This is a genomic window from Pseudomonas sp. KCJK9000 (assembly GCF_046230725.1).
GTDB lineage: Bacteria > Pseudomonadota > Gammaproteobacteria > Pseudomonadales > Pseudomonadaceae > Aquipseudomonas > Aquipseudomonas promysalinigenes.
Genome location: NZ_JBJJLN010000035.1, coordinates 1 through 48,569, shown reverse-complemented (window position 1 = coordinate 48,569; position 48,569 = coordinate 1). Strand labels below are relative to the sequence as shown.

Annotated in this window: 43 protein-coding genes and 1 tRNA gene; 19 read left to right on the top strand and 25 right to left on the bottom strand. The window is 61.0% G+C overall.

The window, feature by feature from the left end; translation table 11 throughout:
- Nucleotides 1–208: 208 nt before the first annotated feature.
- The 4 genes from ACK59H_RS15955 to ACK59H_RS15940 all read left to right on the top strand — a co-directional run bounded on the left by ACK59H_RS15955 (nt 209) and on the right by ACK59H_RS15940 (nt 5,082).
- Nucleotides 209–724, top strand: a complete 516-nt coding sequence (locus ACK59H_RS15955) for a DUF4880 domain-containing protein (RefSeq protein ID WP_060476817.1) — start codon at nt 209–211, stop codon at nt 722–724.
- A gap of 135 nt (nt 725–859) precedes the next feature.
- Nucleotides 860–2,008, top strand: a complete 1,149-nt coding sequence (locus ACK59H_RS15950; RefSeq protein WP_060476816.1) for a M14-type cytosolic carboxypeptidase — start codon at nt 860–862, stop codon at nt 2,006–2,008.
- 219 nt (nt 2,009–2,227) lie between these two features.
- Nucleotides 2,228–3,763, top strand: coding sequence for an amino acid adenylation domain-containing protein (locus ACK59H_RS15945; RefSeq protein ID WP_060476815.1), 1,536 nt, complete (start codon nt 2,228–2,230; stop codon nt 3,761–3,763).
- Nucleotides 3,760–5,082, top strand: a complete 1,323-nt coding sequence (locus ACK59H_RS15940) for a hypothetical protein (protein WP_060476814.1) — start codon at nt 3,760–3,762, stop codon at nt 5,080–5,082. Before ACK59H_RS15945 ends, ACK59H_RS15940 begins: the two co-directional genes overlap by 4 nt.
- Nucleotides 5,083–5,084: 2 nt before the next feature.
- Here the strand turns inward: ACK59H_RS15940 and ACK59H_RS15935 are convergent, their stop codons facing one another.
- The 7 genes from ACK59H_RS15935 to ACK59H_RS15905 all read right to left on the bottom strand — a co-directional run bounded on the left by ACK59H_RS15935 (nt 5,085) and on the right by ACK59H_RS15905 (nt 11,417).
- Entirely contained in the window at nt 5,085–6,047 is a 963-nt protein-coding gene (locus ACK59H_RS15935) for a spore coat U domain-containing protein (protein ID WP_060476813.1), read from the bottom strand.
- Entirely contained in the window at nt 6,044–8,350 is a 2,307-nt protein-coding gene (locus ACK59H_RS15930; RefSeq protein ID WP_060476841.1) for a fimbria/pilus outer membrane usher protein, read from the bottom strand. Before ACK59H_RS15930 ends, ACK59H_RS15935 begins: the two co-directional genes overlap by 4 nt.
- A 96-nt stretch (nt 8,351–8,446) precedes the next feature.
- Entirely contained in the window at nt 8,447–9,223 is a 777-nt protein-coding gene (locus tag ACK59H_RS15925) for a molecular chaperone (RefSeq protein WP_060476812.1), read from the bottom strand.
- A 39-nt stretch (nt 9,224–9,262) separates the two neighbouring features.
- Nucleotides 9,263–9,766 carry a spore coat U domain-containing protein gene (locus ACK59H_RS15920; RefSeq protein WP_060476811.1) on the bottom strand — a complete coding sequence of 168 codons (504 nt, stop codon included), beginning with the start codon at nt 9,764–9,766 and terminating at the stop codon, nt 9,263–9,265.
- 3 nt (nt 9,767–9,769) lie between these two features.
- Entirely contained in the window at nt 9,770–10,303 is a 534-nt protein-coding gene (locus ACK59H_RS15915; protein WP_060476810.1) for a spore coat protein U domain-containing protein, read from the bottom strand.
- A 19-nt stretch (nt 10,304–10,322) separates the two neighbouring features.
- Entirely contained in the window at nt 10,323–10,859 is a 537-nt protein-coding gene (locus ACK59H_RS15910) for a spore coat U domain-containing protein (RefSeq protein ID WP_060476809.1), read from the bottom strand.
- A gap of 30 nt (nt 10,860–10,889) precedes the next feature.
- Nucleotides 10,890–11,417: a spore coat U domain-containing protein gene (locus ACK59H_RS15905; protein ID WP_060476808.1), complete on the bottom strand. Its 528-nt coding sequence runs from the start codon at nt 11,415–11,417 to the stop codon at nt 10,890–10,892.
- Nucleotides 11,418–11,685: 268 nt separating this feature from the next.
- On the opposite strand from ACK59H_RS15905, the gene ACK59H_RS15900 reads away from it, so the two are divergent.
- The 3 genes from ACK59H_RS15900 to ACK59H_RS15890 are packed head-to-tail and all read left to right on the top strand — an operon-like array spanning nt 11,686 to nt 16,812.
- Nucleotides 11,686–13,935, top strand: coding sequence for an ATP-binding protein (locus ACK59H_RS15900; protein ID WP_261745251.1), 2,250 nt, complete (start codon nt 11,686–11,688; stop codon nt 13,933–13,935).
- Between the two features lie 14 nt (nt 13,936–13,949).
- Nucleotides 13,950–14,411, top strand: a complete 462-nt coding sequence (locus tag ACK59H_RS15895) for a response regulator (protein ID WP_060476807.1) — start codon at nt 13,950–13,952, stop codon at nt 14,409–14,411.
- A 13-nt stretch (nt 14,412–14,424) separates the two neighbouring features.
- Nucleotides 14,425–16,812, top strand: a complete 2,388-nt coding sequence (locus tag ACK59H_RS15890; RefSeq protein ID WP_261745250.1) for a hybrid sensor histidine kinase/response regulator — start codon at nt 14,425–14,427, stop codon at nt 16,810–16,812.
- 136 nt (nt 16,813–16,948) lie between these two features.
- On the opposite strand, the gene ACK59H_RS15885 is transcribed toward ACK59H_RS15890, so the two are convergent.
- Nucleotides 16,949–17,023 (bottom strand) — tRNA-Gln (locus ACK59H_RS15885).
- A 269-nt stretch (nt 17,024–17,292) separates the two neighbouring features.
- On the opposite strand from ACK59H_RS15885, the gene ACK59H_RS15880 reads away from it, so the two are divergent.
- Both ACK59H_RS15880 and zapE read left to right on the top strand, forming a co-directional pair.
- Nucleotides 17,293–17,535 (top strand): DUF465 domain-containing protein, encoded by a 243-nt coding sequence (locus tag ACK59H_RS15880; protein ID WP_060476806.1) that lies wholly within the window; start codon nt 17,293–17,295, stop codon nt 17,533–17,535.
- Between the two features lie 165 nt (nt 17,536–17,700).
- Nucleotides 17,701–18,774 carry a cell division protein ZapE gene (zapE, locus tag ACK59H_RS15875; protein ID WP_060476805.1) on the top strand — a complete coding sequence of 358 codons (1,074 nt, stop codon included), beginning with the start codon at nt 17,701–17,703 and terminating at the stop codon, nt 18,772–18,774.
- Nucleotides 18,775–19,047: 273 nt separating this feature from the next.
- On the opposite strand, the gene ACK59H_RS15870 is transcribed toward zapE, so the two are convergent.
- The gene (locus tag ACK59H_RS15870; protein ID WP_060476804.1) at nt 19,048–19,284 is read right to left on the bottom strand and encodes a hypothetical protein; all 237 of its coding nucleotides are present in this window, start codon (nt 19,282–19,284) and stop codon (nt 19,048–19,050) included.
- Between the two features lie 23 nt (nt 19,285–19,307).
- On the bottom strand, nt 19,308–21,197 hold the full coding sequence (locus ACK59H_RS15865; protein WP_409264622.1) for a propionyl-CoA synthetase: 1,890 nt from the start codon (nt 21,195–21,197) through the stop codon (nt 19,308–19,310).
- 177 nt (nt 21,198–21,374) lie between these two features.
- Between ACK59H_RS15865 and ACK59H_RS15860 the strand changes: the two genes are divergently transcribed.
- Nucleotides 21,375–22,241: a LysR family transcriptional regulator gene (locus tag ACK59H_RS15860; RefSeq protein WP_409264621.1), complete on the top strand. Its 867-nt coding sequence runs from the start codon at nt 21,375–21,377 to the stop codon at nt 22,239–22,241.
- On the opposite strand, the gene ACK59H_RS15855 is transcribed toward ACK59H_RS15860, so the two are convergent.
- The 5 genes from ACK59H_RS15855 to ACK59H_RS15835 all read right to left on the bottom strand — a co-directional run bounded on the left by ACK59H_RS15855 (nt 22,215) and on the right by ACK59H_RS15835 (nt 26,193).
- Nucleotides 22,215–23,372 carry an HPP family protein gene (locus tag ACK59H_RS15855; protein WP_060476801.1) on the bottom strand — a complete coding sequence of 386 codons (1,158 nt, stop codon included), beginning with the start codon at nt 23,370–23,372 and terminating at the stop codon, nt 22,215–22,217. The two genes, ACK59H_RS15860 and ACK59H_RS15855, sit on opposite strands and share 27 nt — an antisense overlap.
- Before the next feature lie 215 nt (nt 23,373–23,587).
- Nucleotides 23,588–24,904: a sensor histidine kinase gene (locus ACK59H_RS15850; protein ID WP_060476800.1), complete on the bottom strand. Its 1,317-nt coding sequence runs from the start codon at nt 24,902–24,904 to the stop codon at nt 23,588–23,590.
- Nucleotides 24,901–25,569: a response regulator transcription factor gene (locus ACK59H_RS15845; protein ID WP_060476799.1), complete on the bottom strand. Its 669-nt coding sequence runs from the start codon at nt 25,567–25,569 to the stop codon at nt 24,901–24,903. Before ACK59H_RS15845 ends, ACK59H_RS15850 begins: the two co-directional genes overlap by 4 nt.
- A 1-nt stretch (nt 25,570) precedes the next feature.
- A complete protein-coding gene (locus ACK59H_RS15840) occupies nt 25,571–25,885 on the bottom strand; it encodes a PepSY domain-containing protein (RefSeq protein ID WP_060476798.1) in 315 nt (104 codons plus the stop codon).
- Nucleotides 25,885–26,193: a PepSY domain-containing protein gene (locus ACK59H_RS15835; RefSeq protein ID WP_409264620.1), complete on the bottom strand. Its 309-nt coding sequence runs from the start codon at nt 26,191–26,193 to the stop codon at nt 25,885–25,887. Before ACK59H_RS15835 ends, ACK59H_RS15840 begins: the two co-directional genes overlap by 1 nt.
- Before the next feature lie 152 nt (nt 26,194–26,345).
- Between ACK59H_RS15835 and ACK59H_RS15830 the strand changes: the two genes are divergently transcribed.
- Complete coding sequence (locus ACK59H_RS15830; protein ID WP_060476840.1) at nt 26,346–27,425, top strand: patatin-like phospholipase family protein; 1,080 nt, start codon at nt 26,346–26,348, stop codon at nt 27,423–27,425.
- Between the two features lie 53 nt (nt 27,426–27,478).
- A complete protein-coding gene (gene queD, locus ACK59H_RS15825) occupies nt 27,479–27,835 on the top strand; it encodes a 6-carboxytetrahydropterin synthase QueD (RefSeq protein WP_060476796.1) in 357 nt (118 codons plus the stop codon).
- A 21-nt stretch (nt 27,836–27,856) separates the two neighbouring features.
- Here the strand turns inward: queD and ACK59H_RS15820 are convergent, their stop codons facing one another.
- The gene (locus ACK59H_RS15820) at nt 27,857–28,336 is read right to left on the bottom strand and encodes a DUF1289 domain-containing protein (RefSeq protein WP_186476909.1); all 480 of its coding nucleotides are present in this window, start codon (nt 28,334–28,336) and stop codon (nt 27,857–27,859) included.
- A 404-nt stretch (nt 28,337–28,740) separates the two neighbouring features.
- Between ACK59H_RS15820 and acnB the strand changes: the two genes are divergently transcribed.
- Complete coding sequence (gene acnB, locus ACK59H_RS15815; protein WP_060476794.1) at nt 28,741–31,350, top strand: bifunctional aconitate hydratase 2/2-methylisocitrate dehydratase; 2,610 nt, start codon at nt 28,741–28,743, stop codon at nt 31,348–31,350.
- 140 nt (nt 31,351–31,490) lie between these two features.
- Here acnB and prpF read toward each other — a convergent pair whose 3' ends face one another.
- From prpF to ACK59H_RS15790, 5 genes are all read right to left on the bottom strand, one after another.
- Complete coding sequence (prpF, locus tag ACK59H_RS15810) at nt 31,491–32,681, bottom strand: 2-methylaconitate cis-trans isomerase PrpF (protein ID WP_060476793.1); 1,191 nt, start codon at nt 32,679–32,681, stop codon at nt 31,491–31,493.
- 13 nt (nt 32,682–32,694) lie between these two features.
- Entirely contained in the window at nt 32,695–35,283 is a 2,589-nt protein-coding gene (gene acnD / locus ACK59H_RS15805; RefSeq protein WP_409264623.1) for a Fe/S-dependent 2-methylisocitrate dehydratase AcnD, read from the bottom strand.
- A gap of 76 nt (nt 35,284–35,359) precedes the next feature.
- Nucleotides 35,360–36,487, bottom strand: a complete 1,128-nt coding sequence (prpC, locus tag ACK59H_RS15800) for a 2-methylcitrate synthase (RefSeq protein ID WP_060476792.1) — start codon at nt 36,485–36,487, stop codon at nt 35,360–35,362.
- A 58-nt stretch (nt 36,488–36,545) separates the two neighbouring features.
- Nucleotides 36,546–37,436, bottom strand: a complete 891-nt coding sequence (gene prpB / locus ACK59H_RS15795) for a methylisocitrate lyase (RefSeq protein ID WP_060476791.1) — start codon at nt 37,434–37,436, stop codon at nt 36,546–36,548.
- Nucleotides 37,433–38,149: a GntR family transcriptional regulator gene (locus tag ACK59H_RS15790; protein WP_060476790.1), complete on the bottom strand. Its 717-nt coding sequence runs from the start codon at nt 38,147–38,149 to the stop codon at nt 37,433–37,435. Before ACK59H_RS15790 ends, prpB begins: the two co-directional genes overlap by 4 nt.
- Before the next feature lie 300 nt (nt 38,150–38,449).
- Here ACK59H_RS15790 and ACK59H_RS15785 point away from each other — a divergent pair, with 300 nt between their 5' ends.
- The 5 genes from ACK59H_RS15785 (at nt 38,450) to ACK59H_RS15765 (ending at nt 43,795) form a co-directional block, all read left to right on the top strand.
- Entirely contained in the window at nt 38,450–38,986 is a 537-nt protein-coding gene (locus ACK59H_RS15785) for an ATP-dependent zinc protease (protein WP_060476789.1), read from the top strand.
- Between the two features lie 5 nt (nt 38,987–38,991).
- Complete coding sequence (locus tag ACK59H_RS15780; RefSeq protein ID WP_060476788.1) at nt 38,992–40,527, top strand: inactive transglutaminase family protein; 1,536 nt, start codon at nt 38,992–38,994, stop codon at nt 40,525–40,527.
- Entirely contained in the window at nt 40,527–41,507 is a 981-nt protein-coding gene (locus tag ACK59H_RS15775; RefSeq protein ID WP_060476787.1) for an alpha-L-glutamate ligase-like protein, read from the top strand. The genes ACK59H_RS15780 and ACK59H_RS15775 overlap by 1 nt, the downstream gene beginning before the upstream one ends.
- A 119-nt stretch (nt 41,508–41,626) precedes the next feature.
- Nucleotides 41,627–42,970 (top strand): aminodeoxychorismate synthase component I, encoded by a 1,344-nt coding sequence (gene pabB, locus ACK59H_RS15770; protein ID WP_060476786.1) that lies wholly within the window; start codon nt 41,627–41,629, stop codon nt 42,968–42,970.
- A 90-nt stretch (nt 42,971–43,060) separates the two neighbouring features.
- A complete protein-coding gene (locus ACK59H_RS15765) occupies nt 43,061–43,795 on the top strand; it encodes a phosphoadenylyl-sulfate reductase (RefSeq protein WP_060476785.1) in 735 nt (244 codons plus the stop codon).
- Between the two features lie 135 nt (nt 43,796–43,930).
- Here ACK59H_RS15765 and cysB read toward each other — a convergent pair whose 3' ends face one another.
- The 3 genes from cysB to ACK59H_RS15750 all read right to left on the bottom strand — a co-directional run bounded on the left by cysB (nt 43,931) and on the right by ACK59H_RS15750 (nt 46,583).
- Nucleotides 43,931–44,905, bottom strand: a complete 975-nt coding sequence (gene cysB, locus ACK59H_RS15760) for an HTH-type transcriptional regulator CysB (protein ID WP_060476784.1) — start codon at nt 44,903–44,905, stop codon at nt 43,931–43,933.
- Between the two features lie 129 nt (nt 44,906–45,034).
- Nucleotides 45,035–45,532: a universal stress protein gene (locus ACK59H_RS15755; RefSeq protein WP_060476783.1), complete on the bottom strand. Its 498-nt coding sequence runs from the start codon at nt 45,530–45,532 to the stop codon at nt 45,035–45,037.
- Nucleotides 45,533–45,635: 103 nt separating this feature from the next.
- Complete coding sequence (locus ACK59H_RS15750) at nt 45,636–46,583, bottom strand: putative 2-dehydropantoate 2-reductase (protein ID WP_060476782.1); 948 nt, start codon at nt 46,581–46,583, stop codon at nt 45,636–45,638.
- Between the two features lie 201 nt (nt 46,584–46,784).
- Between ACK59H_RS15750 and ACK59H_RS15745 the strand changes: the two genes are divergently transcribed.
- A complete protein-coding gene (locus ACK59H_RS15745; protein ID WP_060476781.1) occupies nt 46,785–47,861 on the top strand; it encodes a 3-deoxy-7-phosphoheptulonate synthase in 1,077 nt (358 codons plus the stop codon).
- Between the two features lie 40 nt (nt 47,862–47,901).
- Here the strand turns inward: ACK59H_RS15745 and ACK59H_RS15740 are convergent, their stop codons facing one another.
- Nucleotides 47,902–48,183, bottom strand: coding sequence for a GNAT family N-acetyltransferase (locus ACK59H_RS15740; protein WP_027919638.1), 282 nt, complete (start codon nt 48,181–48,183; stop codon nt 47,902–47,904).
- Nucleotides 48,184–48,569: the final 386 nt, after the last annotated feature.

The following is a 48,569-nucleotide window of genomic DNA, read 5'->3' as shown; positions in this document are numbered from 1 at the left end:
GTTTTTGACCCGGCTTTTTGCCGGGTCTTTTTTTTGGCTCTTCAGGCTAATGAAGATCTTTGATGCCGGGGATGATAGCAAAAGTGTTTCAGGGCGTGAACGTCCATTACAAATCTTTGCGAAATCAGCACTTGAGAATCAATATCATCTAGCCTACGCTATTTCCGCATCACGGAGGATGCCCCCGCCCGCCTGCACGGAGCTGCCCATGAATCGTTTGCCATCACCGATCGAGCCCCAGGCCTGTGCCCGTGATCAGGCTGGCGAATATCAGCGGCTTTACGCCCTCAAACGTCTGCCCAGGCGCGTGCAGCAAGTGTTTCTGCTCAACCGACTTGATCAGTTGGATTACGCCACGATCGCCAAGCGCCTTGACCTGCCTGTGCTCAGTATCGAACGCAACATGCACCTAGCCCTGCAGGCCGTGCAGCCAGGCGCAGATGCCAACGCCCGGGTAGCCGGGCAATGGTACGTGCGGCTGCAGAGCCCTGATGTGACAGCCTGCGAGCGCATCGATTTTCGCCGCTGGCTGGATGCGGCACCCGAGCACCTGCAAGCCTTCCATGAAACCGAATTGCGCTGGCGCAGCCTGCTGGCACCGGCGCGAGCGTTGGGGCTCGATGGCTGGTATCGCCAAGGGCGGACGGCGATTTCTTTAGGTGGGTGTTCGTTGGCGATGGGCATCGGTGTGGCGGCGCTGATGTTGTTAGGGTTTTGGGCCTGAGCCAGTGTGTCGCCCCGCACAAGCTCTATCCCTCGCGTTCCACAGCCAATAGTGATCACAGTCAACCCCGCAGCACACACCTCTGACCTTCAGGCGGTGTACAGTACCCTCACAACAAGTCTTGAGGAGCCGCACATGACCGTGACGCTGTCCCCCCTGCAAATCGACTGCGATTTCGATTCCGGCAACATCCAGGTAATTGATGCCAGCAATCCGGCCCAAGTACACCTGGCCATCCGCCCTGACACCAACAGCGGGCATTTCCAATGGTTCCACTTCAAGGTCAGCGGCCTGACGCCGGGGCAGGCCCATCGCTTCAGCCTGGACAACGCCGGCCAGTCGTCCTACCAGAACGCCTGGAGCGGCTACAACGCTGTGGCCTCCTACGACCAGCAGCGCTGGTTCCGGGTGCCAAGCCAGTTCGATGGCAAGGCGCTGGCGTTCGAGATCAAGGCTGAGCAGGAGCAGATCTGGTTCGCGTATTTCGAGCCCTACCCCCGCGCCCGCCACAACCAGTTGATCGAACGTGCCCAGCAGATTGCAGGCGTGGAGCTGCTTGCCCATGGGCGCAGCGTGCAAGGCAGGGATATTCCCCTGTTGCGCGCCGGCGATGGCGCACCTGGCAAACGCAAGCTCTGGCTGATCGCTCAACAACATCCGGGCGAACATATGGCCGAGTGGTTCATGGAAGGCGTTATCGACCAGTTGCAGGCCAATGACTCGACGGTTCAGAAGCTACTGGAAAAGGCCGACTTGTACCTGATCCCGAACATGAACCCCGATGGCGCTTTCCTCGGCCACCTGCGCACGAACTTCAAGGGCAAGGACCTGAACCGGGCTTGGCAGGATGCCAGTGTCGAGCTCAGCCCAGAGGTATTCTTCGCCCAGGCGCAAATGAAGCAGTACGGAGTGGATGCGTTCATCGATGTGCATGGCGACGAGGAAATCCCCCATGTGTTCGTGGCGGCATGCGAAGGCAACCCGGGCTACTCACCGCGACTGGCCAAGCTCGAAGATCAGTTCCGCACGACATTGTGCAGCGTGACCCAGGACTTCCAGACCGCACATGGCTACAGCCGTGACGAGCCCGGCCAGGCGAATACCTCGCTGGCGTGCAATGCCGTAGGCATGGCCCATGACTGTCTGTCACTGACCCTGGAGATGCCTTTCAAGGATCACGATGACGCACCGGACCCGGTGGCCGGTTGGTCGGGTGCAAGATCCAAGCGATTGGCGGGTGCGGTGCTTGAGACATTGGCGAGCATGGTGGACGGACTACGCTGATACGCTCAGAGTCACGCTCAGGTTGCGAGGACACTGGGCGTGGCGTAATCGAGAATGCTCACCACAATTGTAGGATCCGCTGCATGGGTACTTGCAACTCACGCCCTCAAAGGTTGTAGCTGATTTCTTTTTTTAAGCCGCGAGCAAATTCGCCCCTGTTTCAGAAGCAGGTTTTCCCCTATCGGTAAGCAAACCTTCTTTTCGAATAGGAATGTTTGCATGCCGCTTAAGTTGAAATTTCATCAGCCCGCACTTCAATCCCTCAGCGAGCAGGATCGACAACTGTTCGAGCAATATGGCAGCGGCGTTGTAGCCGAAATCCCTTACCAGAACGTTCATCACGGCTTCGCCGACATGGCCAGGTCACAGCCCCACATTTGTGCCGCCCGGCACGGCGGGCAAATGATCACCTACGGGGAGCTCGACGCCAAAGCGAATGCGTTGGCCAGCCACCTGATTGGCCTTGGGGTCCAGCAGGGGGATGCGGTAGGCCTGTTCCTGAGGCGGTCGATCGACATGCTGGTGGGGCTGCTCGGCATCCTCAAATGCGGCGCGGCCTACGTGCCAGTGGACATAGGCACCACGCCGCCGCGGCTTGTCGCACAGGTGATCGAGGCAGCCCAGGTTCGCCTTGTTCTGACCCAGGCTTGCCACCTCGCGCTGATCCCCGAGGGGGTTGAGTGTCAAGTCATCGAGACGGCGTACCAGACCTCAGCGCCAGCGATACGCGCGCCAATGGTGTCGGGCCAGGCAACCTGCTTCATCCTATTCACCTCCGGCACCACAGGCATCCCAAATGGTGTCAAAGTCAGCCACGCGAATGTCTGCAACTTGCTATTCAGCGCCCCAGGAAACCTCGGCATAGCACCCGGCGACCGCGTCGGCCAGATCCTGCATATCGGCTTTGATATGGCGGCTTGGGAAATCCTCGGCTGCCTCTGTCACGGTGGCACGTTGCTGATTCGCGAAGCGGACATTGCTGCGACGGCGCAGCACTGCAGCATCCTGATCGCCACCCCCTCCATCCTGGCGCGTCTGGATCCGGCCCTTTGCCCCCATATCAAGACCGTCGCCGTAGCGGGCGAGCCTTGCCCGCCTTCACTGGCGGAGCGCTGGGCGGCCTACTGCAGCTTCCACAACAGCTGTGGCCCCACCGAAACCACGATCGTCAACACCATGGTCCGCTACCGCGCTGCAAGCATGTTGACTATTGGCAAGCCAACGCCGAACAACTCGGTCTACATTCTGGACGAGCACGGGGTTCCTTGTGCGATCGGCGACGTCGGCGAGATGTGGGCAGGCGGAGCTGGCGTCAGCCAGGGATACGTCAACAATGCCCTGCTGACGGAACAACGCTATCGTCCTGACCCTTTTTTGGGCGGCACCATGTTCCGCACCCGCGACCTGGGACGCTGGACTGCCACGGGTGAACTCGAACACTTGGGCCGCTGCGATGACCAAGTCAAAGTGCGCGGGTTTCGCGTTGAGCTAGATGCCGTTGCTGCGGCGCTCGAGAGCCTACCTGGCTGCAATCGCGCAGCAGCCTTGAAACTCGATGACCGTCAACTGGTGGCGTTCGCTAGCCCCATGTGTTTGGACATTGAGCAAGCATTGCTGCGTTGCCGCGAGCGCCTGCCCTACTACGCCGTGCCCACGCGCCTGACCTTGCTCGAAGAGCTTCCGCTCACGGGTCGCGGCAAGATCGACCGCGCCGTACTGCGTGAGCTGCTGGCTGCGGCGCAGGTGACACCATGAATGCGCCCGTATCGAACGATTCATTCTCCAGAGCACCGAGCCGCTGGCGCCAACTGGTTAGTCACCCCGATCTTGCTCACTACCAACGCTTGTTCGCACTGGTGCTGGCCTGCAACTTCGCCGTGTTTTGCGCGCTGCACTGGGCTTGGCCGGTGCCCTCGGCAACGTTGCAGCATCTGCTGGATCTGAGCTTGGCGAATCTGGCGCTGGCGATCGTGATTCGTCAACAGCGGGTCATCAACCTGCTTTTTGGGTTGGTGCTGCGTGCACCCTTGCATTGGCCGTTGTGGCTGCGCCGCAACCTGGCAAAGGTCTACCATTTTGGCGGTTTGCATAGCGCTGCGGCAGTGGCAGCCACAGCCTGGTTCACCCTTTATGCCTGGGGGCTGAGCAGCCAAGCCTGGTATGGCGAGCCAGTGTCTCTGGTACTGCTGAGCAGCACCGCTGCCCTGGTGGTGCTGACCGCGTCATTATGCGTCATGGCCCTGCCGCAAATTCGCAGCCGCTGGCATGATCGCTTCGAACAGGTTCACCGGCTTGGTGGTTGGAGCGCGTTGCTTCTGCTGTGGGTTCAAAGCCTGGTCAGTTACCGACAAGGGGTGCCCGACGCGCATTGGAGCCTGTGGCTGCAAACACCGACAGCTTGGTTACTCTGCCTGCTGACTGCTTGCATCATCGCCCCCTGGTTGCAATTGCGCAAAGTACCGGTGAGGTTCGACAAACCGAGTAGCCACGCGCTCGTGGCTCATTTCGATCATGGTGTAACGCCGTTTGCCGGATCCTCTACCAGCATCAGCCATCACCCACTCGGGCAGTGGCATGCCTTCGCCAATATACCCACGCCCGGACGCAGTGGCTTTCGCCTGGTCATTTCACGCGCGGGCGACTGGACAGGGCGGTTGATCGACAGCCCTCCCTCGCACGTGTGGGTAAAAGGGGTGCCCACAGCTGGAGTCGCGCGAGTCGAAAGGCTGTTCAGCTCGGTGCTATATGTGGCAACGGGTAGCGGTATTGGGCCGGTCTTGCCACATTTGCTCGCAGGCCAAGTACCCTGTCGCCTGCTGTGGGTCACGCGCAACCCTGTGGCAACGTATGGACAGGAGCTGGTCGATGAAGTGCTCTGGGCACAACCCCATGCGCAGATCTGGGACAGCGACCAGCACGGCAAACCCGACTTACTGGCCCTGACCCTCGCAACCTTGCGCAACCACCCTGCGCAAGCCGTGATATGCATTGCCAACCAGGCCATAACTCGCAATCTGGTACAGCAGTTGGAGCTCAAGGGTATACCTGCCTACGGCGCCATATGGGACTCATGAGCCTAGAACGCAACGTCCAGGATCACGTTGTCCAGGTAGCTGCCCGCAGGCGGTGTGGCCTGGTCGGTGTAGACCCTGGCGTTGTAGTTGAAAACCTGGCTGCCCGTGCCGGTACCGTTTCCAGGGTTGACATCGGCATCGCTGCTTGAACGCCGGGCGGTGCCCAGCGAGCCCCAGCGCACCGCCCCGGCACTTTTGAAGATGTCGTAGGCCAGGAAGTTGCCCGCCGCGGACTTCATTCGCCGTCGCCCGCCCGAAGCATTTTCACCATCGTTCAAACCGACCGTGTAAGCACTGCCCTTGGTGCAGGACAGGCTCAGGCTCTGGCTTACGTTTGCGAACCCGGCGACCACTGGGGCACTGGCGAAGTTGATGGCAGGGGTAGTGATCTGGCAGTCATTGGTAACGGTCAGGCTGACGGTCATCGTTTGGGTACCATTGCCGATATCGCGGCCCAGGCAAACCCCCAAGGCACCGATGCCGGAGCAGTAGTTCCAGCTCCAAGCGACGGTCAGGGTTTCCTGATAGAGCCCGGCCGCTACGTTACTGCCGATCTGTGTCTTCAGGTACAGCGGCACCGCCTTGGGGGTGGTCCCGCTCAACAACCCCAGCGCGTCGAGGATGCCGTTACGGGCGAAGTCGAACGCCACCCCGCGGGTGATCGGGTAGCTGGTGCTGTTGTCAGCGTACAGCGTGTAGGGAATGACATCGCCGGTCGGGCCGACCAGCCCATTGGTGGCCGAGGTGATGGTGGCATAGAAGTGGTCCCCGGAACTGAGCAAGGTGAGCAAGGAGCCGGTGCACTGCAACCCGGAGTTTGTACTCGAGGCATTCTGTACCGTAGTGCGTACCAGGGTCGAGTTGACGGAGCCGAACGCCGCAGGCGTGGCGGCCACCGAGGCGCACAGCGCCCACGCCGAGCCCATGGGAAGCAGCACGAGCAAACTGCACAACAGGCGCTTCATCTGCACACCAGCGGACCAATCAGCGGTATCGACCCGGCCGATTCCGGTAGATCGAATTCCACCTGGCACGGCCCGCCGCCCTGCACTGTCACCTGCAGGCGGTTATGTGGCGACAAGTTTTCCAGGTACACCAGGCCATCCCAACCGACTACCGCCTGACTGCCACTTTCCTGATGGCTGACCTTGCTGCCCAGTTTGAGCGGTTGCTGGTTGCCGTCGACCAGTTCGATGCTCGCTGCAAGCACTTGCCTGAGCGGGAACTCCAGCAGGTAGCCGCTGCCACGGCGCACCGCTACCCGCTGCTCGACCTCTGGGGCAAGTACATCGGGAGGCAAGCCCATCGGGTCGATTTCATATTTGCCGCGGTAGTAGCCACTGCTGTAGGGCACCAGCAGATGGCCGTTGCGATCGGTGCGGCCTATATCCTGATTTTCGTACCTCACTGGCACATCGGCGTAACCGTTGGTGCTGACCACCACGAAGGCGTCATCGATTTGGTTGGCTGCGAAAACCCCAGCGTCCATCCACACCAGCGAGCCGCTGGCATCGGCCCAGCGGGTCATCTCCCCGCTGCTGCCATACACCCCGGCCTGCAGCTGCACCGACTGCAGGCGCCAAGTAACATCGGCCTGGCGGTAGGCATCGCGATCACCGCCTGCATAGCCAAGGTTGTAGCCAACGCCCCCACCAACGGGTACTGCACGGCTATAGTTGACCCTTTGCGTGCTCTGCCCTTGCTTGCTGCGCTCCATGCTCACCGCCAGCGTGCTGCCAAAGTCGAACGGGATCACCAGTTGCGCCTGCACCGCCCACTGGCTGTCAGTTACTTCGCGGTTGGCCGACAGGTAAAGGCTGCTGTTGCCCCACAGTGGCTTGCTCCAACTCAGGTTGATGAGCCGGGTGCGAGTGCCGTCACCGGCACGCACGTCGAAATACCCGGCACCGACGCTGCCAAAGCGATCCAGGTTCACACTCAGGGTTGCTTGCTCGCTGCTCTGGCTCAGCAGCATATAGGGCGTGTCTACCCGGGTCAGGTCGGCATAGTCGCCATGGCGTTGCAAACGCTGGTAGTTGAAGCCCAAGCGCTGGCTGTTGTATTGGTATCCAACGGCGACCTGATGGCCTTTCTCGCCTTCGAACTGGCTTTGCGCCAAAGCTGCGTTGAGCACGCCGAACGTGCCCAGGCGCATGTTGCCGCCCACGCCCCCAAGCACCAGCGAATCGGCGGCCTCTGCATGGGTTTCCAAGGTGAACGTGTCGCTCAGGCCATGGCGCAGGCTGGCCGAAGCCACCCCGCCGCCATAGCCGAAATCCTTCACGCCATAGTCACGCCGCAAGCTACCGGCAGCCAGCGAAAAATCAGAAAGCCCCTTTTGCAGGAGGCTGCTGGTGACGTAAAAAGGCAAGGTGGTGGACACCTGCCGACCCAGGGCATCGGTGGTCACCACCACCGCCTCGCCCGCGCCGTTGATGAATGGCACGTTGGTCAGTGTATAAGGGCCAGGCTGCAATTCGGTGGTGCTGGACTTGTAGCCGTTGATGAACAGATCCAGCGAAGTCGGCACTGCCGCTTCACCGGCAAATGCCGGTAATGGGTAGGTAATCAGGTCGGGACGCGCGCCAAAGTCTCGAGACACCTGCAGGCCACCGACCCGCACCGAGCTGCTCCAAGGCAATGCCCCGGTGACCAAGTCGCCCGCGTCCAGGGTGAGCAGGCGCTGCTCGTCGGTGAAGCGCCAGGTGGTGTCGTAACGCAGGTAGCCTTGGCGGCCATTGGCCCGCTGCGCGCCATCGAACGACTGGCGCCATCGGCCGGTAGTCGACAAAGTGCCCCAGCTATCGAAAAGGCGAAGCTCATTCCACGCCGCCAGGTCGGTGCCACCGTCGTCGGTGTCGTTCAGGTACAGGTCATAGTTGAACAAAGCCCCAAAGCTGCTGCGCGCTTCGCTGGCTGGATACAGCCCGCGCTCGCCCACTTGCTGGTCAGGAAGCCAGCCGGGCGGCACCTGTAAAAGCAGCCGTTGGGTCTGGCTATCGTAATCGGCATGCAGCCCCGGCACAGCGTCAAGCGCCACCTCGCCCTGGGGATCACCCGGCAGCGCGACGCCTGCGCTGCGCAGCACTTCGCTTTGCAGGTAAAGGCGCCCGGCACGTTGCTCCACCGCAACCAGCTCAGCCCTGGGCATCTGGTTCACCAACAGGTCCAGGTACAGCGTCGCATCGCTGACCACCGCCGTTTCGCTGGGCGGGGGCGGCAGGTCGTCGGCCGCCGCCAGACCGGGGCCGAACAAGGCCAACCCCATGCACCAACGGCGCGAAGCCCGCAACAGGCTGCTCACACATGGACTCCGCCCATTGCCAGGTCCTCCATGGCCCTTGCCTTTCATACAGCAGTCGACTCATTGCCCTTGCCGAATCGCTTCGGCCGCTGCCTGGCCGTTCACCCTCCCCTTGATCGCGCCGCCAGGCGTCGCCGCAAACGGCGCAGGCCAACGCATGCTGGCGCCTGGCAACACATAGCCGAGCAGGCCTTCGGCTATGGGCTGGGCTTTGCCACCTTGCTGCAATACCACATCGGTCAAACGCGCATGCACGGGACCGGTGTTGCGCAGTTCAACGTAAGGCTTGCCTTGAACCGTGACCGGGCGCCAGCTCAGCTGTGGCTTGCCGACGCCGTCAGCGTTGCGCTTGCCGTCTGGGTCGGCCTTGCCCCATAGCCCTTCGCCATATACGAACAGCGGCACTGAGTACCGCATCTGCAGGCGAATGGCTGCCGTAGTACCTTGGCCGGTAGTGTCAGCCGGCAAGGGCGTGGGGATTTCGTCAATGATGATGCGATAGGACTGCTCTTGGCCCACCGGGGACGTACCCGTGCGGGTTAGGCGAATCAGTTGCTTCTGCCCTGGCGCAATGGTGGCTACTGGTGGGCTGCCGATAATCTCGCGCTGGGCCTGATACTGGTCCTGATACTCACCCTGGCGCCAGGCGAACACCCGCACCTGCAAGCTGGCAGGCGCCGAACCACGGTTTTCCAGCCACAATGCCCCGGCTTTCTGGTCAGCTTCCAGTACCGGGTCGATCGGCCAGATCAACACCGATGTAGCGGCCCTGACCGGCAGGCTCGCCAAGAGTGTCAGGCCCAACACACCTTGCGCCCACTTTGCCCACACCCCCATACAGCTCTCCTTGGCTTGTTGTTCCAGGCCCCTGCGGCTTCACCAGGTGACCGTGACTTGCACGACATCGGTGTAGGTCCCAGCCGGTAAATTGCCCGGCAACTGGGTGCGGCCATACACCGGCAACTTGATGGCAGCCGCGTCGGCGTAATTCACCGTCACGCTCTGGCCGATACCCAAAGCCTGGCTGTAGGCCGCGTCCCGATACAACTGATAGGCAAGCACCTGTGTGCCGCCGCTGCGCTTGAGGTTGCGCGTGCCGCTGGCACTGTTGAGGCCGCCATCGAGGCTCATGCTCATAGCCACCCCCGGCGTGCATTGGAACGTTACTGTGGTCCCGCCCATCGAGGTACTGAGGATGCCGGTGGACAACGCCGATTGCGTGCCATAGTCGAGCACCCCGTAGCTGGTCACTGCGCCCACCACCAAGCAGCCAGCCACGATTTGCGCACTCACCTGAAAACTACTGGTAGTAGCTGCATCCAGCGGCGCGGCCGACAACAGGCCAGCGCCGATCAGGCACCCGCCGAGCCACCTGCCCATGGTTCAGAACGACAACTCGACAGCAACAGTGTCGGTATAGGTACCGGCCGGCAAACCGGCTTTGCCCCGGGCCTGGCCGTACAGGTTGACGGTTTGCGCAACGCCGGTACTGGTTGGCAGGGCAATGGTGCCGTCGATGGCCAACAGCGTGGTGCGCCCAGCGTCGGTATAGAAGTCATAAGGCACGTAGTTGCCGGCACCGTCGGCCAACGCACGGGTGCCCCCAGTGGACTGACCATCATGTGCTCCGGCGCGGACTTTGATCACCGGCACTGTGCCAGCTGAGCAGAGGATGCTCATGGCTGCGCCGCCGCCACCCAATACCTGGCCGTTGACCGTCGAAAACAGGGCATCGGCAGTGCCGAAATTCAGGGTGCCGAAGTTCAACCCCGTGGTGCCTGTACTGCCGTTGACCTGGCACGCCGCGGTCAGCGTCAGCGTGGAACTGATGGTGCCGGTCACGGTGGCGGCTTGGGCGTGAACTGCCGCAACCAGGCCGAAGCAGGCGAGCATGCAGCGGGTGAAAGTCGTTCGCATCGGAGTCTCCTTGCGTCGTCTACCAGTCCAGGGTCACTCTCAAGGTGTCGCGGTACAGCCCGGCCGGGAGTGCGCGGGGTTGCGCCACCACTACGCCGAAAATCGGTATGGGAATCTGCTCGGTACTGCTGATGGTGAAGGCTCGGGCCTCGCCGATGCCGTAGCGACTATTGCCACCTGGGTCTGTGGCCAGCTGATAGGGAATGGTTTCGCGGCCGTTGCTGAGCCGGCGCACGCCATCGTCGCCATTGAGGCCGCCATTGATCCGCACGTTGAATGCCCGCACCTCGGGCGTGCAGCTGATCTGCAGGCTGCCTTCGGCACCCGCTTCGTCAACCCGGCTGCGTAGTGGCGTATCCCAATTCGGGCCGCGTTCACCAAAATCCATCAGGCCAGGGTTGCTCAATGTGGCTGGCGGCTGATCGCCGCTGTTGACCTGGCAGGCGGCGCTGATCACCAAGCGCGCTTGGATGAACCCAGTGGCGGTGCCATGCGCCACACCGCTAGGTAGCAACAGCGGGCCAAGACCCAAAAGCAGAAGCGAAGTGCGGTTCATGACATGACATCCCTGTACATGTTGGCCTCGCTACCAAGTGACGGTAACTTTGAGTAGGTCGGTGTACTGCCCGGCGCGGGGTACCCATGCCAGGTTGTCGATCCGCGCGTATAGTGGCAACTCGACGGTACCCGTATCTGGCACCCGTGCTGCATTGGGCTCATCGACGCTCACAGGCTCACGCCAGGCGGCATCGCGAAACAACCGGTAAGGGATCGGCTTGGCCTGCGCGTCTTCGCTGGCGAGAAAGCGCAACTCACCAGCACCACCATGCTGGCCACCGTCGACACGTACCTGATAGAGCGTGTCGGGGTTGCACTCCAGCCGTGGCGGGCGCTGGGTAAGCAATGCACCGCTGAGCGGGGCGTTCTTGCCGTCCAGGCGCGATGCGACCCCCAAGTCGATCAACCCCAGGGCCTGAGCGCCCGCATCGCGCTGCTGGGCAACCAGCATGCAGCCACGCTGCACCAGTACCCGTACCTCGACATGGAAATCCGCCGCCATGGCACTGCTGCTCAACAGCAGGCCAAACAGCGCGGCTATCAAGCGTTCCGTCACTGGATTGTTCCTGTTTCCCTATCGTGTAGTTGAGCGTAGCAGCAGGAGGCTAAACGGTGGTGGCTAGACGCCACTCTTTGCGACTAAACCCAAAGCGCTATACCGCCACCAAGAAATTTTGTGCCCCGCCGAACCCCTGATCTTTCAGTCCCTCCAATAAGCATGAAGCGGTAAAGCGCCGCATATTCTGTTACCGTGCTCTGTGGCCAATACTTGGCTGATACCGCATGCGTCATGCATGGAAGAAACATCACAGGAGCGTCCATTGATGACTGCAGACACTGCCCTCGCCGCTGCTGTCGAGCGCTGCGCACAAGAACCGATCCAGGTGCCCGGCAGCATCCAGCCCCACGGCTTTCTTCTGGTGCTGGACGAGCAAGACCTGCGCGTGCTTCAAGCCAGCGAGAACGCCGAACAATGGCTAGGCGTTCCGGCGCAGGAGTTGGTCGGTCATCGCTTCGCCGATGTCGTCAGTGACAGTTTCGATCTGCGCTCCCATCTTCAGCGCTTATCCATCGATGAGCCCTTTCCGTTTCATATCGGCGATGTGTCCCTGCGCCATGGGGCTCCTTGCAATGAAGCGCTACGCCTGCTCGCCCACCGCCATGACCAGGTACTGATCGCCGAGTTCGAACCTTTTCGCCAGCCTGCTGGCCTGGCCGACCAGAGCGACTACTACCCTCTGGTCCGTGGATTCGTCAGCAGCCTGCACAATGCAGACACCCTCGAGCAATTGCTGCATGAGTGTGTCGTACAGGTCAAACGCATAACCGGCTTTGGTCGGGTCAAGGCCTACCGTTTCGACGCCGAGGGCAATGGCCAGGTCCTGGCGGAACAGGCTGACGAGGGTTATCCACGGTACCTGGGCCTGCACTTCCCGGCTGCCGACATCCCCCGCCAGGCCCGGGAGCTGTATCGGGTAAGTCGCATCCGCGTGATCGAGGATGCCAATTACCAAGCTTCAGCACTGCTACCAGCCCTCAACCCGCGCACTGGCAAGGCCCTGGACATGAGCTTTGCCGCGCTGCGTAGCGTTTCGCCCGTGCACCTGCAGTACATGCGCAACATGGGCACGCTTGCATCAATGTCGCTTTCGATCGTGGTGGATGGCCAGCTCTGGGGACTCATTTCCTGCCATCACGCGCAGCCACGGCCAGTGGAATTTCGCACTCGCACCGCCTGCGAACTGTTGGCCAGCGTGTTATCGCTGCAGATCGAAACACGCGAATCTCACGCCAATACCAGCCGGTTACTGGAGCTGCGTCAGCACATCGTAAGCATGATCTCATCGATGGCCGATCACGACAGTGTCAGTGATGGCTTGCGTGAACTACCCGAGGTGCTACTGGAGTTCGCCGGAGCCAACGGCGCCGCAGTTATCAGTGCTGAACGTTGCGACCTGATCGGCCAAACGCCGCCGGCAGCGCAAGTCAACGCCCTGGTGCACTGGCTGGGCCAACGCGACGGCCTAACCGTTTTTCATACCGACAACGTGCGCCGCGACATTGATGAGCTCCCCGAGCTTGCAGCCCACGCCGGGGGCGTACTGGCGGTGGCCATCTCGCAGATCCATTCGCATTACCTTGTCTGGTTCCGCCCCGAGCAGGTGCGCACAGTTCAATGGGCCGGGCGTCCGGACAAGCAAATTGGCCCACAAGGCGCACTGAATCCGCGGCATAGTTTTGAGCGCTGGCAGGAGCAGATCAGTGGTTATTCCCAGCCGTGGTCCCCACAGATACTGGAAGGCGTGCTCGAACTGCGGACCTCGGTTCTGGGCATCGTTCTGCGCAAAGCCGAGGAAATGGCGCAAATGGCCAATGAGCTACGCCGCTCGAACAAGGAACTTGAAGCCTTTTCCTACAGCGTGTCCCACGACCTACGCGCGCCATTACGGCATATCGCCGGCTATACCGAATTGCTTGGCGAAATCGAAGGCCAGCATTTGAGTGAACGTGGCACCCGTTTTCTCAAGCACATCGAAGAGGCTGCGCATTTTGCTGGCAGCCTGGTCGACAACCTGCTCAACTTTTCCCAGATGGGTCGCTCGGCCCTGCGCCTGGCGGATGTTGACCTCAATGCCCTGGTCGACACCATTCGCCAGGAGCTTGCGCCTGATTACGAAGGCCGCGAGATCATCTGGGACATAGCACCGCTGCCCAAAGTGATCGCCGACCCGGCCTTCATCAACCTGGCGTTGCATAACCTGATCGCCAACGCGATCAAATATACCCGTGGCCGTGAGCCTGCACACATCGAGATGCGTGCCTACCAGCACGCTAGCGAAACCGAGATCAGCATCCGAGACAATGGTGTAGGATTCGATATGGCCTACGCCAACAAACTGTTCGGGGTGTTCCAACGTTTGCACCGTATGGAAGACTTCGAAGGCACCGGAATCGGCCTGGCCAGTGTGCGGCGGATCATCGAGCGTCATGATGGGCGAGTCTGGGCCGAAGGCCAGGTCGACCAGGGCGCTAGCTTCCACTTCACACTGCCCCGTCACCCGGCAACTACCTGAGGCACTTTATTAACATGCTCAAGCCCATCCTGCTGGTCGAAGACAACCCCCGGGACCTGGAGCTGACGCTCCTGGCCCTGGAGCGCAGCCAGTTGGCCAACGAGGTCATCGTCCTGCGTGACGGTGCCGATGCCCTCGATTACCTGTTACGCCGCAACGCCTACATCGACCGCGACGACGGCAACCCCGCCGTTCTGCTGCTGGACCTGAAACTGCCGAAAATCGATGGCCTGGAAGTACTCAAAGCCGTACGCAACACGCCTGAACTTCGCAGTATTCCGACGGTAATGCTGACTTCTTCGAGAGAAGAGCCGGACCTGCTGCGTGCCTACGAGCTTGGCGTCAACGCCTACGTGGTCAAACCAGTGGAGTTCAAAGAGTTCGTCGCGGCGATTTCCGACCTGGGCATATTCTGGGCGGTGCTCAATGAGCCGCCACCCGGCTCCCTGCGCCTTAACCGCCGTGGCAGCCACTGAGGCGCGCTTACAGATGTTGTCCAAACCGCTGAAATTGTTGATGGTCGAAGACAGCTCGATGGATGCCGAGCTGACCCTAATGCGCCTGGAACGCAGCGGGCTGCAGGTGCAGTCGCAACTGGTGTTCGACCACATTGGCGTCGAGCAAGCCCTGCATCAGGCCAGCTTCGACCTGATCCTGTGCGACTGCGTGCTGCCCGGCTCCTCCGGCACCGATGTGTTGGCCATCGCCCAACGCCTGGCCCCTGACACCCCGTTCATCTTCCTTTCGGGCATCTACGGGGAAGAACATGCGGTGGAGATGATCCGCCTGGGCGCTACCGATTATGTCTTGAAGAAAAACTTGCCGCTGCTGCCCAAGGCCGTGCGTCGGGCCCTCACCGAAGTGCATGAACGCCAGCGCCGGCGCTACGCCGAAGAAGCCTTGGCCGATGTCGAAGCGCGCGCGCGCATCGCCATCGATGCCGCTGGCATGGGCACTTGGGATTTGCGCCCACAGCAAGGGCTGCTGGTCTGGGATAATCGCTGCAAGGCTCTGTTCGGTTTGCCGCCCGAAACCGAAATGGACCTGGATGTGTTCTATGCCGGTATCTACCACGAAGACCTGGCTAAAGTGCGCGAAGCCGTGGAGCAGGCCATGCGCCCGGACAGCGACGGGATATACCGGGTCGAGTTCCGTACCGCCGAGCCCAACGGTATGGAGCCGCGCTGGCTGCTCAGCAGCGGCCAGGCCCAGTTTTACGACGGGCAGTGCACGCGATTTTCTGGGGTGCTCCAGGACATTCACACTCAGCGCCAGGCAACCCAGGCGCTAAAGCAGCTCAACGAAATGCTGGGCGAGCGCGTCGAGCGCCGTACCCGCGAACGGGACCGCGCCTGGGAGTTGTCCCAGGACCTGCTTGCCGTGCTCAACAAAGACCTGACGCCTGTAGCGCTCAACCCAGCCTGGGAAGCCAGCCTGGGCTTTTCTCGCGAGCGCCTGAGCCAGGCCTCGCTGCTGAACCTGCTGCCAGACGCAGACCAGCAAGCATTGCTCAGCGAGCTGGGTGCTCTTGCGCACGGGCGCACTAGTGCGCGGTTCGTTGGTCGCATTCAGCACGCCGGAGGCCAGTTGCGTTGGCTGTCCTGGGTGGTGGTGCCGGAAGACACCTTGCTCTACGTGGTGGCTCGCGATATTACCAGCGAGCGAGAAAGCGCTTTGGGCCTTGCGCAAGCCAACACACGCCTGCGCGAGCAGATCACCGAGCGTGAACGCATCGAGGCGGCGCTGCAGCAGATGCAACGGCTTGAGGCTGTCGGTCAGCTGACCGCAGGTGTGGCCCACGACTTCAACAATCTGCTCACGGTCATTCTCACTGGAGCCAGCTTCCTTGAACGCGATCTGGCCAAGGCGGATGTCGACAAGGCTCGTAGCCGCCTGACGCATATCCGCGAAGCCGGGGAGCGCGGTGCCAAGCTGACGTCGCAACTGCTCGCCTTTTCCCGTCGCCAGCGCCTGGAACCGGTGCCGTTGAACCTCAATCGTACTTTGACCGGCCTGGAAGAACTGTTAAGCCGCACCTTGGGTGGCAACATCCTGGTACGCCTGGACCTTGATCACAGCCTATGGCACGCGCTGACCGACCCCACCCAGACCGAGATGATCATTCTCAACCTGGCGATCAACGCACGTGACGCCATGCCCGAAGGTGGTCAATTGACCCTGTCGACTCGCAACACGCGGGTCAAGGCTCGTCCTCACCGCCCCGAAGACCCGGAACCGGGCGAGTATGTGATGCTGAGCATTCGCGATACAGGCTGTGGCATGAGCGAGGAGGTGTTGGCCAAGGTGTTCGAGCCTTTCTTCACCACCAAGGATATCGGCAAAGGCTCTGGGCTTGGGTTAGCTCAGGTATTTGGCTTTGCCAAGCAATCCGGGGGCGGAGTGCGCATTGATACCGAGCCGGGCCATGGTACCCAAGTTGCTGTTTATCTACCGGCAGTGAAGCACGAAGTCGATGCAGACCCTGCCCCGCAAGCCATCAGCCAACCGATCGATGACAGCGGACGGGACCGCACAGTGTTGCTGGTAGACGACGATCACTTGGTGCGCGACATGCTCGGTGACGTGTTACGCCAGTATGGCTACGAGGTCCGCCAGGCGCACAGTGGGGAACAGGCGTTGGCCCTGCTGGACGACGATATCGACCTGCTGCTGACCGACTTTGCCATGCCCGAATTCAACGGCGGACAATTGGCTCTGGCGGCGCGCGAACGGCACCCGCAGTTGCCGGTGGTATTTCTGACTGGGTATGCAGAGCTCGAAGGACTTGAGCTGCCTGGCAGCCTGGTGCTGCAGAAGCCGGTGCAGGCGGATGAGCTTGCCAGGGTACTCAGCGACGTGCTGCGCCTGAACCCGTAGCTTTGCGATAAAAACTGGCTGGCTTGCTGGGGGGCGACTGCACCCCAGCTGCCAACGGTGCCGAACAGCGCAAACGCAGAAACTCAGCGCCGATAGCCATCTGCACTGAATTGAATAGGGTACTTGATTAGGAAAATGGCAGGGGCGGCTGGATTCGAACCAACGCATGGCAGGATCAAAACCTGCTGCCTTACCGCTTGGCGACGCCCCTGTATCGGATGCAGCTGATGCTGCTCTGACCATTCCAACTTGATGACAACTGGCTTGTTGCCGTGGAATGCGCGCACTTTAACAACAAAGCGCATGCCTGTGAAGCCCCCGGTTGAAAAAAAATGCTTTAAAACAGCAAGTTAGTGCTTTCTCCGATTCCCATGCACATTCAGGCTACCATCCGTCGCTTTTTTTACTGCCCTGCTTCAACACATTCGTTTTGCCTCCTTCCAATCCATTAAGCGAACTGCATTGACCAAGGAGGCCCTCATGCCTGTTTCACACGATCTCTATCAAGACCTGCACTACCCGCGAGAAATCGTCCAGCAAAGGCGCCAGGCCGACAAAGACTTGGACCGTCTGCTCGACGAGTATGTGGACATCGATAACCAGGTACTGGCAGCCGAAGCGATCTCCGCTGGCAATTTCGTCGATGAAGATCTACGCCGTTTGAAGGAGCGCCGCCTAGCCTTGAAATACATGATCGAGCGCCAGCTAGAGCGCAAGGCCTGAGCGACTTCTGCTGTAGCGCCAGCGCCGGTCCACGGCGCTGGCCTGTCTTTACTGCACCGATTGATCTCACTTGTCGATAAATGCACGCCATTTTATCTATTGGTCAAAAATGCTGCCCTGGGGCAAGCTGCACGCTGCCCGGTCTTTGCCCAAGGAGCTTCGCTTTTGTCTGCCTGGATCCCTTCCCCGCTGCGCCAGCTCGGCCAGCGTTTGCGCGGTGCGTCGTCCAACCCCGGTGAACTGCTCAGCTGGTTCGAGCAGAAGGCGCGCAGCCGTGGCTACCAGCTCAGTGACGGTCAGCGCATGGTCATCGACAGCATGGCCAGGCAGCTTGCGCAGCTGCAAAACGGCAAGCCGCGCAGCCTTTATCTGTACGGCGCGGTGGGCCGTGGCAAGAGCTGGCTGCTCGATGGTTTTTTCGAGGCAGTGCCGGTGACAAACAAGCGTCGTCTGCATTTCCACGACTTCTTCGCTCGCCTGCACCAAGGCATGCACCAGCACCGCCAACTGAGTGATGCGCTGGGCGCAACCTTGGACCAATTGCTGGGCGACTGCCAGGTGCTGTGCTTCGACGAATTCCACGTGCATGACATCGGCGATGCAATGCTGCTGACCCGGCTGTTCAACGCGCTGTTCGCCCGCGGCATCTTCGTCTTGTTGACGTCCAACTACGCCCCTGAAGGTCTGCTACCCAATCCGTTGTACCACGAGCGGTTCCTGCCGGTGATCCGCCTGATCAACAGTTCGATGCAAGTGCTTGAGGTCGGTGGCGACATCGATTTGCGCAGCCTGCCGGCCAACCGAGAACAGCAACGTTTCACCCAAGGGCATTTTGTGTGGCCGGGCGATGCGATGCAGCGTAAAACGTTGAACTTACCAGAGGGTCAACCACTGCTGCTGGAAGTGAATAAGCGCCCTTTGCGCGCTCTGGCCGTCGAGGGCCGCAGGGTGATGCTGGCTTTTGATGATGTATGCGAAAAAGCCACGGCGGTCATCGATTATCTGGTAATGGCCGCGCAGTACGATGAGTGGATCATCGATGGGCTGGATGACCTGGCGCAATGCTCACTGGCGGCGCAGCAGCGCTTCGTCAACCTGGTGGATGTGCTGTATGACCAAGATCGGCAGCTTACGGTCATTGGCACGCGGCCCCTGGCGCAGAGCCTGGATGGCCCAATAGCCGATCTCATGCGCACGCGCAGCCGGTTAGGGCAGTTGAAACAGCTGGGCCCAGCGTGATTGTCGCCGACCCTTTGAGGTAACTTGGCAACTGTCTGTTCTACCAGCAGACAGCACTACTGCTCCCGTTCATCAGAAGACGCGCAGCGTAAGCCGACCATGGTGTTGACGAAACTCACCGCTGATGGTCATGCGGTCATTTGAATGGTAGACCTGATCAGAGCTTCAATGACGCAAATGCCGTGGTTTTCCACCGAGGCGCGCTCGATCAAACACTCGGTTTAGCTGAATTTGCTCATGGTGGTGTTAGTGGCTTTCGTTCAAGCCTTTTTCTTAACGGGTGAAGTGCCTGTAGCCATTTTGCGGCTCTAGCACAATGACCAGGTCGATACTGACTTTGGCGACCGAGAGTGGCTGCTGACACCGAGTTACCCGCGCAGTCAGAGCATGCTGGTCATCGAACATGCAGATCAGCAGGTTATCGAGATCAGGTGCTCGACATTCATCGCCCGCTATCCGCTCTAGGGCCAGCCCTGGATACTCGGCCCGCTCACCGAGCGAGCCGAGCATCAAAGGACGACTAGGCCCAGGCTTCATCCGGCCCTGGGCAGGTCTGCCAACACGGTCTCGATCTCCAGCAACACGGCCGGGTCATCGAGTGTCGAAGGAGGCACATACGCCTGCCCATCGGCGATCTTGCGCAACACCGCCCGCAGGATCTTGCCCGAGCGTGTCTTGGGTAAGCGTTTGACCAGACGTACTCGACTGAAGCACGCCAGCGCGCCAATCTGCTCTCGTACACTGCCCACCAACTCGGCCAACAGCTGCGCCTGGGTGATGCGCTCACCATCCTTGAGTACCACCAGCGCAAGCGGCACTTGGCCCTTGATCTCATCATGCACCCCGATGACTGCGCACTCGGCCACTGCCGGGTGGCGAGCGACCAAGTCCTCCATCTCCCCCGTTGACAGCCGGTGGCCAGACACGTTGATCACGTCATCGGTGCGCCCCATGATGTAGACAAAGCCGTCCTCGTCCAGGTAACCGCCGTCACCGGTATGGTAATAACCTGGGTAGGTCTGCAGATAAGCCTGCAGGTAACGCTCGTGGTCGCCCCACAGTGTTTGGCTGCAACCAGGCGGCAGTGGCAGGGCTATCACGATGGCCCCGTGTTGATCAGCGCCAAGTGTATGCCCTTCGTCATCCAGCACCCGCACATGGTAGCCAGGCACCGCTCGATTGCTCGAACCTGGCCGCGCTGCGCTGCCCTCGAGCCCCACGCAAGGTGCAGTCACCGGCCAGCCGGTTTCAGTCTGCCACCAATGATCATGCACCGCCTTGCCGGTGACCTGCTCCAGCCACTGGTGGGTGCTGGAGTCGAGCTTCTCACCCGCCAGGAACAGCTGGCGCAGCGAGCCCAGATCATGCTTGCGGATCAGTTCGCCCTCCGGGTCTTCTTTGCGGATTGCCCGCATGGCGGTCGGTGCGCAGAACAAGGCATTGACCTTGTACTGTTCAACCACCCGCCAGTACGCCGAAGCATCCGGCGTGCGAATCGGCTTGCCCTCGTAGAACACCGTGGTACAGCCGCTCATCAACGGCCCATAGACGATCAACGAATGCCCGACCACCCAGCCGACATCGGAAATACCCCACCACACATCACCCGCTTGCATGCCGTAGATATGACGCATCGCGTAGCAGAGCGCCACTGCGTTGCCACCGTTTTCCCGGACGATACCCTTGGGTTTGCCAGTGGTGCCTGAGGTATACATGATGTAGAGCGGATCGCCGGCATCCAGAGCTACCGGGGCCACGGGTTCGGCAGTGGCCAATGCCTGCTGCCAGTCCAGATCACGTTCCGATTGCCGTTGCGCCAAGGCCTGTGGCCTCTGCAACACCAGCACCTTGCGAGGTTGATGGCGTGCCAACTGCAACGCGCGGTCCACCAGCGGTTTGTATTCCACCACCCGATCAAACTCCAGCCCGCAGGAGGCAGTGAGCAACAGCGCTGGGCGCGCATCGTCGATGCGCAGGGCCAGTTCATTGGCGGCAAAGCCACCGAATACCACCGAATGTACCGCGCCGATCCGCGCGCAGGCCAGCATGGCCATGGCCGCTTGGGGCACCATCGGCATGTAGATGATCACGCCATCGCCCTTGCCCACGCCCAACTGCTGTAACAGCCCAGCCAGGCGCGCCACTTCATCGCGCAGGTGGTTGTAGGTATAGGTCTGCTGTACGCCCGTCACGGGCGAATCGTAGATCAGCGCCAGTTGCTCGCCGCGGCCCAGTTCAATTTGCCGGTCCAGGGCCAGGTAGCAGCTGTTCAAGCGGCCGTCGGCAAACCAGCGATGGGTGCCATCTGGGTTGCCTTGCAAAATCAGCGAGGGGGCGCGGTACCAGGCCAATGATTGGGCCTGTTCGGCCCAGAAGGCGGCTGGGTCGTTAATGGACTGGGCATAGCTGTGCTGGTAGGTCATCGTGGTGGAACCCGGTACTTGTTGTTATTGAGGGGCGAACAACGAGTATGGCCCGCTCCACCAAGGCTGCCATGGGACTAAAGTCACAACCGACCTGCAAATTTGCAGACAGTCTCAAAATGCCCTGAATCAGTGCAAAGCTTCTAGAATAGCCCCCCCACCAACGCAGAGCCGACCATGGACATCGACCAGGCCCGTACGTTTCTTGAAGTGGTGCGTTGCGGCAGCCTGGTCGCCGCCGCCGAACGCCTGTGCGTATCACAGACCGCTATCACTGCCCGCGTGCAACGCCTGGAGCAGCAACTGGGCTGTCAGCTGTTCGTGCGCAGTCGAAATGGCGCTAGCTTGAACCACGATGGTGAAGCCTTCGTCAGCTACGCCAACCAGCTGGTACAGACCTGGGAAGCGGCGCGGCGCGACCTACCGCTGCCTGAAGGCCGCCAGCAAGTACTGCATATTGGCGCGCAGGTAAGCCTGGGCAACCCGATGCTGCTCGACTGGGTCGGCGCCCTGTTCCGCGAAATGCCAAGCCATGCCATCCGCAGCGAAATCAGTGACGAAGACGCTTTGCTGCGCAAGGTCGACATGGGCCTGCTGGACGCAGCCCTGGTGTACCAGCCGATCTACGGTCCAGGGCTGCAGGTTGAGCAGTTGATGGAAGAAAAGCTGATTCGCGTGCGCAGGGTCCAGCGACCTGAGCCATACATCTTCATCGACTGGGGTGAAGGCTTCCGCCGCCAGCACGATGCCGCATTGCCGGACTGCGCGCGCCCGGCGCTGAGCTTCAACCTCGGGCCGCTGGCTTTGCAGTTCATTCTCGACCACGGGGGTAGCGGGTATTTCCGTACGCGTGTCGTACAGGCCTATTTGGATAAAGGCGTATTCGAGCGTGTGCCGCAAGCGCCGGAATTCACTTACCCAACCTACCTGGTCTACCCGCGCAAGCGCGACAGCGAAGCGCTGCAACAGGCCATCGCGGTGCTGCGCGGGCTGATAGCGGCTGACTCCAGCGACTGGTCACAACGCTGGGACCCGCTGGTGTGAACCGCTGCCAGCGGCGCTTAGCAACTGGCGGGCAAGGCCGGCGACCAGATCGGTCTGGGTGACGACCCCTACCAACCGGCCATCATCGAGCACCGGCAGGCAGTGCAGGCCTTGCTCGCACAACAGCGGTAGCAGGCGCTCCAGCGGGTGCTGGGGGCCGACACTGACCACATGCCGACTCATCACCTGCTCCAGGCGCACCGCTTTGCGGCCGAACAGGCCGCGCCAACTGAGCTGGCCGCGCTGCATGGCCGGGCCGATAAGGTCGCTGAGGCTGACGATACCCACCAGCTTGCCCTGGTCGAGTACCGGAAGAGTGTTCAGATGGTGGCTACACAGCAGCTTCCAGGCCTGTTCCAGAGTGGTCTGCGGCGAAGCGAACTGCACATCGCGCGACATTACGGCACTGGCAGTGATACCGCCGAGAGTGCGCTGCAGGGCGCTGTGCTCGGTGGCGATGATGATGCGCTGTAGCTCATCGCGAGTGACGTCGACGAACTCCCCTAGCTCCATCAGCGCCTGATCCAGGTCAGCGCTGCTGACGCCAACGCGCTCGCGCGGCAGCGGGTCGTGGGTATGGTGCAGATCGATGCGCGGCAGTGCTGCTTTGGGGTAGCGCACCCCGGTCAGGCGGTTGTAGATCACCGCGACGCACACCAGCATCAGTGCATTGAGCAAGACCGGCTCTAGCAGGTGGTCACCCATGGCCGTCAAGCCCGGATCGGCCAGCACCGCGCTTACCGCCACCGCACCACCCGGCGGGTGCAGGCAGCGCAATAAGCACATCACGAGCATCGAAATGCCCAGCGCCGTGGCGGCCACCCACAGCTCCCCGCCCCAGCCCTGACGCATGGCAAGGCCGACAGCCCCAGCCAGGGCATAACTGCCAAGCACCGGCCAGGGTTGGGCCAGCGGCCCGGAATGCACGGCAAACACCAGCACCGCAGAGGCCGCCAACGGGCCCAGTAGGTGCAGGGCAATGCCTGGCCCGTAGGCCAGGCTGGTCAACCCGCCAGCGACGAACAAGCCGAGCAATGCGCCGACACCGGCGCGCAAGGCTTGCTTGGGTGAGATGTTCAGGGGCGCAGGCAGCAGCCGCTGCAGAAGACTGTCGTATCGCATGGCAGGCATTCGAAGGCTCAACATCTTTGAGTGTCGTAGTGGAAAGAAAGCCCAGTCGAGGGTAACTGGGCTGGCAGCGCCTAGGCAGCTGCGTAAGGGCTCCGTCCTTGGAGAGATGGAAACCGCAGGTTTCGTCAGGTGATTGTGCCGCGCGGCACACCGTTGAGCTAATTCAAAAAAATGCGGGGTAACTGCAATTTTTCTGAATCGTCACTGCAGACACTTCAATAATTACGCGGCAGTTCGATCCGTATGCGCAGGCCACCCAATGGGCTTTGCAACAGCTCCAGCCGGCCATTCCAGGCCTCGACAATGTCGCGCACGATGCCCAGCCCCAAGCCATGCCCATCGACCTGCTCATCCAACCGCGATCCCCGCTCCAATACCTGCAGGCGTTGGCCCTCAGGGATGCCAGGGCCATCATCATCGACCCACAGTTGATACCCAGCAGGCGTTGCAGCAATTTCCAGACGCACTTCGCTGTCGGCCCACTTGCAGGCGTTGTCGAGTAAGTTACCCAGCAGCTCGAGAACGTCTTCGCGGTCCCATGGCAATTGCAGAGCTGGGGGAACCTCGCGGTGTAACTGCAAGACCTCGCCATGAATCATGCACAAGGTCGCGAACAGGCCGGGTAACTCGGCATCGCAGTCAAACTGAGACCCCGGTAATGCATCCCCTGCCAAGCGCGCACGGTTGAGCTCGCGGGCCAGCCGCTGCTGGATCTGCTGCAACTGTTCACGCAATTGCGCTTGCACCTGCGGCAGGTCCTTCAGGCGTTCGCTGGAGGCGAGGCTGAGCAGCACTGCCAAGGGGGTCTTCAGGGCATGCCCCAGGTTGCCCAAAGCATTGCGCGAGCGGCGCAGGCTGTCTTCGGTGTGACTGAGCAAGTGGTTGATCTGGCCGACCAGGGGCGCCAGTTCGCTGGGCACCTGAGCGTCGAGCTGAGACCGCTGGCCCTGCTGCAACTGGGCAATCTGCTGGCGCGCTCGCTCCAGTGGGCGCAGCGAACGGGTCACGGTGATGCGCTGCAGCACCAGTACGATGAGCAACGCGATCAGGCCCATGCCCAGGCCGATTTGCTGCAAATGGCGAAAGCCTTGGCGCACGGGCGAATAGTCTTGCGCGACGCTGATCGAAATATCCTGGCCCAGGCGCCGGTAATCCGCGCGCAGGGCCAGCAATTGCTGGCCTTCCGGCCCTAGCTCGTGGGTATCGGAAAGCCCCGGCTCAGCGGGTTTGGGCATATCCAGGTCCCATAAAGAACGCGAGCGCCAAGTGCCCTTGTCAAAATCGATACGGAAGTAGTAGCCGGAAAAAGGCCGTTGATAGGCCGCTGAGATACGCCGCTCATCCAACTGCAGGCCCGTGGGCCCTCGCACCAGCGCCACCAGCAGGTTTTCGCTTTCCTTGCGCAGGCCGTTTTCCAGGTAACGCTGCAAACCTGCCTCGAACAACCAAAGCGTCAGTTGCGCGAGCACCAGGCCAACAATCACCAGTACGGCAATAAGCCCCAGGCTAAGACGTGCCTGGATGGACTTCACTCGCCGCTCCCGGCATAGATATACCCCTGGCCGCGCCGAGTCTCGATGACGCTTCGCCCCAGCTTGCGCCGCAGGTGATTGACATGCACCTCCAGCACATTGGAATCGCGCTCCGTCTCGCCATCATAAAGATGCTCGGCAAGATGGCTTTTGGACAGGATTTGCTGCGGGTGCAGCATGAAGTAGCGCAATAGGCGAAATTCGGCAGCCGTGAGCTGAATATCGACCCCGTCGCGGCTCACGCACTGGCGGCCCTCATCTAGATGCAGACCTGCCGCTTCCAGGGTTGGCCGGTTGGCCAGGCCGCGGGCGCGACGCAGCAGCGCCTGAATGCGCAGTTGCAGCTCTTCGGGATGAAAGGGCTTGCTCAGATAGTCATCGGCCCCAGCCTTGAGGCCTTCGATCCGTTCAGCCCACGATCCGCGCGCCGTGAGAATCAGCACCGGTGTTGCCAACCCGCCGGCACGCCATTGTTCCAGTACATCCAGACCCGGCAAACCAGGCAAACCCAGATCCAGAATGATCAAGTCGTAGGGTTCGCTCTGGCCTTGATACACCGCATCCCGCCCATCGGCCAACCAGTCCACGGCATAGCCTTGGCGCTGCAAGCTGGTAGTCAGCTCGTCGGCCAGGGGTACATTGTCTTCGACAAGCAGCAGGCGCATGTCAGTCGTCTTCCTCGTCTTTGAGCAGAGCACCAGTGCTGGCGTCCAGCTTGATTTCGCGCACCACGCCTTCCTGGGTGAGCAATTCGACCTCATATTCGTAGCGGCCGTGCTCCTCTTCCAGTTCGGCCTCCAGCAGACGCGCCCCGGGGTAACGCCCCAGGGCGGTCGTGAGCAATTGCTCAAGTGGCAGAATGACGCCCTTCTGACGCAGTTTCAGGGCCTGGTCCTGGTCCAGATCGTGGGCAACGGCCAGCGAGCAAACGGCCAGCAACGAAAACAGCACGTATCGCGCCGGCCGAGTGATGCAGGCCATTAGCTGTCTCGCTGATCCTTCAGCACCTCACCAGTTTTGGCGTCCAGGTCGACGTCCCACTCCACGTTCTGCGTATCGCGCAGTTCGACCTTGTAGATGTAGCGGCCGTATTCGTTTTCCAGCTCCGAATCGGTGACGGTGGCACCTGGATGCTTGGCCACGGCAGCAGCCTTGAGTTCGTCCAGCGACTTGATGGTCTTGGCGTTGACCAGTTTCACCACTTCGTCAGGCTGCACCTCCTGAGCAAAAGCGGCGTTGGCACCCAGTGCAAGGGCGGCGGCAGTGAACAAGGCAGTCAAAGTTTTCATGATGGCTCTCCTGAGCGAGGTTCAAGTTGTCTACGGGGTTAAGATTAACCAGCGGTCCTTAATTCAACCTGAAAACAGCTGGCGCCATGATAGCGCAGCTACGGCTGCATCAAGGCCCTATAATGACCGGCTCGCTAGCTGTGGAGTTCGACATGAGCGCCATTCACATCAAATACCCAGCCCTGACTTTCAAGGCTGGCCAGCGCGCCTTGCGGCAGATTCGCGAGCGCGGTTTGCAGCCTGGCGATGTCGGGGTATTGCCTGGGGCGGCGGGTGGCCCCAAGCCGTTGGGCATTCAGGGGCTGGACCTGGCCCTGTTCGGCGAGTGGCTACCTTCGGCGCCGCGCCAACGCGCCCTGATCGGCGCCTCGATCGGCTCCTGGCGCTTCGCCAGCGCCTGCCTCGACGACCCCGTGGCCGGCATCCGCCGTTTGGGCGAGCTATACACCGAACAGGACTTTGCCAAGGGCGTGACCCCGGCGCAGATCAGCCGCAGCTGCCAGCGCATGCTCGACGACTTGCTGCAAGGCCGCGACGGGCAGATCCTCGCCAACCCGCTGTACCGCTTGAACATCCTGGTGGTCAAGAGCCATGGCCAACTTGCCCACGACCACCGCGCCCGCCTAGGCATGGGCCTGGGCTCGGTAATTGCCAGCAACCTACTGGGCCGTGCGCGGCTGGCCCGACACTTCGAACGCGTGATCCTGCACGATGCTCGCAGCGCCCCGCCGCTCGAGGCCCTCACCGATTTTCCCTCGCGCTGCCTGCCACTGGACCTAGCCAATCTGCGCCACGCACTACTGGCCTCAGGTTCCATCCCGATGGTGATGGAAGGTGTGCGTGATATCCCCGGTGCAGGGGCTGGCACATACCGCGACGGTGGCTTGCTCGATTATCACCTCGACTTGCCCTACCGCGGTGACGACCTGGTGCTGTATCCGCACTTCACCGACAAAGTGGTGCCTGGCTGGTTCGACAAGGCGCTGCCTTGGCGCAAGGGCGACGCCACACGTTTGCAGAACGTACTGTTGCTGACCCCATCGCCGCAGTATTTGGCTGCCTTGCCTTTCGGCAAGCTGCCCGACCGTAATGACTTCAAGCGCTTCATGGGCGATGCGCCGAGCCGCAAGCGCTACTGGTACAAGGCCATCGCCGAAAGCCAGCGGCTGGGCGACGAATTGCTGGAATTGATCGCCACCGGGCGGTTGCCCGAACGCCTGCAAGCCTTGTAGCGGCCATGCTGGTAGACTGCGCGCATTATTGATTCACACAGAGTTATGACAGCGTGGAAATCTTCAAGGAATTTACGTTCGAATCGGCCCACCGCCTGCCCCACGTTCCAGCAGGGCACAAGTGCGGCCGCCTGCACGGCCACTCGTTCAAGGTCGGCCTGCACCTGACCGGCCCGCTCGACCCGCATACCGGGTGGATCCGTGACTTTGCCGAGGTGAAGGCGATCTTCAAGCCGATCTACGACCAGCTTGACCATAACTACCTGAACGATATTCCGGGCCTTGAGAACCCCACCAGCGAAGTGATCGCCAAGTGGATCTGGGACCAGGTCAAACCCCTGATGCCAGAGCTCTCCAAGGTGCGCATCCACGAAACCTGCACCAGTGGCTGCGAGTACACCGGCGACTGATACGCTGCTGCGGGCAGGCGCTCAGCCCTGCCCATCGCCCACCCCGTCGCGCAGGAACCTTGGCGCAATGTAGCGCTGGTAATGGGCCTCGGAGAGCAGGAAGAATTCGCGGTCGATGGCATCGCGCAGTTGTGGCAGCTCCCAGTCGCGAAACTCCGGCAGCAGCGCCATGCCGTAAGCCTCCAGGTCGCGAATCATCCGTGCCCCGCGCGCGATCAACTGATACGCCCAGCAGTACTCCGACTGCTGCTCGACGAAGCGGATCGAACGCTGCTGCAATTGCTGGCGCAGCAGGCCCTTGTCGAACACCTCCAGCTTGGCCATCATCACCTGCACCAACAGTTGCTCCAGGCGCAGCCAGACAGCGCGCTTTTGCGTGTCGTCGTAGCCGTTCCAGTGGATTACTTCATGGTGAAACCGCTTGCAGCCACGGCATACCGTGTCCCCGTACACGGTGGAACAGAGGCCGACGCAAGGGGTCTTGATGGACTGGTTGGACATTCGAAACAATGGCTTGGCGGTGGAACACCGAGGCATGTTAGCCCTTTGTCTAACCACGGTCACCCGTTAAAGTCACGCTCGCCGCCTTACCTTCTGCGACAATTTGCCGTAGAATCACCCCGCCTTTTCAAGGCAACAATGTCCGTTGGAAGCTGTTTTCAAAGCGTCACGAGCACAGTCCATCCGGTAGAACGGCGTTGGCCCGGGCCATGCACCCCTCGCATGCCCGCGCCAGCCCTCATCAGCTCCCGTTCTGCAGGCGTAAAACTTTGAAAGCAGCTTCTGTAAGGATTCTTTGCGACCCTGGTTGGGCGGCCCAAAAGGCCGTGGCAGCGCATGGGTGCATCGAATGCTGGATGAGCGTCCCGGACTCCCTTTAGGGACCACTGATGAGGGTAATAACTGTGCTTGAAGCCTACCGCAAACACATCGAAGAGCGTGCCGCCCTGGGTATCGTGCCCCAGCCGCTGAACGCCGAACAAACTGCAGGCCTGGTCGAGCTGCTGAAGAACCCGCCGGCCGGCGAAGAAGCCTTCCTCGTAGACCTGATCACCAACCGCGTTCCACCAGGGGTGGACGAAGCTGCCTACGTCAAGGCTGCATTCCTCTCTGCCGTCGCTAAAGGTGAAGCCAAGTCGCCGCTGATCGACCGCAAGCACGCCACTGAACTGCTGGGTACCATGCAGGGCGGCTACAACATCGAAACGCTGGTCGCGCTGCTGGACGACGCCGAACTGGGCGCCGTCGCGGCCGAGCAGCTCAAGCACACCCTGCTGATGTTCGACGCCTTCCACGATGTAGCCGAAAAGGCCAAGGCCGGCAACGCTCACGCCAAGGCCGTGCTGGAATCCTGGGCTGCCGGCGAGTGGTTCACCTCGCGCCCGGCCATCGCCGACAAATACACCCTGACCGTGTTCAAGGTACCTGGCGAAACCAATACCGACGACCTGTCCCCTGCCCCGGACGCCTGGTCGCGCCCTGACATCCCACTGCACGCTCTGGCCATGCTGAAAATGGCCCGTGACGGCATCGAGCCTTCCCAGCCAGGCTCCGTGGGCCCGCTGGCCCAGATCGAAGCCGTGAAAGCCAAAGGCTTCCCGGTTGCCTATGTGGGTGACGTGGTCGGTACCGGCTCTTCGCGTAAGTCCGCCACCAACTCGGTGCTGTGGTTCTTCGGCGACGACATCCCGTACGTGCCGAACAAGCGCGCCGGTGGCTTCTGCTTCGGCACCAAGATCGCCCCGATCTTCTACAACACCATGGAAGACGCAGGCGCCCTGCCGATCGAGTTCGACTGCACCAACCTGGCCATGGGCGACGTCATCGACGTTTACCCTTACAAAGGCGAAGTGCGCCGCCACGGCAGCGATGAGCTGGTCACCGAGTTCACGCTCAAAACCGAAGTGCTGCTGGATGAAGTCCGCGCTGGTGGCCGTATTCCGCTGATCGTCGGCCGTGGCCTCACCGAGAAAGCCCGTGCAGAACTGGGCCAAGGCCCGTCGGACCTGTTCAAGAAGCCAGAACAGCCTGCCGATACCGGCAAGGGCTTCACCCTGGCACAGAAGATGGTCGGTCGTGCCTGCGGCCTGCCAGAAGGCCAGGGCGTGCGCCCAGGTGCCTATTGCGAACCGAAGATGACCACTGTCGGCTCCCAGGACACCACTGGCCCGATGACCCGCGACGAGCTCAAAGACCTGGCGTGCCTGGGCTTCTCAGCTGACCTGGTGATGCAGTCGTTCTGCCACACCGCGGCGTATCCGAAGCCGATCGACGTCACCACCCACCACACCCTGCCAGACTTCATCCGCACCCGTGGCGGCGTGTCGCTGCGCCCAGGTGACGGCATCATTCACAGCTGGCTGAACCGCATGCTGATGCCTGACACCGTGGGTACCGGTGGCGACTCGCACACCCGCTTCCCGATCGGCATCTCGTTCCCGGCAGGTTCCGGCCTGGTGGCGTTCGCCGCCGCCACCGGGGTCATGCCACTGGACATGCCAGAGTCGATCCTGGTGCGCTTCAAGGGCAAACTGCAGCCAGGCATCACCCTGCGTGACCTGGTTCACGCCATCCCTTACTACGCCATCCAGCAGGGCCTGCTGACCGTCGAGAAGAAAGGCAAGAAAAACGCCTTCTCTGGCCGCATCCTGGAAATTGAAGGCCTGGACGAACTGACCGTCGAACAAGCCTTCGAGCTGTCCGACGCTTCGGCTGAGCGCTCCGCTGCCGGCTGCACCATCAAGCTGCCAGAGAAGGCCATCGCCGAGTACCTGCAGTCGAACATCACCCTGCTGCGCTGGATGATCGGCGAAGGCTACGGCGATGCCCGCACCCTTGAGCGTCGCGCTCAGGCCATGGAAGCCTGGCTGGCCAAGCCAGAGCTGCTGTCGGCAGATGCCGATGCCGAATACGCCGAGATCATCGAAATCGACCTGGCCGACGTCAAGGAGCCTGTGCTCTGCGCGCCGAACGACCCGGACGATGCCCGTCTGCTGTCTTCGGTACAGGGCGAGAAGATCGACGAAGTGTTCATCGGCTCGTGCATGACCAACATCGGCCACTTCCGCGCTGCCGGCAAGCTGCTGGAGAAGGTCAAGGGCGGTATCCCCACTCGTCTGTGGCTGGCCCCGCCAACCAAGATGGACGCTCACCAGCTGACCGAAGAAGGCTACTACGGTATCTACGGCAAGGCCGGTGCGCGCATGGAAATGCCAGGCTGCTCGCTGTGCATGGGTAACCAGGCACGTGTGCAGACCGGTTCGACCGTGGTATCCACCTCGACCCGTAACTTCCCGAACCGTCTGGGTGACGCTACCAACGTGTACCTGGCCTCGGCAGAGCTGGCGGCAGTCGCCTCGATCATCGGTAAACTGCCGACCGTCGAAGAGTACATGCAGTACGCCAAAGACATCGACAGCATGGCTGCCGACGTGTACCGCTACCTGAGCTTCGACCAGATCGCCGAGTTCCGCGAAGCAGCGGCCAACGCCAAGATCCCGGTGGTCCAGGCGTAAGCTGAGCAATACGCTGTAAAAGAAAACCCCGGCGCAATGCCGGGGTTTTTTCGTCTAGCGTGCCCGTTTCGCGGGTCACCCGCGCAAGCACCAGCATGCTGACGCTTGGCAAGCGCAGGTCGCGGCTTACCCGCTATCCCTTAGAAGCTATCGCCAGGCACGCGAACCCAGCCCTCCATCAACACCCGAGCACTGCGGCTCATGATCGCCTTGGTCACCGTCCACTGGCCGTCTACCTGGCGCGCTTGGGCCCCCACCCGCAAGGTGCCGGACGGGTGGCCGAAACGCACGGCGCTGCGCTCGCCGCCGCCTGCAGCGAGGTTGACCAGCGTACCTGGAATGGCGGCGGCAGTACCGATGGCAACCGCTGCGGTGCCCATCATCGCGTGGTGCAGCTTACCCATGGACAACGCACGCACTAGCAAGTCGATGTCACTGGCCTCAACCGCCTTGCCACTTGAGGCTGTGTAGGCGGCAGGGGGCGCGACGAAGGCCACCTTCGGGGTGTGCTGCCGCCCCGCTGCCTGGTCAATGTGCTCGATCAGGCCCATGCGCACTGCGCCATAAGCGCGGATGGTCTCGAAACGCTGCAGCGCTTGAGGGTCGCCGTTGATCGCATCCTGCAATTCCGTACCGGTGTAACCGATGTCGGCGGCATTGACGAACACGGTTGGGATACCGGCATTGATCAGGGTCGCCTTGAAGGTACCGACGCCGGGCACCTCCAGATCGTCCACAAGGTTGCCGGTAGGAAACATCGCACCAGCGTCACCCTCCTCGTCGGCGGCCGGGTCAAGAAACTCGAGCTGCACTTCGGCCGCCGGAAAGGTCACGCCGTCGAGCTCGAAATCACCGGTTTCCTGCACTTGGCCTTCGGTGATCGGCACATGGGCGATGATGGTCTTGCCGATGTTGGCCTGCCAGATACGCACAGTGGCCAGACCATTGCGCGGAACACACGCAGGGTCGACCAGCCCATTGCTGATGGCGAACGAGCCAACCGCCGCCGAGAGGTTGCCACAGTTGCCGCTCCAGTCGACGAAGGCCTTGTCGATAGCGACCTGGCCGAACAGATAGTCGACGTCATGGCCAGGCTTGATGCTCTTGGACAGGATTACCGTCTTGCTGGTACTGGAGGTGGCACCGCCCATGCCATCGATCTGCTTGGCATAAGGGTCGGGGCTGCCGATCACCCGCAACAGCAACGCGTCGCGGGCCGGGCCTGGGACCTGAGCCACCTCCGGAAGGTCTTGCAGACGGAAGAATACGCCCTTGCTGGTACCGCCACGAATGTAAGTAGCAGGAATCTTCACTTGCGCTGGATGTGCCATATTCATGTCCTGTTCAAGCGGTCGCTTCGAGGAAATCCTGGGCAAAGCGCTGAAGCACCCCGCCGGCTTCGTAGATCGACACTTCCTCTGCAGTGTCCAGGCGGCAGGTCACCGGCACCTCGACCCGCTCACCATCACGCCGCGTCACCACCAGGGTCAGCGTCGCCCGCGGCGTGCGCTGGCCGAGCACGTCGTAGGTTTCACTACCATCTAATCCAAGGGTCTTGCGGTCGGTGCCCGGTTGGAATTCCAGCGGCAATACGCCCATGCCCACCAGGTTGGTACGGTGAATGCGTTCGAAGCCCTCGGCGACGATGGCTTCGACACCGGCCAGGCGCACGCCCTTGGCCGCCCAGTCACGGGACGAACCTTGGCCATAATCGCCGCCGGCGACGATGATCAACGGCTGCTTGCGCTGCATGTAGGTTTCGATGGCCTCCCACATACGCGTCACCTTGCCTTCCGGCTCGATGCGCGCCAGCGAACCTTGCCTGACGCTGCCGTCGTCGTTGCGCACCATCTCATTGAACAGCTTGGGGTTGGCGAAGGTTGCCCGCTGGGCGGTCAGATGGTCGCCACGATGCGTGGCGTAGGAGTTGAAGTCTTCCTCTGGCAAGCCCATCTTCGCCAGGTATTCACCCGCGGCGCTGTCGAGCAGAATGGCGTTGGATGGCGACAGGTGATCGGTGGTGATGTTGTCCGGCAGTACCGCCAGCGGGCGCATGCCGCGCAGGGTGCGCTCACCGGCCAGCGCACCTTCCCAATAGGGCGGGCGACGGATGTAGGTGCTCATAGGGCGCCACTGATAAAGCGGGGCCACTTTCGGCCCGCGGTCCTCCTCGATGGCGAACATCGGAATGTAGACCTTGCGAAATTGCTCAGGCTTGACCGCCGCGCGCACAACGGCGTCGATTTCTTCGTCGCTGGGCCATATATCCTTGAGGCGGATTGGCTTGCCGTCGACCACCCCCAACACATCCTTTTCGATGTCGAAGCGAATGGTGCCGGCAATCGCGTAGGCCACTACCAGAGGGGGCGAAGCCAGGAACGCCTGCTTGGCATACGGGTGGATACGCCCATCGAAGTTGCGGTTACCCGACAGCACAGCAGTGGCGTACAGGTCGCGGTCGATGATCTCCTGCTGGATCAGCGGGTCCAGCGCCCCAGACATCCCGTTGCAAGTGGTGCAGGCAAAGGCGACGATCCCAAACCCTAGCTGCTCCAGCTCGCGCTCCAACCCCGCCTCCTTCAGATACAGCTGCACGGCCTTGGAGCCCGGGGCCAGGGACGATTTAACCCAAGGCTTGCGAGTGAGCCCGAGCCTGTTGGCGTTTCGCGCCAGCAGGCCTGCGGCAATCACGTTGCGCGGGTTGCTGGTGTTGGTGCAACTGGTAATGGCGGCGATGATCACTGCGCCGTCTGGCATTTGCCCAGGCACTTGCTCCCAGGCACCCGCGATGCCCTTGGCCGCCAGGTCACTGGTAGCAACACGAGCATGGGGGTTGGACGGGCCGGCCATGTTGCGGACCACGCTCGACAGGTCGAAGCTCAGCGTGCGTTCGTACTGCGCGCAGGTCAGGCTGTCAGCCCATAGGCCGGCGACCTTGGCGTAGGTTTCCACCAACTGTACCTGCTGGTCATCGCGACCGGTCAGCTTGAGGTAGTCGATGGTTTGCTGATCGATGGCGAACATCGCGGCCGTGGCGCCGTACTCAGGTGCCATGTTGGAGATGGTGGCGCGGTCGCCCAAGGTCAGGGCTCGCGCACCCTCGCCATGGAATTCTAGGTAAGCACCGACGACTTTCTGTTTACGCAGGAATTCGGTCAAAGCCAGCACCAGGTCAGTGGCCGTGATGCTAGGCGCCAGCCTGCCGGTCAGCTCGACGCCAACGATTTCCGGCAGGCGCATCCACGAGGCACGGCCGAGCATGACGTTTTCCGCTTCCAGGCCGCCCACACCGATGGCGATTACCCCCAAGGCATCGACATGCGGAGTGTGGCTGTCGGTGCCGACACAGGTATCGGGGTAGGCGACGCCCCCTTCACTGTGGATCACCGGCGACATCTTCTCCAGGTTGATCTGGTGCATGATGCCGTTACCGGGCTGGATCACGTCGACGTTCTTGAAGGCTTTCTTGGTCCAGTTGATGAAATGGAAGCGGTCTTCGTTGCGCCGGTCTTCGATGGCGCGGTTCTTTTCGAACGCCTCTGGAACATACCCGCCGCACTCGACCGCCAAGGAGTGGTCGACGATCAACTGCACCGGCACCACCGGGTTGACCTTGGCCGGGTCGCCGCCTTTATCGGCGATGGCATCGCGCAGGCCCGCGAGGTCGACCAAGGCAGTCTGGCCAAGGATGTCATGGCACACCACTCGGGCTGGGAACCAAGGGAAGTCCAGATCGCGCTTGCGCTCGATCAGTTGGCCCAAGGAGGCATCGAGGGTGGCCGGGTCGCAGCGACGCACCAGGTTTTCGGCAAGTACGCGAGAGGTGTAGGGCAGGCTGTCGTAAGCACCGGGCTTGATGGCCTCGACGGCAGCGCGGGCATCGAAGTAGTCCAGGGCTGTGCCTGGCAGGTTCTTGCGGTATGCAGTGTTCATCATTCGGGCTCGGTCACAGGGTTCGCAAGGCTCGCCCGCCTCCACTGGGGAAACGGGTCGGCTCCCTTTGTCTATTTCAGCGCTGTTCGATCGGCACGAACTGGCGCTGCTCGACGCCGACGTACTCGGCGCTTGGGCGAATGATGCGGTTGTTGGCGCGCTGCTCGAACACATGAGCGGCCCAACCCGTCAAACGCGAGCAGACGAAGATCGGGGTGAACAGCTTCGTTGGAATGCCCATGAAGTGGTACGCCGAAGCATGGTAGAAGTCGGCATTGGGGAACAGGCGCTTCTGCTCCCACATGGTCTTGTCGATGGCCTCGGATACCGGGTAGAGCACCTTGTCACCCACTTCGTCGGCCAGCTGTTTCGCCCAGCCCTTGATCACCTCATTACGCGGGTCGGATTCTTTGTAGATCGCATGGCCGAAGCCCATGATCTTGTCCTTGCGCTCCAGCATGCGCAGCAGTTCAGCCGTTGCCTCTTGCGGGCTCTGGAAGCGCTCGATCAGCTCCATTGCCGCTTCGTTGGCGCCCCCGTGCAGCGGGCCGCGCAACGCGCCGATGGCGGCGGTGATGCAGGAGTAGAGATCGGACAGGGTCGAGGCACATACACGGGCGGTGAAGGTGGAGGCGTTGAACTCGTGCTCGGCGTACAGAATCAGCGAAACGTTCATGACCTTGACGTGCAGCTCGCTCGGTTGCTTGCCGTGCAGCAGGTGCAGGAAATGGCCACCCAGCGTGTCTTCGTCGCTGTTGCAATCGATACGCACGCCGTGATGGCTGAAGCGGTACCAGTAGCACATCACCGCAGGGAACACAGCCAGCAGGCGGTCGGTCTTCTCGCGCTGAGCTTCGAAGGTCAGTTCGGGCTCCAAGGTGCCCAGCATCGAGCAACCGGTGCGCATCACATCCATCGGGTGTGCATCACGCGGGATGCGCTCCAGCACTTCCTTGAGCGCTTGCGGCAGGTCACGCAGGCCCTTGAGCTTGTGCTTGTAGTCGGCAAGTTCCGCCTGGCTCGGCAGTTCGCCGTACAGCAGCAGGTAGGCGACTTCCTCGAACTCGGCAGTGGCGGCCAGGTCACGCACGTCATAGCCACGGTAGGTCAGGCCAGCACCGGCCTGGCCCACGGTCGACAAAGCGGTCTGACCGGCCACCTGACCACGTAGGCCAGCACCACTGAGTACTTTTGCTTCGGCCATGGTGTTTCTCCTTTCTTGAACTTGTTATGGAAATCTTGGCTGATTGGGCAGGTGTCGCTCAGCCCTTTTTCTGGGCGAACAACGCATCGAGGCTCTGTTCGAAGGCGTGGTAACCGATGGCATCGTAGAGCTCCATGCGGGTTTGCATGGTGTCGATCACGTTCTTCTGGGTGCCATCGCGGCGCAGCGCGGTGTACACGTTTTCGGCCGCCTTGTTCATGGCGCGGAATGCCGACAGCGGGTACAGCACCAGTGATACATCGACCGAGGCCAGTTCTTCGGTGGTGTAAAGCGGTGTAGCGCCAAATTCGGTAATGTTGGCCAAAATCGGCGCCTTCACTCGGTCGGCGAACGTCTTGTACATCGAAAGCTCAGTAATGGCCTCTGGGAAGATCATATCGGCCCCGGCTTCGACGCAAGCAGCGGCGCGGTCCAACGCAGCGTTCAGGCCTTCCACTGCCAAGGCATCGGTGCGCGCCATGATCACGAAGCTGTCGTCGCTTCGCGCATCCACCGCCGCCTTGATACGGTCGACCATCTCCTGCTGTGAGACGATTTCCTTGTTCGGCCGGTGACCGCAACGCTTGGCGCCAACCTGGTCTTCGATATGAATGGCCGCCGCGCCGAACTTGCACATCGACCGAACGGTGCGGGCAACGTTGAAGGCCGAAGCGCCGAAACCGGTGTCGACATCCACCAGCAAGGGCAGATCGCACACGTCGGTGATACGGCGTACATCGGTCAGCACGTCATCCAGCCCACTGATACCCAAGTCTGGTAGGCCGAGCGAGCCTGCGGCAACCCCGCCTCCGGACAGATAGATGGCCTTGAAACCGGCACGTTTGGCCAGCAACGCATGGTTGGCGTTGATTGCACCGACCACCTGCAGGGGGTGCTCGGCGGCAACGGCGTCGCGAAAACGCTGACCGGGGGTGCTCTTCACAGTCATTTCTCACCTCGTGGGCTATTGTCGTTGGCGTCCAGGTAGTGACGCTCGATATTGCGCTTGGACGCACCGATGTGGCGGCGCATCAGGAGTTCGGCCAGCTCGCCGTCGCGGCCTTCGATGGCATCGAGGATGCGGTGATGTTCGGCAAAAGCCTGGTGTGGGCGGTTGGGCGTGGCGGAAAACTGGATGCGGTACATGCGCACCAGTTGGTACAACTCACCGCAGAGCATCTTTACCAACGTCTGGTTGCCACTGCCGTGAATGATCCTGTAGTGGAAGTCGTAGTCGCCTTCCTGCTGGTAATAGCCTAGCCCAGCCTGAAAGGCAGCATCGCGCTCGTGGGTATCGAGCACCCGGCGTAGCTCGTCGATGTCAGCCTGGCTCATGCGCTCGGCCGCCAGGCGGCAAGCCATGCCCTCGAGGGACTCGCGGATTTCGTACAGCTCGATCAGCTCGGCGTGGCTCAGCGACACTACCCGCGCGCCCACATGGGGTACACGCACCAGCAGGCGCTGGCCCTCCAGACGGTGTATCGCTTCACGCAGCGGGCCGCGGCTGATGCCATAGGTACGGGCCAGCTCAGGTTCGGAAATTTTACTGCCAGGGGCGATGTCGCCTTTGACAATAGCCGCCTGGATGCGCCGAAAGACGTTCTCCGACAAGGTTTCCGTTTCGTCCGAGTCCGCCGGAATCGGGGTGGATAGGTCCAGCATATTGTCGACACCTTTCGAATCGCCTGAGCAGAAACTAGCGAATTAGTAGCGGAGAGTCAAAGCACAAAGGAATATTGTCGACAATCGTCTAATGCAGAACTTACCCATCCATAGCGTTGTCAGATCGCGGCACGCTGGCGTCAAGACGCCGGCATGGTAGAATGCCGCGCCTTCAATGGAGCATGGATAGTGCGCTTGTCATCAATTCATGTTGTTGACAGATGAACGAGGAAGCTTGCGCAGCCGTTGCCAGTCCCCCTCTGCCCCGAACTCTGCACAGCTCAACACCGCGCCAGGATTATGAGACTCACACCCGTATTATTGTTGTTATGCTTCACCTTGCTGCCGGCCTATGGCCAGGCCGCGGGCAAGACCGTTTATGGTTTGAACGAATATGCACGGCTCGGCGATCTGGACTTGGAAGTAGCCGCCAAGCTCGACACCGGAGCCAAGACCGCGTCGCTCAGCGCCCGCGACATCAAGCGCTTCAAGCGCAATGGTGAGAGCTGGGTACGCTTCTATCTGGCCATCGATGCCGCCCACTCGCATCCTATCGAGCGCCCCTTGGCGCGTGTCAGCAAGATCAAACGCCGCGCCGGCGACTATGATGCAGAATCCGGCAAGGCGTACACGGCTCGCCCAGTGATCGAACTTGAAATTTGCATGGGCCAGGCCCGGCGCACCATCGAAGTCAACCTCACCGACCGTAGCGCTTTCCAGTTCCCGCTGCTGATCGGCTCCGAGGCGCTCAAGCACTTCGACGCCCTGGTCGACCCAAGCCTTAAATACGCGGCCGGCAAACCTGCCTGTGCCAAAGACGCTCCCAAAGCAGAGTAATTCCGATGCGCTCTCTTACCCTCCATCTGAAAGTCCTGATCACCGTACTGGTGTTGCTCGGCGTTGCGGTCACGGCCTATCAGATATTCGTGCTCGGCATTCCAGTGACCGAAGACGAAACTGACGACTTGTGGAACATCGACGCCAAGGTTGAGTTCGTCGCCAGCGCCAAAGACCCGGTCAAGATCCAGATGTTCGTACCGCCTTTGAACCGTGACTATGTCAGCCTCAATGAGAGCTTCATCTCCAACAACTACGGCGTGAGCATCAATCGCGTCGACGGCAACCGCAAGGTGACTTGGTCGGCGCGGCGCGTCAGCGGCAATCAGACGCTGTACTACCGCTTGGTACTGACCAAGCGCTACAGCAGCGAAAAAGCCACCATCAAAGGGCCTACTTTCCGCGACAGCCTGGCCATCGATGGCCCGGAAAAGATCGCCGCCGAAGCCTTGATGGCCCCGATCCGCCAGCATTCGGCAGACGTCGAAACCTTCGTCAGCGAAACCATCAAGCGTGTCAACAACCTCAACGACGACAACGTCAAGCTGCTACTTGGCGGCGACACCTCGCCGATGAAAAAGGCCCAGGTCATCGACTTGCTGCTGTCGATCGCCCATGTACCGATGGAAAAAGTCCACACCATCCGCCTGATCGCCGATACACCGCAAACGCCTGAGCTGTGGCTGCGCAGCTTCAATGGTAACGACTGGCTTTACTTCAACCCGGATACCGGCGAGCAGGGCCTGCCGTCCGACCGCCTGCTGTGGTGGACCGGTGACGACAACCTGATCACCGTCGATGGCGGCAAGAAAGCCAACGTCACCTTCACCATGAACAACAGCGAGATGAATGCCATCCGCCTGGCCAAGCTGACCGACGAGAACACCGACGCGGACTTCCTGGAATACTCTCTGTACGGCCTACCGCTGCAGACTCAGCAAACCTTCATGATCATGGTGATGATCCCGATTGGCGTACTGGTCATTCTGATCTTGCGCAACCTGATCGGCATCCAGACCCTGGGGACCTTCACGCCGGTGCTGATCGCGCTGGCCTTCCGCGAAACCCAGCTGGGCTTCGGCATCGTGCTGTTCACGGTCATCACGGCGCTGGGCTTGTCGCTGCGCTCTTACCTGGAACACCTGAAGCTGCAGATGCTGCCGCGCCTTTCGGTGGTACTGACGTTCGTGGTGGTACTGATCGCTGCCATCAGCCTGTTCAGCCACAAGCTGGGCCTTGAGCGCGGCCTGTCGGTGGCGCTGTTCCCGATGGTGATTTTGACCATGACCATCGAACGCCTGTCGATCACCTGGGAAGAACGCGGCGCTGGCCATGCCATGAAAGTGGCGATCGGCACCCTGTTTGCAGCGTCCCTGGCACACCTGCTGATGATGGTGCCAGAGCTGGTGTACTTCGTCTTCACCTTCCCCGCTGTGCTGCTGATTCTGGTGGGCTTCATGCTGGCGATGGGTCGCTACCGCGGCTACCGCCTGACCGAGCTCGTGCGTTTCAAGGCATTCCTGAACAAGGCTGACCACTGATGTTTGGCTTGATCAAGACATGGAAAGCCCTGGAGGCCCGGGGCATCATGGGTATCAACCGGCGTAACGCGGACTATGTACTGAAGTACAACAAGCGCAGCCTCTACCCGATTGTCGACGACAAGATCATCACCAAGGAGCGGGCCCTGGCTGCCGGCATCCACGTGCCGGAAATGTACGGCATCATCGAAACCGAGAAGCAGATCGACAAGCTTCACGAGATCATTGGTGGGCGCAGCGATTTCGTCATCAAGCCGGCGCAAGGTGCTGGCGGCGACGGCATTCTGGTGATTGCCGACCGCTTCGAGGACCGCTACCGCACCGTCTCGGGCAGGATCATCAGCCATGAAGAAATCGAACACCAGGTATCGAGCATCCTCACCGGCCTTTACTCGCTGGGCGGCCATCGTGACCGCGCGCTGATCGAGTACCGGGTAACGCCCGACCAGATCTTCAAGAGCATCAGCTACGAAGGCGTGCCGGACATCCGCATTATCGTGCTGATGGGTTACCCGGTCATGGCCATGCTGCGGCTACCCACGCGCCAGTCCGGCGGTAAGGCTAACCTGCATCAGGGCGCCATCGGCGTCGGCGTGGACCTGGCTACTGGCGTGACCCTGCGAGGCACCTGGCTGAACAACATCATCAGCAAGCACCCGGACACCACCAACGCGGTGGACGGCGTACAACTGCCGAACTGGGATGGGTTCATGAAATTGGCCGCTGGCTGCTATGAACTGTGCGGGTTGGGCTATATCGGTGTGGACATGGTTTTGGACCAAGACAAAGGGCCGCTGATTCTCGAGCTCAACGCACGCCCTGGCCTGAACATACAAATCGCCAACGACACTGGCCTGACTCAACGCACCCATGCGATCGAAGCGCACATCGAAGCACTGGCCAAAGACGGTATCGTCGAGACGCCCGATGAGCGGGTGCGGGTGGCGCAGAACCTGTTCGGGCACGTGCATCCGCGGTAAGTCTGGGCCGCAAAGCGGCCCTTGCTCAAACAGGCTGTTTTATGTCGCCCCAAAGCTAGGCGCGTTCCCTGCACAGGTCTACAATCGCCGCCTCGCTTTTGTCATCGCCGCCCACACTGATGCCGACCTGTACGCTTCACCCCCTACCCTACCAGCCCGACCCGGCCGCCTACTTCGCCCCCTTGCGCGAGGCCCCCGGCGCAGTACTGCTTGACAGTGCGCGCCCCGGTGCCGAGCGTGGCCGTTTCGACCTGCTAAGCGCCTGGCCCGTACAGCAGCTGAAAGCTCAACCCAGCGAGCATGGCCGCGAGTTTCTCGAGCGTTTGCGCAACAGCCTTGCCCAGCTAGGCGATGCCACGTTGCCCGAAGGCCTCGAGCTACCCTTCGCAGGCGGCTTGATCGGCTACCTGAGCTACGACTTCGGTCGCCGGCTGGAACACCTGCCCAGCCTCGCGGCCGACGACCTTGAGCTGCCCGACGCGCAACTGGGCCTTTACGCCTGGGCCATGGTCAGCGATCACCAGATGGGCACCAGTCAACTGGTGTTCCACCCAAGCCTGGCCAAAGCTGAACGGGAACGGCTGATCTGCCTGTTCGAAGCTGCAGCTCCGGCGCCTGGCGGTGACTTCCGCTTGCTCGCCGCCATGCAAGGCGACCTGCAACCTGCCCAATACAAGGCGGCCTTCGACCAGGTGCAACGCTACATACAGGCCGGCGACTGCTACCAGATCAACCTCACCCAACGTTTTCGCGCCCCCTGCCAAGGCGACCCCTGGCGCGCTTATCAGGCGCTGCGCAAGGCTTGCCCGACACCATTTTCCGGCTATCAGCAACTGGCTGACGGCAGCGCCCTGCTGAGTTTTTCACCCGAGCGTTTCATCCGCGTCAGCCAACGCCAGGTGGAAACCCGCCCCATCAAGGGCACACGGCCCCGCTCGGCCGACCCCGCCGAGGACGCACGCAATGCCCAGGAGCTGCGCCACAGCCCAAAAGACCGCTCAGAGAACCTGATGATCGTCGACCTGTTGCGCAACGATTTGGGGCGTACCTGCGAGATCGGCTCAGTAAAGGTGCCAGAGCTGTTCAGCCTGGAAAGCTACCCCAACGTGCACCACTTGGTCAGCAGCATCACTGGCCAGCTGGCCTGCGACAAAGACGCCCTGGACCTGATTGGCGACAGCTTCCCCGGCGGCTCGATAACCGGCGCACCGAAGATCCGCGCCATGCAGATCATCGACGAGCTGGAGCCCACCCGCCGTGCGCTGTACTGTGGCTCGTTGCTGTATGTGGACGTACGGGGTGAGATGGACAGCTCCATCGCCATCCGTAGCCTGCTGATCAAGGATGGCCAGGCCAGTTGCTGGGGCGGCGGCGCGGTGGTGGCCGATTCCGACTGGCAGGCCGAATACGAAGAGTCGATCGCCAAGGTGCGGGTACTGATGCAGACGCTACAAAGCCTCTGAGGCCAAGGGCCAGGCGTCTGGCACGTCATTTTTTGTTACCATCACCCCACTACGAGCGCACAGCGCCACAGCCAAGATGGAAACCGCCTGATGAGCCAACCTTTCGACGTCGCCGCCCTGGCCGCGACCTATGCCAACAAATCCCCGCAAGACATCCTCAAGCTCGCCTTCGAGCACTTTGGTGATGACCTGTGGATTTCCTTCAGCGGCGCCGAGGACGTGGTGCTGGTCGACATGGCCTGGAAGCTGAACAAACAAGTCAAGGTCTTCAGCCTGGACACTGGCCGCCTGCACCCTGAAACCTACCGCTTCATCGACCAAGTGCGCGAGCATTACAACCTACCGATCGAAATCCTGAGCCCGGATCGCGCCAAGCTCGATCCGTTCGTGAAAGAAAAAGGTCTGTTCAGCTTCTACAAGGACGGCCACGGCGAGTGCTGTGGTATCCGCAAGATCGAACCCTTGCGGCGCAAGCTCGCGACCGTGAGCGCCTGGGCCACCGGCCAGCGCCGCGATCAGAGCCCAGGCACCCGTAGCCAGGTGGCTGCTCTGGAAGTCGACAGCGCCTTCTCCACACCCGAGCGCACCCTGTACAAATTCAACCCCCTGGCGCAGATGACCAGTGAAGAGGTATGGGGTTACATCCGCATGCTGGAGCTGCCCTATAACAGCCTGCACGAACGTGGGTTCATCAGCATCGGCTGCGAGCCTTGCACGCGCCCGGTTCTGCCAAACCAGCACGAACGCGAAGGCCGCTGGTGGTGGGAAGAGTCAACTCAAAAAGAGTGCGGGCTGCACGCAGGCAATTTGATCAGCAAGGCATAGATGGCAAAGGCCAGCGGGCTCGCTTGAAGCCTGAGAAGCCACTGCGGGAGCAACTGCCTAATGGCCCTGCGCTGGCTTCTTTGCGGCTAAAACCGCCCCGACGCAATCAAGATCATCTGCGCTGACAACCTTCAATCAGTGCACGGGCAACTCGACACCATCGAACAGCTCTTCGAGCTCCTGCTTGTTGTGGCACTGAATGGCCTTGGCCATCACTTCGCGGGTCAGGTGCGGAGCGAACTTCTCGATGAAGTCGCACATGAAGCCGCGCAGGAAGGTGCCACGACGGAAGCCGATCTTGGTGATGCTGGCCTCGAACAGCTCGCTGGCATCCAGCGCAACCAGATCGTTGTCTAGCTTGGTATCCACTGCCATTTTCGCAACGATGCCCACACCCAGCCCCAAGCGCACATAGGTCTTGATCACGTCGGCGTCGGCGGCGGTGAACACCACTTTGGGCGTCAGGCCGCGATGATTGAAGGCTTCATCGAGCTTCGAGCGGCCGGTAAAGCCGAACACGTAAGTCACGATCGGGTACTCTGCGACCGCTTCCAGCGTCAGCTTGGGCAGCTTGGTGAGCGGATGGCCCTGGGGTACCACCACGCAACGGTTCCACTTGTAACAAGGCATCATGATCAAGTCGCCGAACAGCTCCAGCGCTTCGGTCGCGATGGCGAAATCGACAGTGCCGTCAGCTGCCATTTCCGCAATTTGCATGGGTGAGCCCTGATGCATGTGCAGGGCCACCTCCGGGTACTGCTTGATGAAGTTGCTAATGATAGGCGGCAGCGCGTAGCGGGCCTGAGTATGGGTGGTAGCGATGGACAGCGTGCCCTTTTTCTCGTTGGAGAATTCCTGGGCGATCTGCTTGATGCTCTCGACCTTGCGCAGGATCTCGCCAGCGGTGTTGATGATGCGCTCACCAGCCGGAGTAACACGAGTCAGGTGCTTGCCGCTGCGCGCGAAGACCTCTACGCCCAGCTCATCCTCGAGTAGGCGGATTTGCTTGCTGATGCCCGGCTGCGAAGTGTAAAGGCTTTGCGCCGTCGCGGAGACGTTGAGGTCGTGATGCGCCACTTCCCAGATGTAGCGCAGTTGTTGAAGCTTCATAGGTTTCCCTCGAATCGGCGGTAGGTCAGCAGCAGCGAGCAGTGACGAGATATAACTATATTAGTGGTTATCGAAATAAAACTAGAACTATTTTGTTACACGCGCCACGGAATCATCCGACCGTTTGCTTCACAATTTCCTACGTCCAAGGTGTTGGGATAACGGCACCATGTAGGCAGGTACTGGTGATAACTGGAGCAGGCGCACCGCCGTGCGACCGATCGGCACATCCACACCGGCTCCTGCACTGTGGCTGCCGAAGATCAGCAAATCGACGCTCAGTCGCTGCGCCTGCTCGAGAATGACCTGCGCCGGGTCACCCTGACGCACGCGCACTGCCTTGATCAAAGCTAAATCTGCGTCCTCGCCCAATTCGTCACGAAAGTTTTCAAGCACCCGCTGTTCGATGTTAGCCATCACCGTGTTGACACCCTCGCTGTGCAATGCATCGAGCGTCTGTTCATCGAGGTAGCTTTGCAGCAAGGATTCGGCGAACTGGCCCATGGGCTCCACCGCGTGAATCACGTAAAGCTCTGCACCGAAGGCGCGAGCCAAGGTCAGGGCGTGCTGCATGACAAAAGGGGCGTAGACACCGAGGTCAGTGGCGTACAGCATGGAGCGGATCATTCGACCTCCTCGACTGCCGTTGCGGCAGAGCAAGATTCAGCTTAGCAGCGCCCCGGCCCTGCGCTCTGCCATCCTGCGTGGTGGCGCTGCGGCCTGCTGCGCATCAGCACGAACGATTGGCCCGATCGATGAAGGTCAGGGCCCGGTGAAGCATCTGAATGCGCGCAAGGCTGCACCCAGCCGCCTGCGCGCGAGCCAAAGGCTCGGCATAGATTGCATCCAGCTCCAGCGGGCGGCGCTGAACATGATCGTGGTACATGCTCGGCCAGTAATCGGGCATCCGCTCGGTCATCAGCAGCAATTGCTCGGCATAACCTTCTGGAAGCTCATATCCGCATGCCGCCGCCCCTTGCACCACTTCAGCCATCAATGACTTGATCAACTCGCGACTGTCGGCATCGGCCATCAGCTGCTGAGTGCTGGCGCCGAGCAACACCGAAAGGCCGTTATAGGGCACGTTCCATACCAGCTTTTGCCAACGTGCTTGGCCCAGGTCAGCCATGGCCTGAGAATCGATGCCCGCCGCCCGGAACAGCCCAGCGCCGGCTTCGACTATCGCCGCGCCGCCATCGTTGGCCGGCCCGCTGTGATAACCAAGGTTGACAGCACCCAACGCCTGGTGACGAATAATCCCCGGGGCTTGGCGATTGACGCAGATGAAACACAGGCCACCCAATAAGTGCAAATTGCCAGGCAGGCTGGCCCTCAATAGGTCTTCAACCCCCAAGCCATTCTGCAGCACCACCACCCTGGCATCGGCAGCGGCTGCCTGTTCGATCAGCGCCGCGAGCCCGGCACCACTGGTAGCCTTGGCACCGACCAACAGCCAATCACAGGGTGGCATGTCGGCAGCGCGAGCATAGGCCTTGACCGGCATGTGCAAGCTGCCAAGCACGGCGTGTTCGAGCTTGAGGCCCTGCTCGCGCACCACCTCATATTCGCTGCGCAACAAGAAATGCACATCGAACCCGGCACGGGCAAGCATCAGACCATAGAAGCCACCAATGGCACCGCTGCCAATGATACCGATACGAAGGTTGCGAGCAGCCATGTGATTCTCCAGGACGGGTTGATGCGCTTTTTTACACCTTCTCAGGTGGCCTGGCACACACAAGCACGGCTTGCCCTGCCAAATCCCATTGTCGCGCCCTCTGTAACGCGCTAAGGTTCGGCTCCCCGCTGCGAACATTATTGCTGCTGGGCCGCACGGGGATTGCTGGCGGCCGGCACCCGTGACCTGACGAGTAACACGATGGCTGATTTACCGATCGACGACCTTAACGTTGCCTCCAACGAGACCTTGATCACCCCCGATCAGCTCAAGAAGGAAATCCCCCTCAGCGCCAAGGCTTTGCAGACCGTGACTGCGGGCCGCGAAGTGGTGCGCAACATACTCGACGGCAAGGACCATCGCCTGTTCGTGGTGGTCGGCCCCTGCTCCATCCATGACATCAAGGCCGCCCATGAATACGCCGAGCGCCTGAAGGTGTTGGCCGAGGAGCTGTCCGATACGCTGTACCTGGTCATGCGGGTGTATTTTGAAAAGCCGCGCACCACTGTGGGCTGGAAGGGCCTGATCAACGACCCCTACCTGGATGACTCGTTCAAGATCCAGGACGGGTTGCATATCGGCCGCCAGTTGCTGCTGGACCTGGCCGAAATGGGCCTGCCGACCGCAACGGAAGCGCTCGACCCAATCTCCCCGCAGTATCTGCAGGACCTGATCAGCTGGTCGGCTATCGGCGCTCGCACCACAGAATCGCAGACTCACCGCGAAATGGCCTCCGGGCTGTCCTCGGCCGTCGGTTTCAAAAACGGTACCGATGGTGGCCTGACAGTCGCCATCAACGCCCTGCAGTCGGTGTCCAAGCCGCACCGTTTCCTTGGCATCAACCAGGAAGGTGGCGTCTCTATCGTCACCACCAAGGGCAATCCGTATGGCCATGTGGTACTGCGCGGCGGTAATGGCAAACCAAACTACGACTCGGTCAGCGTCGCCCTCTGCGAACAGGATTTGGCCAAGGCCAAGATCAAGGCCAACATCATGGTCGACTGCAGCCACGCCAACTCCAACAAGGACCCGGCTCTGCAGCCGCTGGTGATGGAAAACGTCGCCAATCAGATTCTCGAAGGCAACCAGTCGATCATCGGCCTGATGGTCGAGAGCCATCTGAACTGGGGCTGCCAGTCGATCCCGAAAAACCTCGACGAACTGCAGTACGGTGTGTCGGTAACCGATGCGTGCATCGATTGGGCAGCCACTGAAAAGACTTTGCGCAGCATGCGTGCCAAGCTCAAGGATGTGCTTCCTCAGCGCAACCGCGGCTGAAAAAAAGCGGGGCCAGACATGGCCCCGCTTTTTCGTTGTGTCATGCCTTGCTCGAATGGCGCTGCTGACGTTCCATGTAACGCTCAACGTATGAGCAGGAAGGGATCACCGTGTAACCCATCTGGTCGGCGTACTCGAGAGCCTTCTCGGTCAGCGCAGCTGCAATACCCCGACCGCGCAAGGCATTGGGCACGAATGTGCGATAGATATCCAGCGTCTGCTTGCCTAGGTCCATGTACGTCAGGTAGGCACGATGACCGTCCACATTGGTTTCGAACTGATGACCGGCCTGGTCATGGTGGATGGTCAACGTTTCACTCATCACTACTCCTCGCAGGCCTTTCTGGCAGACCTTAACCTTAACCGCGTTGGCTTGTCCGGCGGAGGAACCTCAGCGCCACCTCTAGGGCCTTTGACCCGACGCATTTACTAATGGTTCGTCCGAGCTGGCCACTCCAAATAGTAGGCACCATAAGCGCAAATGCTCAAGGTGGTTCGCTTTAAAAGTAGCAGAGGTTTGCTCTGAACCTCTGCGTAACAGAACCCGCAATAGGTGCCGGATGATGTTCTGCTTAAGACGCCTGGTGACACTGTAAGTCACCACTAGTTCAACAAAAAAGTTCCATTTCTACAGCCGGTTGCGGCCCCGATAGGTTTTTTTCACAATCAGCTCGAAAACCTTGACGGCGTCACCCTAGGCAACATTTT

Coding starts and splice junctions, on each gene's coding strand:
- ACK59H_RS15955 (WP_060476817.1), top strand. CDS start 209: ATGAATCGTTTGCCATCACCGATCGAGCCCCAGGCCTGTGCCCGTGAT.
- ACK59H_RS15950 (WP_060476816.1), top strand. CDS start 860: ATGACCGTGACGCTGTCCCCCCTGCAAATCGACTGCGATTTCGATTCC.
- ACK59H_RS15945 (WP_060476815.1), top strand. CDS start 2,228: ATGCCGCTTAAGTTGAAATTTCATCAGCCCGCACTTCAATCCCTCAGC.
- ACK59H_RS15940 (WP_060476814.1), top strand. CDS start 3,760: ATGAATGCGCCCGTATCGAACGATTCATTCTCCAGAGCACCGAGCCGC.
- ACK59H_RS15935 (WP_060476813.1), bottom strand. CDS start 6,047: ATGAAGCGCCTGTTGTGCAGTTTGCTCGTGCTGCTTCCCATGGGCTCG.
- ACK59H_RS15930 (WP_060476841.1), bottom strand. CDS start 8,350: ATGGGGTTGGCCTTGTTCGGCCCCGGTCTGGCGGCGGCCGACGACCTG.
- ACK59H_RS15925 (WP_060476812.1), bottom strand. CDS start 9,223: ATGGGGGTGTGGGCAAAGTGGGCGCAAGGTGTGTTGGGCCTGACACTC.
- ACK59H_RS15920 (WP_060476811.1), bottom strand. CDS start 9,766: ATGGGCAGGTGGCTCGGCGGGTGCCTGATCGGCGCTGGCCTGTTGTCG.
- ACK59H_RS15915 (WP_060476810.1), bottom strand. CDS start 10,303: ATGCGAACGACTTTCACCCGCTGCATGCTCGCCTGCTTCGGCCTGGTT.
- ACK59H_RS15910 (WP_060476809.1), bottom strand. CDS start 10,859: ATGAACCGCACTTCGCTTCTGCTTTTGGGTCTTGGCCCGCTGTTGCTA.
- ACK59H_RS15900 (WP_261745251.1), top strand. CDS start 11,686: ATGACTGCAGACACTGCCCTCGCCGCTGCTGTCGAGCGCTGCGCACAA.
- ACK59H_RS15895 (WP_060476807.1), top strand. CDS start 13,950: ATGCTCAAGCCCATCCTGCTGGTCGAAGACAACCCCCGGGACCTGGAG.
- ACK59H_RS15890 (WP_261745250.1), top strand. CDS start 14,425: ATGTTGTCCAAACCGCTGAAATTGTTGATGGTCGAAGACAGCTCGATG.
- ACK59H_RS15880 (WP_060476806.1), top strand. CDS start 17,293: ATGCCTGTTTCACACGATCTCTATCAAGACCTGCACTACCCGCGAGAA.
- ACK59H_RS15870 (WP_060476804.1), bottom strand. CDS start 19,284: ATGCTCGGCTCGCTCGGTGAGCGGGCCGAGTATCCAGGGCTGGCCCTA.
- ACK59H_RS15865 (WP_409264622.1), bottom strand. CDS start 21,197: ATGACCTACCAGCACAGCTATGCCCAGTCCATTAACGACCCAGCCGCC.
- ACK59H_RS15860 (WP_409264621.1), top strand. CDS start 21,375: ATGGACATCGACCAGGCCCGTACGTTTCTTGAAGTGGTGCGTTGCGGC.
- ACK59H_RS15855 (WP_060476801.1), bottom strand. CDS start 23,372: ATGCCTGCCATGCGATACGACAGTCTTCTGCAGCGGCTGCTGCCTGCG.
- ACK59H_RS15845 (WP_060476799.1), bottom strand. CDS start 25,569: ATGCGCCTGCTGCTTGTCGAAGACAATGTACCCCTGGCCGACGAGCTG.
- ACK59H_RS15840 (WP_060476798.1), bottom strand. CDS start 25,885: ATGGCCTGCATCACTCGGCCGGCGCGATACGTGCTGTTTTCGTTGCTG.
- ACK59H_RS15835 (WP_409264620.1), bottom strand. CDS start 26,193: ATGAAAACTTTGACTGCCTTGTTCACTGCCGCCGCCCTTGCACTGGGT.
- ACK59H_RS15830 (WP_060476840.1), top strand. CDS start 26,346: ATGAGCGCCATTCACATCAAATACCCAGCCCTGACTTTCAAGGCTGGC.
- ACK59H_RS15820 (WP_186476909.1), bottom strand. CDS start 28,336: ATGTCCAACCAGTCCATCAAGACCCCTTGCGTCGGCCTCTGTTCCACC.
- prpF (WP_060476793.1), bottom strand. CDS start 32,681: ATGGCACATCCAGCGCAAGTGAAGATTCCTGCTACTTACATTCGTGGC.
- acnD (WP_409264623.1), bottom strand. CDS start 35,283: ATGAACACTGCATACCGCAAGAACCTGCCAGGCACAGCCCTGGACTAC.
- prpC (WP_060476792.1), bottom strand. CDS start 36,487: ATGGCCGAAGCAAAAGTACTCAGTGGTGCTGGCCTACGTGGTCAGGTG.
- prpB (WP_060476791.1), bottom strand. CDS start 37,436: ATGACTGTGAAGAGCACCCCCGGTCAGCGTTTTCGCGACGCCGTTGCC.
- ACK59H_RS15790 (WP_060476790.1), bottom strand. CDS start 38,149: ATGCTGGACCTATCCACCCCGATTCCGGCGGACTCGGACGAAACGGAA.
- ACK59H_RS15785 (WP_060476789.1), top strand. CDS start 38,450: ATGAGACTCACACCCGTATTATTGTTGTTATGCTTCACCTTGCTGCCG.
- ACK59H_RS15780 (WP_060476788.1), top strand. CDS start 38,992: ATGCGCTCTCTTACCCTCCATCTGAAAGTCCTGATCACCGTACTGGTG.
- ACK59H_RS15775 (WP_060476787.1), top strand. CDS start 40,527: ATGTTTGGCTTGATCAAGACATGGAAAGCCCTGGAGGCCCGGGGCATC.
- pabB (WP_060476786.1), top strand. CDS start 41,627: ATGCCGACCTGTACGCTTCACCCCCTACCCTACCAGCCCGACCCGGCC.
- ACK59H_RS15765 (WP_060476785.1), top strand. CDS start 43,061: ATGAGCCAACCTTTCGACGTCGCCGCCCTGGCCGCGACCTATGCCAAC.
- cysB (WP_060476784.1), bottom strand. CDS start 44,905: ATGAAGCTTCAACAACTGCGCTACATCTGGGAAGTGGCGCATCACGAC.
- ACK59H_RS15755 (WP_060476783.1), bottom strand. CDS start 45,532: ATGATCCGCTCCATGCTGTACGCCACTGACCTCGGTGTCTACGCCCCT.
- ACK59H_RS15750 (WP_060476782.1), bottom strand. CDS start 46,583: ATGGCTGCTCGCAACCTTCGTATCGGTATCATTGGCAGCGGTGCCATT.
- ACK59H_RS15745 (WP_060476781.1), top strand. CDS start 46,785: ATGGCTGATTTACCGATCGACGACCTTAACGTTGCCTCCAACGAGACC.
- ACK59H_RS15740 (WP_027919638.1), bottom strand. CDS start 48,183: ATGAGTGAAACGTTGACCATCCACCATGACCAGGCCGGTCATCAGTTC.